The following is a 57,671-nucleotide window of genomic DNA, read 5'->3' as shown; positions in this document are numbered from 1 at the left end:
AGGCACACCGCACCGCCCATGGAATGCCCCACCAGGTGTGCCTGGGCGATGTCCAGGTGATCCAGCAGCGCCAGCAGCACCTCGCTCAGCTCGTCCAGGTCGCCCCGCTGCAAGGCCTTGGCCGACTCGCCGTGGCCCGGCAGGTCCAGGGCGATCACCCGGCGCCCGGTGGCCAGGGCTTCATGGTTGAACAGCCAGTTGTTGAGGTCGCCGCCAAAACCGTGCACCAGCACCAGCGGCGTACCGCCTTCACCCCGTTCGAAATAACGGATCAGCCGGCCGCCCAGCTCGACCTTCTGCGGCGCCGGGCCGCTGTCTTCGTCGGCGTTGTCGCCGGGCACGAAGCTGGCCTGGAACCGCTCGATCACCGCGTCGATCTCGGCGTCGCTGGCCTCGCCCTCCACCACGATGCCCAGCAGCGCGCCCACCGCCAGGGTCTGGTCCTGGCGCGCCACCTGGCGACGCAGGATGCCGGAGAACGGCGCCTCGACACTGCTGGAGATCTTGTCGGTCTCCACGTCCAGCACTTCATCGCCCTTGCTGATGCTCTGGCCTTCTTCCTTGAGCCAGGCATCGACCCGGCCCTCGGTCATCGACAGGCCCCACTTGGGCATGGTCAGGGTATGGATCTGGCTCATCGGCGGCTCCACTCGATCAGGTTCAGCACGGCGTTCTCGATCTTCGCCGCGTCGGGGATGTACAGGTCTTCCAGGGCGTCGGAGAACGGCACCGGGGTATGGGGCGCGGTGACCATCTCGATCGGCGCCTTGAGGGCGGCGAAGGCTTTTTGCGCCACCAGGGCGGAGATGTCGGTGGCCATGGAGCAACGCGGGTTGGCTTCGTCGATCACCACCAGGCGCCCGGTCTTCTCCACGCTTTCCAGGATGCTGTCCTCATCCAGCGGGCTGGTGGTGCGCAGGTCGATGACCTCGCAATCGATGCCACGCCCGGACAGCGCGCGGGCCGCGTCCAGGGCGGTGTTCACCGTACGCCCGTAGGACACCAGGGTCACGTCATTGCCGTCGCGCAGGAAGTTGGCCTCGCCGAAGGGAATCGCATAGGACTCCTCCGGCACCTCGCCTTGCAGGCTGTAGAGCAGCTTGTGCTCGCAGAAGATCACCGGGTCGTTGTCGCGGATGGCCTGGATCAGCAAGCCCTTGGCGTCGTAGGGCGACGAGGGGCAGACCACCTTCAACCCGGGGATGTGGGTCCACAGCGAGGTCAGCATCTGCGAATGCTGGGCCGCGGCACGCAGGCCGGCGCCGACCATGGTGCGGATCACCAGCGGGGTCTGGGCCTTGCCGCCGAACATGTAGCGAAACTTGGCCGCCTGGTTGAGGATCTGGTCCAGGCAGCAGCCGGCGAAGTCGACGAACATCAACTCGCACACCGGGCGCACGCCCCGGGTGGCCGCGCCCACGGCGGCGCCGACGTAACCGATTTCCGACAACGGGGTATCCAGCACCCGCCCGGGGAACTGGTGGTAGAGGCCCTTGGTCACCCCGAGCACGCCGCCCCAGGCGTCGTTGTCGCCGGGGGCACCGGCGCCGCCGGCCACGTCTTCGCCCATGATGAACACGCTGGGGTCGCGGCGCATTTCCTGGGCCAGGGCTTCGTTGATGGCCTGCTGGTAACTGATTTTTCTCGCCATGATGATGGTCTCTTGTTGTTCTTGGAGGAGGCTTTGGAGCCTGTTCACGGCCGAGCGAGCGACGCTCAGGGCGCCTGCGCCGAGCGACAGATCGCGGGGAGGTGCTCAGGGATAGGCGACGTACACGTCGCTGAGCAGGTCCGCCGGGCTCGGCTTGGGATCGCTCTTGGCCTTGCGCACCGCGTCTTCGATCAGCGCTTGCACCTGGGCATCGATGTCGTCCAGCTGGCTGGCCTGTACCAGGCCCGAGCGAGTGGTGCGCTGGCGAAACTGCATCAGGCAGTCGTTGTGCTCGCGGTAATGCTTGACCTCGTCCGGGGCGCGGTAGGTCTGGGCATCGCCCTCGAAGTGGCCGTAGTAGCGGGTCAGCTTGACCTCGATCAGCGACGGTCCCTCCCCGGCCCGGGCCCGTTCCACGGCGGCGCCGGCGGCTTCATGCACGGCGAAGAAGTCGAAGCCGTCCACCGTCACCCCGGGCATGCCGAAACCTGCGGCGCGGTCGGCGATATGGTCGCAAGCCACCGACCAGTTCGAAGCGGTGGCCTCGGCATAGCCGTTGTTCTCGGCGATGAACAGGCACGGCAGGTTCCATACCGAGGCCATGTTCATGGCCTCGAACACCGCACCCTCGTTGGAGCCACCGTCGCCGAAGAACACCACCGACACGCCGTCGCTGCCTTGCAGCCGGGCCGCCAGGGCCGCGCCCACCACCAGCGGCGCCCCGGCACCGACGATGCCGTTGGCACCGAGCATGCCCTTCTCGAAATCGGCGATGTGCATGGAGCCGCCCTTGCCCTGGCAGACCCCGGTCTTCTTGCCGTAGATCTCGGCCATCATCCCGTAGACGTCCACGCCCTTGGCGATGCAATGGCCGTGGCCGCGGTGGTTGGAGGCGATGCAATCGTCATCGCGCAGGTGGGCCATGACCCCGGCGGCCGAGGCTTCCTCGCCGGCGTAGAGGTGGACGAAACCGGGGATCTCGCCCGTGGCGAACTCCACATGCAGGCGCTCTTCGAAAGCGCGGATGGTGCGCATCACCCGGTAGGCGTGCAGCAGCTGGTCAGCGTTCAGGGGTGTCGACATTTTTATTCTCCAGGGGTGTCTTCAGGCTGAAGGTTCATGGGGTGTTGCCGGTGACTGCGGTCGATGGCCAGCAGGCGCTGGCGCGCCGCGTGTTCCAGGACCGCGTTGACGTCGATGCTCAGCGGGCCGCCGGCATCCAGGGTGACCGTGGGCCAGTCACCGGGGTTGAACTCGATCTCGCGCTCGCCATCCAGGGCCAGGGTGCCGGCGCCCAGGCACAGGGACTGGGGCTGGCCCGGTTGCAGGTAGCCGGCCTCCAGTACCCCGCAGCCTTGCAACAGCCCCGGGACCAGGGGCACCAGCAACGCCTCGGGCGAACCTGATGCCAGGCGCATCCAGGCGCCGTGGGGCTGTTGCCGGGTCACCGGCAGCCACAACCCGCAGAGCGCGGAAATACCGATGGACTGCGGCTCGGCGAAGGTCACGAAAACCTCGGCCAGGTCGCTGGCGCGGCTGATGGCCCGGGCCCCGACGAAGGCCAGGGGCGACACCGCCACGTCCACCAGGGCCACTTCGCAGAGGCCCCGGCAAGGCTCGCGCACCAGCAGCCGCTTGTTGCGCCGCAGGGCGATCTCGCCACTCACCCGGCCGCTGGCGTAGAGCCCGCCGGCCAGGCCGGCGCTGGTGGCTTCGCGCAGTTCCGGAAAGGCGTTGTTGGTGCCGGTGGACAGGGTCAGCAGCGGGATATCGCCGACCTCGGCGGCTACCGCCTTGTGGGTGCCGTCGCCGCCGAGCACGGCGATCAGCGCCACCTCGCGCTCGGCCATCCACCGTGCAGCCTGGCGGGTGTCCTCGACGCTCTGGCGCAGGGTCAGGTCGAGGAACTCCAGCTCCGGCCAGTGCTGCTCGCGGGCCTGGCGGCTGCGGCTGTTCTTCTGCACCGCGGCGGCCATGCCGGTCATGTCGGTGGGCATCAGCACCCGCTCGATACCCGTGGCGCCGAAGGCCGCCAGCAGGCGCTGGATCACCCAGACCTTGTCGGTACTGGAAAACAGCCCGGCATTGGCGGTCAGGCGGCGCACATCGCGGCCCGAGGCCGGGTTGGCGATGATGCCGACACTCAACGGGCGGCGGCTCATAAGGTCACCACAGGCAGTTCACGGCCAGGACAGTGCATGGCATACCTCGTTCTTGTTCTTGTTCTTGGATGGGCCCGCCGCCGCGGGAAACCTGCGGCGGGTTGCCAAGAGCCAGAGCAAGGCCGGTGCCAGTTGTCGAAAACCTTGCGCAAAAGCCCGCCGCAGAGCGCCTGGCACGCAGGCCTCGGCGCCTTGCCCGGCGGTGCCGGTGAGACGTTGCATGCCAGGTTGCACGGGGCAGAGGCGAGACCTTGAGACGTTGCGTCTCAACCTCGCCGCCGGGCCAGCCGGTGCTTGTCCGAAGAAGCGGATCGGCGCTTAATGCGCCCCACAACGATAAGAAGCTGCAACCGGAGGCCTGTCATGCTTTCCGCCCATTCCCGCGCCCATGTCGACTGCGTCAGCCGGGTCTTGAAGAACGCCGCGCACCTGCCCCAGGCGCCGGTGCCGAACCTGATCCTCGACTCCTGGCGCCGCTCCATGGAGCAGCACCACCTGGACCCGGCCTCGCTGCAGGGGCCACGCATCCTCTCCGAAGACCTGCTCAAGCAGTGCCGCGAGCGCTCGGAGCTGTTCCTGCGCATCGCCAGCGAAGAAGTGGCGCGCCTGCATGGCCAGGTGCGCGATGCCGACTACTGCGTGCTGCTCACCGACGCCCAGGGCCGCACCATCGACTACCGGGTCGAGTCCGCCATCCGCAACGATTGCCGCAAGGCCGGCCTGTACCTGGGCACCTGCTGGTCGGAGGGCGAGGAAGGCACCTGCGGCGTGGCCGCGGTGCTCACCAGCGGCGCTGCGGTGACGGTGCACAAGCGCGATCACTTTCGCGCCGCCTTCATCGGCCTGACCTGCTCCGCGGCCCCGGTGTTCGACCCCCAGGGTGGGCTGCTGGGGGTGCTGGACGTCTCGGCGGTGCGCTCGCCGGACGATCGCCGTTCCCAGCACCTGATCCGCCAGCTGGTGGTACAGAGCGCGCGGGCGATCGAGCAGGCGTTCTTCATGAGCAGCGCCCAGGGCTACTGGGTCCTGCGGGCCCACGCCAGCCCGGGTTATGTCGACAGCCAGCCGGACTTCCTGCTGGCCTGGGACGACGACGGTTGCCTGCAAGCGCTGAACCCCGCCGCCCGGGCCTACTTGCTGCGCCGCCACGGCCAGGTGCCCCGGCACATCGCCCAGGTGTTCGACACCCAGCTGCTGCAGCGCGCCAGGGACCAGGCGCTGTGGCCCCTGGATGGCGAGCTGCACGGTCGCCTGCAAGCGCCGCGCAGGCCGGCCAGCCGGCCACGGCTGCCACTGGCCGGGCAGGCGCTGGACCCCAGGGTGGAGCAGAGCCTGCGCCTGGCGGTGCGGGTCAAGGATCGCCACCTGCCGGTGCTGGTCCAGGGCGAGACCGGCAGCGGCAAGGAAGTCTTCGCCCGCCAGCTGCACCAGGCCAGCCAGCGCCGCGAGCGGCCGTTCGTGGCGCTGAACTGCGCGGCGATTCCGGAAAACCTGATCGAGAGCGAACTGTTCGGTTATGTCGCCGGGGCCTTCACCGGAGCCTCCAGCAAAGGCATGCAGGGCCTGCTGCAACAGGCCGACGGCGGCACCCTGTTCCTGGACGAGATCGGCGACATGCCCCTGGCCTTGCAGACCCGCCTGCTGCGGGTACTGGCCGAGGGCGAGGTGGCGCCGCTGGGCGCCGCGCGGCGCCAGGCGGTGGATATCCAGGTGATCTGCGCCACCCACCGCGACCTGGAAGCGCTGGTGGCCGATGGCAGCTTTCGCGAGGACCTGTATTTCCGCCTGGGCGGCGCGCGCTTCCAGCTACCGCCCTTGCGCGAGCGCAGCGACCGCCTGGCGTTGATCACCCAGATCGTTGAAGAAGAGTCCCAGCGTTGCGGCACGCCCCTGCAACTGGGCGACGCGGCCCTGGAGTGCCTGCTGGGCTATCGCTGGCCGGGCAACGTGCGCCAGCTGCGCCACGTGCTGCGCTATGCCTGCGCGGTGTGCGAAGGGCCGGTGATCCAACTGCAGGACCTGCCGGAGCAGTTGCACCGGGCCAGTATCCAGGCAATCGCTACCCAGGCCCCGGACCCGGCGAGCAACCCGGAACGCCAGGCGCTGCTGGATGCCCTGGTGCGCCATCGCTGGAAACCCGTGGCCGCCGCCAAGGCCCTGGGCATCTCCCGGGCGACCTTGTACCGCCGGGTCCGGCAGCATGGCATCCAGATGCCGGGACGCAGTTGCCCCTGAGTATCGGCCGGAGTATTGGGCAAATGACGACAAGCGCTCTAGCACGGCACTTTCACCCTGAAAACGGCTAGTTTCGTCCATTGGTCGCGGATGCTTTTGCCATGGAAATTACCTATGCTGGCGGCTCACAAGGAAGTCCGCTTCCCCCCGACAGGCAAGCCAAAGACCCCACTCATTCCTATGCATGATTCTCGACTCTCCCCATCCCCCACGACAGCAAGCGGCAAATCCGGCAGTCCCGCGCGACGGGGGCGCCCGCTCGGCAACCACGAGGAGAAGCGCGCAGAGCTGCTCAAAGCGGTGGTCGCCGTGGTGGCGCAAGAGGGCTACATCGGCACCTCCATGCGCCGCGTCGCCCAATATGCCAACTGCACCACTGGCGCGGTGACCTACTATTTCGCCAACAAGGAAGAGATGCTCGCCGCCGCCGCACAGGACCTGTTCGACCAGTTCGACGCCGTGCTCGAGCGCGAGGCCGCCAAGCCCCGGGTGGACATCAAGACGATCATTTCCAGCTGGCTGAGCTGGGGCAAGGGCGGCGACACCAACGCCCTGCTCGCCGCCCTCTTCCACCTGCTGACCCACGCCCGCCACGAACAGGCCCTGGCCGATATCTTCCAGCAACGCTATTGCCGCTTCCGCCAGTCCTTCGCCGCGATGTTGGCCAAGGGCCAGGCCCAGGGCGATATCCGCGACGATATCGATGCCGAGCTGCTGGCCGACCAGATCTGCGCCATGGGCGATGGCTGGAAGATGGTCCAGCCGGTGGAACCGGAACGCTTCGCCCCGGAGCGCCAGGAAGCGCTGCTCGATGCCGTGGTGGTGCTAGTGGCGCCCTATAGGCCCCGTCCCCAGTGAAGCCCGCGCCAGGCCCCGGCGCCGTTGGCTAGCCCGGCCCTGCGGGCTGGAAACGCGCGCGATAGCGGCCGGGGCTCTCGCCGATCCATTTCTTGAAGGCCCGGTGGAAAGCGCTGGGCTCCTGGAATCCGGTCAATTCGGCGATCTCGCCGATGCTGGCCGCCGAGCGGCGCAGCAGGTCCACGGCGACGTTGCGCCGGACCTCGTCCTTGATCTCCTGGTAGGAGCCCCCCTCGCGCTCCAGGCGCCGGCGCAGGGTGCTGGGGCTCATCTGCAGTTCACTGGCGAAGGCTTCCAGGGTCGGCCACTGGCTGTAGTGGCTGCCCCGCAGGCGCTGGTGCACCTGGGTGGTGAGGCCGTGCTGGTTGCGAAACCGGATCACCAGCCATTGCGGGGCGCTGCGCAGGAATACCTTGAGCGAAGCCAGGTCCTGGACCACCGGCAGGCGCAACAGGCGGCTGGCGAACTCGATCTCGGTGCGCCCGGCGTTCCAGGTCAGGTTGCTGCCCCACAGCAGCACGTCGTCGTCGAGGCTGAGGCGAGCATGGCGAAACTCCGCACGATCGATGGGAATCCGCCGTCCACCCAACCAGCACAACAGGCTGATGACCAGCACCAGCAGGGTTTCCTCGGCGTAGTGCGCGCGCAGCGGCTCGGCGCCCTGGCTCTGGAGGCTGATCACCGCACGCTTGCCGCGCATGCTGAGGCTGGCGCGCAGGTCGCGCAGGAACAGGCCGAAGTTGTTCAGGCACTGGCGCAGCGCCTTCTCCAGGTTCGGTTCCTGGATCAGTCCACGACAGATGAGGGCGAAGGCCCCGGGCGGCAAGCCGTGGGAATCGAGCTGGAAGAACTCGTCGTGCAATTCACGGATCTGCATCAGCCACAGGGCCGCGAACGCGCTGCCAGGCACCCGCGCCCGGGGCTGCTCGAGGAGCGCGGGGTCGATGCCGACCTCGGCCAGCAGCGCTGCCAGGCGCGCCGGCCGCGATTGCAGGGCGTGGGTCATGACCCGTAGGTAATAAGCGGCGACCGAATCGGTTTCGCGCATCTGGCAGCTGTCCTCCGGCATGGCCGCTGTGGCAAAAAACGCCAGCACGGTTGACCGCTTTCGGCATAGTCCGGCCCCCGTGCGGGGCCCTAGACTCGCGCTCGACAATGGGCCGTGCAAGGCATGGCCGCCATGCTCCGCGAAGGCAACGAACAAAGGAAGAGCTGAAGATGAATCTTGCGAACATCGGTGTGATCGGCGCCGGCACCATGGGTAACGGTATCGCCCAGGTCTGCGCCCAGGCGGGCTTTGCCGTGACCCTGCTGGACATCGCCCAGCCCGCCCTGGAAAAGGCCCTGGCCACCATCGGCAGGAACCTCGACCGGCAAGTGGCCAAGGGCGGCCTGAGCGAGGAGCAGAAGCTCGCGACCCTGGAGCGCATCCGCATCAGTACCGACTACGCCACGCTCAAGGATGTCCAGCTGGTGATCGAGGCTGCCACCGAGAACCTCGAGCTCAAGCTCAAGGTGCTGCAGCAGATCGCCGCCCAGGTCGGCCCCGAGTGCGTGATCGCCTCCAACACCTCGTCGCTGTCCATCACCCAGCTGGCGGCCAGCGTCAGCGCCCCGGAGCGCTTCATCGGCCTGCACTTCTTCAACCCGGTGCCGGTCATGGGCCTGATCGAGGTGATCCGTGGCCTGCAAACCAGCGATGCGACCCACGCCCTGGCCATGGACATGGCCCAGCGCCTGGGCAAGACCGCGATCACCGCCGGCAACCGCCCGGGCTTCGTGGTCAACCGCATCCTGGTGCCGATGATCAACGAGGCGATCCTGGTGTTCCAGGAAGGCCTGGCCAGCGCCGAGGACATCGACGCCGGCATGCGCCTGGGCTGCAACCAGCCGATCGGCCCATTGGCCCTGGCCGACCTGATCGGCCTGGACACCCTGCTGGCGATCCTCGAAGCCTTCTACGACGGCTTCAACGACAGCAAGTACCGCCCCGCCCCGCTGCTCAAGGAAATGGTTGCCGCCGGCTACCTGGGCCGCAAGACCGGACGTGGCTTCCATGCCTATGGCTGAACGCTGCTCGCGCTTCGCGCAAAGCCGCGACAAGGCCCTGGAGCTGTTCGCCAGCAAGGGCTTCGGCCAGGTCGGCATGCGCGAGCTGGCCAGCCACCTGGGGCTGACGCCGGGTTCGCTGTATCACCACTACCCGAGCAAGCAGCACCTGTTGCTGGACCTGATCGAGGAGTTCTTCGACGAGCTGCACGGCACCCTCAAGCGCCTGCAGCGGCGCAAGCTCCAGGACGGCTGCCTGGTGGCGCTGATCCGCGCCCACCTGAAACTGCACCGGGAACTGCCCCGGCACTTTCGCCTGGTGGAGCGCGACAGCGGCTGCCTGAACCCCGACCAGCAGTTGCGCGTCGAGCAATTGCGCGCAGGCTACGAACAGCAGTTGCTGCAACTGCTGGGCACGCCGGTCGGGCAAGGGGAAGCCGCGCGCCGGGCCACCGCCCATGCGGTGGCCAACCTGCTCAATACCGCCCCCAGCTGGTTCCAGGAACAGCCCCTGGGCGAGCGCGAGCGCGAAGCCTTGCTGGAGAACCTGCTCAGCGGTGCCATCGAACGCCTGCTGGGCACAGGCCCGAGCCACAGCGCCGTGGCCTGAGGCCAGGCCTCAGCGCAATTGCAACGGGTCCACCAGGCCGGCGGCGATGGCCATGCCCACCAGCTCCGGCAGATGCTCGGCCTGCATGCGCTTCATCACCCGCGAGCGGTACAGGTCGATGGTCTTGATGCTGACCCCCAGCTGCTCGGCGATCTCGCGATTGGTGTAGCCCCGCACCAGCGGCAGCAGCACATCCTTTTCCCGTGGCGTCAGGCTCTCCAGGCGCTCCAGCACCCGGGCCTGCCCGGCGCCCTGGCGCTGGCGGCTGCCGGCGCGGTTCAGCGCCTGCTGCACGCTATCGAGCAGCAGTTGCTCGTTGTAGGGCTTCTCGATGAAGTCCGCCGCCCCGGCCTTGAACGCGCGGACCACGATGGGCACGTCGGCATGGCCACTGACGAAGATCAGCGGCAGGTCGATTTCCCGCTGGCGCAGCTCTTGCTGGACATTCAACCCGCCCATGCCGGGCATGCGCACATCCAGCAGCACACAGGCGTTGCGGCTCGGGTCGCAATGCTCGAGGAACTCGCGGCCACTGGTGAAGGGCACGGCCGCCAGGCCCACCGACTCCAGCAGCCAGACCGTGGAGTCGAGCATGGCCGGGTCATCGTCGACCACGTACACCAACTGCTGCGTCGCACTCGTCATGGCCTTGCTCCTGTATTCGGGGAAATGGATGGGTCGGTCTCAAGCGGCGCCGTGGCCGGCAGATGGCAGTCCATGCGCAGGCCCCGGGCCTGGGGCCGGGCCTGCAAGTCGCCACCGAAACCCTCGACGATGCTGCGGCTCATGGACAGCCCCAGGCCCAGGCCATTGGCCTTGCTGGTGTAGAACGGGGTGAACAACTGCGCCAGCTGCTGGGTAGAAACCCCGGGGCCCTGGTCGCTGACACTGATGCAGACCCCACCCTCGGCGCCGGCCATGGCCTGGAGCACGATCTGCGAGGCCTGTTGCGCATGGACCTCGCGATTGGCCTCGATGGCGTTGCGCAAGAGGTTGAGCAGCACCTGTTCCAGCAGCACCCGGTCGGCGTAGACCGGCGGCAGATTATCCGCCAGGCGCAGCTCGATCACCACCTGGCACGCCTGGGCTTCCCAGGCGCACAGGCGCACGGTTTCCCGGGCCACCTCGGCGCTGTCCAGGGCCTGGAGCCGCCGCCCGCCCTTGCGCAGGAACGCCCGCAGGCGCTTGATCACCTCGGCGGCGTGGGTCGCCTGCTCGGCGATGCGCTCCAGGCCCTGGGCCACCTTCCGCGCGGCCTGGGGCTGGGTGTCCAGCGCCTGCAGATAGCGCTGGCTGGCATTGGCATAGTTGACCACCGCCGCCAGCGGCTGGTTGATCTCGTGGGCGATGCCCGAGGCCAGCTCGCCCAGGGTCACCAAACGCGCGGTATGGGCCAGCTCGTCCTGGTGATGACGCTGCTGGGCTTCGCGCAATTCGCGCTCGCTCTGGTCATGGGCCACCAGCGAATAGAAGCGCTCGCCGCTGGCCGCCCGGTGCGCCAGGAGCATCAGCGACACCGCCACCGAGTCACCGCCCGAGGGCGGCTGCAAGCGAGTCTCGATGCTCCAGCGCCCGGTGCGCTCGGCGCATTCCCAGCCCTCTCGCTGCAGGCTTTGCAGCACCGCCGGACTGAGGATCGCCGCCAGCTCGGGCATCACCTGCCCGGGCTCCAGGCCCAGGGCGCGCCGGGCGGCCGGGTTGAGGTAGGTGACGCTGCCGCCCGGCTGGACGAACAGCACCGGATCGGGGTTGGCTTCCACCACCTCGGCCAGGCGCCGCTTGTTCTCCTCGGCCTGGACCCGGGCGGTGATGTCCCGGGATACCGCCACCACCTCCACCACCGCCCCGGTGTAGGTCTCGCGGATCGCCCGGCAGGCGGTCTCGAACCACAGGTAGTGGCCGTCGCGATGGCGGATGCGATAGGTCATGGTGTGGTAGCCGTCCTGCTCCAGGGCATCCCCGGTGCGCTGCATCAGCCCGGCCAGCCCGCGGCTGTGCAACAGGCTGCGGGCGGGCATGCCGCGCAGCTCCTCGGGCCAGTAGCCGAGCAGGGTCCAGGACGCAGGCGAGGCGTCGAGGAAGCAGCCGTCGGGGGTGTGCCGGGAAATCAGGTCGGTGGTGTTCTCGGTGATCAGCCGATACAGCCGCCGGGCCCTGGCCGATTCGCGCTCGGCCTGCACCTGGGTGGTGGCCTCGCGGCAACGGGCCAGGACCCGCTGGCGATACGGGTCGGGGATGAAGGTCCAGAGCAGGATCCGCTCGCCGCACCGGGCCTCGACGTCCTCGATCGGCCGTTGCTGGTCGAGGCAGGCCCGCACCAGGGCCGGGTGGTTGACCGGCAGCCAGGCCGCCAACCCATCCCCTGTCGCGCCCTCCAGCCACTGGCGCAGCGCCGGGTTCAGGTCCAGCGGCCGGGCCTCGGCATCCAGCAGCGCACTGGGCTGCGGGTCATGGCCCAGCCAGGGCGAATCCGGCAGGTGGCCTTCGCGCTGCTGGCGCAGCCAATGGCTCAAGTGAGGGGAGCTTTGCATCATCGTTGGACCTTTGGGGATCATCGGCGATCAATATAGTATTAATACTATACAACTCAGGTATTACTTCCATATCAATCCGCAAACAGTATATAAAAGCCTCCGGATAAGTCACCGAGGCGCCAACGAGCGCCTCGGTCAATAGAGCTAACAATCAGCCACCGGGTGCCCGAACCATGTCCATCTACGAGCAAGGCCTTGCGCCGTCTGCCGTCAACCACATCGCCCTTTCGCCCCTGAGCTTCATCGAGCGTACCGCCGCGGTCTATCCGGACTACCCGGCGGTGGTCCATGGTTCGATCCGTCGCACCTGGGCCCAGACCTACAGCCGCTGCCGGCGCCTGGCCTCGGCCCTGGCCGGGCGCGGAATCGGCAAGAACGACACGGTGGCGGTGATGCTGCCCAACATCCCGGCGATGCTCGAGGCGCATTTCGGCGTGCCGATGATCGGCGCCGTGCTCAACGCCCTCAACGTGCGCCTGGACGCCGAGGCCATCGCCTTCATGCTGGCCCACGGCGAGGCCAGGGTGCTGATCGCCGACCGCGAGTTCCATGCAGTGATCCAGGCCGCCGTGGCCATGCTCGACCACCCGCCGCTGGTGATCGACCTCGACGACCCGGAGTACGGCGAGGGCCAGCCGGTCAGCGACCTGGACTACGAGGCGTTCCTCGCCGAGGGCGACCCGGAGTTCGCCTGGCAGTGGCCGGATGACGAGTGGCAGGCCATCGCCCTGAACTACACCTCCGGCACCACCGGCAATCCCAAGGGCGTGGTCTATCACCACCGCGGCGCCTACCTCAACGCCCTGGGCAACCAGATGACCTGGGCCATGGGCAACCACCCGGTGTACCTGTGGACCCTGCCGATGTTCCACTGCAACGGCTGGTGCTACCCCTGGACCGTCACCGCCCTGGCCGGGGTCCACGTATTCCTGCGCCGGGTCGACCCGCAGAAGATCCTCAACCTGATCCGCGAACACCAGGTCAGCCACCTGTGTGGCGCGCCCATCGTGCTCAATGCCCTGGTGAACATGCCGGAGTCGGCCAAGGCGGCCATCGACCACCCGGTCAAGGCCATGGTGGCCGGGGCCGCGCCACCGGCCAAGGTGATCGGCGCCGTGGAAGAAATGGGCATCCAGGTCACCCACGTCTACGGCCTGACCGAGGTCTACGGCCCGGTGACCCTGTGTGCCTGGCACGCCGCCTGGGACCCGTTGCCCCTGGAAGAGCGGGCGCAGATCAAGGCGCGCCAGGGCGTGCGCTACCCGACCCTGGAAGGGGTGATGGTGGCCGACCCGAAGACCCTGGAACCCACGCCCCGGGACGGCCAGACCATCGGCGAGATCTTCATGCGCGGCAACACGGTGATGAAGGGCTACCTGAAGAACCCCAGCGCCACCGCCGAAGCCTTCGAAGGCGGCTGGTTCCACACCGGCGACCTGGGCGTGACCCATCCGGACGGCTACGTGGAGATCCGCGACCGGCTCAAGGACATCATCATTTCCGGAGGCGAAAACATCTCGACCATCGAACTCGAAGGCGTGCTCTATCGCCATCCGGCGGTGCTGGAAGCGGCGGTGGTGGCCCGGCCCGACGAAAAATGGGGCGAGACGCCCTGCGCCTTCATCACCCTCAAGGCCGACCACCAGGACGTGCGCGAAGCCCAGATCATCGCCTTCTGCCGCGAGCACCTGGCGGGGTTCAAGGTGCCGCGCACCGTGGTCTTCAGCCAGTTGCCCAAGACTTCCACCGGCAAGATCCAGAAGTTCGTCCTGCGCGACATGGCGAAAAACCTCTAGCCTGAACCCAAGATCCCCGCGCATGCTGGCCCCGGCATGTTCGCGGGGCCCGCCCCTTTTGAATCACGCGGCCACGGCCGTGCAACCTCCACCCTTGCACGAGGTTTCCTGCAATGCCCGAATTCAACGCTCCCCTGCGCGACATGCGCTTCGTCCTGCATGAAGTGTTCAACGCCCCCAAGCTCTGGGCCCGGCTGCCGGCCCTGGCGGACATCGTGGACGGCGACACCGCCGATGCGATCCTCGAGGAAGCCGCCAAGGTCACCGCCACCCTGGTGGCCCCGCTCAACCGCAGCGGCGACGAAGAAGGCGCCACCTGGGAGGCCGGCCAGGTGCGCACCCCCGCAGGCTTCAAGGAGGCCTATGCGACCTATATCCAGGGCGGCTGGGTCGGCCTGGGCGGCAATCCGGCCTATGGCGGCATGGGCATGCCGAAGATGCTCGCGGTGCAGTTCGAGGAGATGCTCTACGGCGCCAACTCCAGCTTCGCCCTGTACTCGACCCTGAGCTCCGGCGCCTGCCTGGCCATCGACGCCCACGCCAGCGAGGAACTCAAGGCGCGCTACCTGCCGGCGATGTACGAAGGCCGCTGGGCCGGCTCCATGTGCCTGACCGAGGCCCACGCCGGCACTGACCTGGGGATCATCCGCACCCGCGCCGAACCCCAGGCCGACGGCAGCTATCGCATCAGCGGCAGCAAGATGTTCATCACCGGCGGCGAGCAGGACCTGACCGAGAACATCATTCACCTGGTATTGGCCAAGCTGCCGGATGCCCCGGCCGGGCCCAAGGGCATCTCGCTGTTCCTGGTGCCCAAGATCCACGTCGACGCCAACGGCAACCTGGGCCAGGCCAACGCCGTGAGCTGCGGTTCCATCGAGCACAAGATGGGGATCAAGGGCTCGGCCACCTGCGTGCTGAACTTCGACGGCGCCAGCGGCTACCTGGTGGGCGAGGCCAACAAGGGCCTGGCTGCGATGTTCACCATGATGAACTACGAGCGCCTGTCCATCGGCATCCAGGGCATCGGCTGCGCCGAGAACTCCTACCAGAACGCCCGGACCTACGCTCGCGAGCGCCTGCAGAGCCGGGCCCCGTCGGGGCCGGTGGCCAAGGACAAGGTCGCCGACCCGATCATCAACCACCCGGACGTGCGGCGCATGCTGCTGACGATGAAGGCCATGACCGAGGGCGGCCGGGCCTTCGCCAGCTACGTCGGCCAGCAGCTGGACCTGGCCAAGTTCGCCGACCAGCCCCATGAGCGGCACAACGCCCAAGCCCTGGTGGCGTTGCTGACCCCGGTGGCCAAGGCGTTCTTCACCGACAACGGCCTGGACAGTTGCGTGCTGGGCCAGCAGGTGTTCGGCGGCCACGGCTACATCCGTGAATGGGGCCAGGAGCAACTGGTGCGCGACGTGCGCATCGCGCAGATCTACGAAGGCACCAACGGCATCCAGGCCCTGGACCTCCTGGGGCGCAAGGTGGTGGCCAACGGCGGCGTGGCCCTGCGCCTGTTCACCGGCGAGATCCGCGACTACGCCTACCTGCCCGGCGCGGCCTATTCGGCGCAGTTGCTCGATGCCGTGCAGCGCCTGGAAGAACTCAGCGACTGGTTGTGCCAGCAGGCCGTGCAGAACCCCAACGCCGTAGGCAGCGCCTGCGTCGAGTACCTGCAGTTGTTCGGTCATGTGGCCTACGCCTACCTGTGGGCGCGCATGGCCCAGGTGGCCGGGCACAAGCGCGCCGAGGACGAACGCTTCTACAGCGCCAAGCTTGGCACCGCGGACTTCTATTTCAGCCGCCTGCTGCCGCGCATCCTTGGCCTGGAGCAGAGCATCCGTGCCGGCAGCTCGCCGCTGTTCAGCCTCGCCGACGAGCAGTTCTGAAGCATCGGGCCGGGCGTGCGGCGCCCGGCCCGGTCCCTTGCACAAGCAGGTGCAAAACCCCGGGCGCCCCGGCATACTCGGCGCCCCTGCCCACCACCCAAGGATGAATCGTGTCGGCATCTGCCCTGCTCATCGCCGGCGCAGCCATCGTGCTGCTGCTCGGTACCCTGCACCTGATCTACACCTTCGCCACCGACAAGTTCCAGCCCCGCGACCCGGCCCTGGCCGAACGCATGCGCGCGGTCGCCCCGGTGATCAGCACCCAGACGAGCCTGTGGCGCGCCTGGATCGGTTTCAACGCCAGCCATAGCCTGGGCGCCATGCTCTTCGGCCTGGTCTATGGCTACCTGGCCTGGCTGCATCCCGAGCTGCTGCAACAGGCCCCGGGGCTTTTGTACCTGGGCCTGGCCTTCCTCGCCGGGCTGTGGGCCCTGGCCGTCCGCTACTGGTTTCGCATCCCGCTGCTGGGCATCAGCCTGGCCTTGCTGCTGTTTGCCGTCGGCAGTGCACTGGCACTCGCCTGAACCTGCACCGCAACCACCCTTCACCTTCATCGAGTTGACCCATGCCCCGCCTGTTCACCCTCTGGTCCTGGCTCTACCATCCCCTGTGCTGGGTCGCCGTCGCGGCGCCGCTGGCGCTGATGGTGTTTTGTGACGTGCAATTGATTGTCCCGCGGGATGTCGGCGGCACCCTGTTCGGCGGTTCAATGGGCTTCATCCTGTACCTCAGCATCTGGCTGGCGTGTGCCCTGGGCCTGGGCCTGGCCTTGCTGACCCGGGTGCCCGGAGCTCGCCTGGCCTGGATCGGTGCCGGTGTGGCGCCTTTGCTGCTGGGCGCCTGGTGGCGGATCAACTACCCGGACGATGCCGACGGCAACCTGATGTTCAGCCCCATGGCCCGGGAGCTGGACTACGCCATGGCCATTGGCTGCGCCTTCATCTACAGCGGCGTGCAACTGCTGCGCCGGCGACGCCTGGCACCACGCCCTGCGGCCACCAGCGCCGATGAGCTGTTCCTGCGCACCATCTGGGCACTGATCCTCGCGGCGCTGTTCATCCTTCCTCCCTTGAACGCCATGCGCCAGCGGGCCCTGCCCTATTGCGCATTCAACAAGGCGGGCGAGCAGTTGAGCGTATGCCTGGGCGGTGGCCCGGAGGAGCGGGTGATCATCGACTGACGCCTGTCAGAAGTCCCCGCCGAAACCGGTGTGCGGCGCAGCGTCCCGGCGCCGTCGCCCGGTTCGATTGAATATTCAGTTTGGCCCCAGGCCGGAGATCGGGCAGTCCCGCCCTATTCGAAGCCGGCATCGGGCACCTGCTGCTACAGCTCGTCGAGCACTCCGGGGCCTGAGCGAGCCTGGCTGCGCGGTTCGCGAAAGGCGCTGGCGATGACACGAAGGGACTCACGGGTGCGGGTGTCCGACAGCTTGGAATGCATCACCAGCTTGGACGATGGCAGGCCGGGCAGGTCGAAACGCTGAGAGACCTCCACCAGTTCCGCCGGAGCCAGGCGGCAAGGCAAGACGCCCACCGCCAGCCCGGCAGAAATTGCCGCGATGACGGCGGACACCCCGCCACCGACGAACACCTCGATCCAAGGGATGGTGGCACGATCGAGCGACATTGCAGCAAGATCCCGCACGCCGCATTGCGGGCTCAGGCTGGCGACGCGCAAGGGTTCGTCCCGGTTGAATTCAAAGTCTGCGGCGGCGAACCAGCCGAAGGTTTCGACGCACAACACGTTGCCGTCACGGCGATCCTCACAGTCACGAATGATCACCGCATCCAGCACCCCAGCATCGTAGTCATCGAGCAGTGGCCCGACGCTGTCGAGCCGTACCTCGATGGACAAGCCCGGGTCCATGGATTTCAACCGAGCCAGCAACGTGGTGATCTCCGGCCCCATGACATGGCAGGCCATGCCGAGCTTCAGGTGCTTGCGCTGGGTCGCGAGGTTGGCCAGCGCCCGCTCGTGGGCCGCAAGAAAGTCCCGAGCCGACTCGATGAACAGCTCGCCCTTGATGGACAGCCGCACATGGCGCGGAGTGCGCTCGATCAGACGATGCCCGAGCTTGTCTTCCAGGCGCTTGAGCTTGACGCTGAGCGCCCCCTGGGTAGTGCCCAGGAATTGCGCGGCACGGGTGAAACTCTGCGAATCGGCGATGACCACGAAAGCCCGGACCGAGTCCACGTCCAGGGTGAAATTGGCGACCATGGAACCATTCCAAATTGTTGTCATAGATATGGCGGGTGATTCTATTTCGTTGTGTTTAGCATCGCTACCGCTTGATCAGCGCTGCCCGGGCGTCCCGGGGTTCTTTCAACCCGCGCTGATTCGATCCAGGAGTGACATGCACAATGAGCGCAATCGCATCATCCAGAAATCGGATCGCCCTGCTGGCGGTCTGCCTGTCCGCCACGATGCTCGGTTTGGAAATCACCAGCATCCCCGCCATCCTGCCCACGCTTGAACACACATTGGCCGCCGACTTCCGGCAACTGCAATGGATCATGAACGCCTACACCATCGCGATGTGCGCCATGCTCATCGCCATGGGCGCCTTGGCCGACCGCTATGGCCGCAAGCGCCTGTTCATGCTCAACGTCGCGGCTTTCGGCGTGGCGTCACTGGTCTGCGGCCTGGCCAGCAATGCCCCGCTGCTGATTGCCGCGCGCTTCGGCCAGGGTGTCAGTGCCGCAGGGATGCTGGCCTGCCAGGTGGCGATCCTCTCCCAACAGTTTCGCGAAGGCCCCGAACGGGGCATGGCGTTCTCCTGCTGGGGCGTGGTCTTCGGCTTGGGCCTGGGCACCGGCCCGGTGGTTGGCGGGGCGATCCTGGCGGTTTCGAGCTGGCCATGGGTGTTCCTGATCCATGGGGTCCTGGCGGTGCTCACCCTTGTCCTGACCCAACGCGGGGTGCAAGAGTCGGCCGACCCGCACACCACCGGTATCGACATCGGCGGCATGATCACCTTGCCACTGGCGGTGTTCGGTTGCGTCTACCTGATCACCCAGGGCCAGGAGCTCGGCCTCGGGAGTGCCGGGGCAATGGGCGTGCTGGCGGCCAGCCTCGCCTGCCTGCTGCTGTTCGTCGTGATCGAGCGCCGGGCCGAACGACCCATCTTCGATTTCAAGGCCTTTGGTATCCGCAACTTCTCCGGAGCGCTGCTGGGGGCCTGCGCCATGAACTTCAGCTTCTGGCCCTTCATCATCTACTTTCCCCTCTACCTGCAGTCGGCACTGGATTATGACGGCGTGCAGTCCGGGCTGATCGTACTTACCTACACCCTGCCGATCTGCCTCGTGCCGCCCTTGGCGGAGAAGATGCTGGCCAAGCACGGCCCTGGCTGGGTGATCCCCCTTGGGATGTTTGCCATAGCCCTGGGATTTGGACTCCTGGGCCTTGTCGCCACCACGTCCTACGCCGGTTGGGCCAGCCTGCTGCCTGGCTGCCTGCTGGCAGGCGCAGGAGTCGGCCTGACCACCACCTGCGTCACCAACACCGCCACCGGGGCCCTCCCAGCGGAGCGCGCAGGCATGGCCTCTGGCATGGAGTTCAGTGCGCGGATGATTTCGCTGTCCATCAACATCGCCGTGATGGGATTGATCCTGGGGCTGGGAGTCTCCTGGTCGCTGGAGCAAAGCCTGGCCCCTCTCGGGGTCCAGGCGGACCGTGCCCTGCTGGACGCTATCTGCGCAGGCAACCTGCGGGCCGGTGAAGCACTGGGGGTTTCCATCGACACGGCGCGTAGCGCATTGATGCAGGGAATCGGCTGGGTCCTGGGCTACGGGGCCAGCGCTACCCTGGTCCTGGCGTTACTGGCGCTGCGGGTCTTTGGCAAGTATCGGCCGCGCAGCCTCTGGCCCGTAGCCGACCTGGCCGAGGGTGACTGACGCAGCACCGGCCAACGCAGCTAGCGCGCAACGAAAAGCCCCGGACGAACCAGGGCTTCTCGTTGCCAGTCAGCTATCGTGCGGTGGGCCTGGGCCGGTCCTTGCGCACCGGCAAGGCAGCGGCGAAGGCCAGGGCCTCTTCCCGGGTGCCGAAGGTGGCAAGCCGGTCGCCCGGGGTGCAGACCTTCCAGGGTCCGTTATTGACGCTCAGTACCTGATAGCCATTGATCTGCATCTTGTTCAGCAGTGGCGTACTCATACACACCTCCCTCTCGTCAGCAAGCCTGGGGCTGGCCGGTCCACCTTACACCCGCACGTGGAACCGGCGACTGCCGCATGTCGGCGCGACGGCTCACTTCTTCAGGTTGGCCAGGGGGTCGTAGGCCCGGGAGCGCTTGCGCTCGTGCTCGGGGCGTGGCCGGTCCAGCGGCGCCCTGGCCGGGCCCACCGGATCGACCTGAGGGTCCTCGAGATCCGGCGAGTCAGGGTCGAAACCCGGCTCATGGCGGCCGCTGGCGTGCTCGGACGAACTGGGCCCGGTGGGTGGCTTGGTGCTCATGGGGCTCCTCCTGCTCGGGGCGACTGGACGACGGTTAAAGACATAGATCGTCTTGCGCCGCGAGGGTGCCGTCGACCGGACCAATGGCGCGGTTGCATTGCAATGCACCATCCGGCACCGCAGGATGACGCCCTGGCCCTCAACCGCTTCAGGAAATGTTCATGACGATTCGTGCTGTGGTTTTCGACTTCGGTGGCGTGCTGTTCGACTGGAGTCCCCATCATCTGTACCGGCAACTGATCCCCGACGACCAGCGTCGCCAGTGGTTCCTCGACACCATCTGCACCCAGGCCTGGAACACCCGGCAAGACGCCGGTCGCAGCCTGGCCGAAGCGACCCGCAGCCTGGTGGCCGAGCACCCCGAACAGGCACCGTTGATCGAAGCCTATTACGGGCGCTGGGTGGAAATGCTGCGCGGGCAATTGGACGACGGCGTGGCCCTGCTGGAGGAACTGCACCGGGCGCGGATGCCGCTGTTCGGCTTGACCAACTGGTCCCGCGAGACCTTCCCCCATGCCTGGGACAACTACCCCTTCCTGCGGCGCTTCCGTGACATCGTGGTCTCCGGCCAGGAGCGGCAGCTCAAGCCCGAGCCGCCGATCTACCACACCACGGTGCAACGCATCCGCGCCCACCTGCCGGACATCGCCCCCGGGGAACTGGCATTCATCGACGACCACGAACCGAACATCGTCGCGGCCCGGGCACTGGGCTGGAATGCCATCCACCACCTCAACGCGCAGCAGACCCGCACACAATTGCAGGCGCTGGGCGTCAGCCTCTGACCACCCGCCACCCCTCGATCCAGCCGTTGCGGCCTGACACAAGGTGGCGCCTGACACACCGCGCCGCACGCCTTTGGGGCGCTGCGCGACCGTACGCGGCCTCGCAGGCGCGACAGCGGCTACAAAGGCTGCGTGGGGGTCGCCACGGGCGGCAAGACAGCCGCGCTATCGCCCCGGGCAATCAGCCCTATCGCCCTTTGGAATCAGCAGCCGAACCCCCGCAAACAGCCGCTCATCCGGCGTGAATCCACCGGTCGGAAACCCCTGGAATCAGTGTGCCATTAGCCGGCCTTTTCCAACGGCGCTGCTTAACTGCAAAAGCTGCCGAGTACCGCAGCATTTCCCCCCAATCACCACGGAAGGCACACGCCATGAGCAATGCACCGCACCATGTGATTCCCCCCTATGGAGTAGCGATCCAATCGGCGATCTCCGAAGGCCAGCTGCCGCAGATGAAAGCCTTGCTGGCCAAGCGCGACAGCAACCAGGCCGAGCCTGCGGAACTGCGCGCCGCCTATGAACAACTGGCCAAGGAAGTCGCCCGCCTGGAACGGCACTGACCGCTGTTCCCCTGTCACTGTATGGAGGCAAAGCAAATGTCCGGCTCCAACGCACAAGAAAGCCTGTTCCCCCTGAGCTATCGCATCGGCACCTCGCAACCCGGAGCGCCGAACCTGCAACTCAACCTGCTGGTCTACACCCCCGAGCGCAGCCTGCGTGGCAACTCGTCGATCACCCAGGCGGCCAGCCCGCCGCTGGACCTGCAGACCGACGACTGGGGCCAGTACACCTACCTGACCGTGACGTCCGGCACCAAGATCCTCCTCAGCGTCGCCGGCAACCAGGGTGGCCCGGGCGCGAACTCGATCATCACCTTCAAGCTGCAACTGGTGGTCGACGACGACTGGAAGCAAGGCGTCGCCAACTACCAGTTCTACAACGGCCATACCTGGTCGACGGTGAACAACGCACCGGCCTACCTGGAGAACAACATCCAGTCCAGCAGCCTGTCCCGGCCCCAGCCCCACGGCCATGCCCATCATCCGCTGCCACCCCTGGCGGCGCTGTACGCGGCCCCGATCCACGGCGCCATCGCCAGCGGCGACCTGGCGCAGATGAAGAGCCTGCACCGGGTAGCGACCCAGCAACTGGAGCAGCTGCCGCTGATCCGCACCGCGCTGGATGCCGCCAAGTCCGAGATCGCCAGGCAGGAGCGGCGCTGAGCCCCGGGCCCGGCACACTTCGACGCATCCATCACGCCAAGGAGTAGCAGCATGACAACTGGACTGTTCCATACCCGCCTGATCATCACCAACCCCGTGGTCGGCGCACCGATCCTGACCCTCGACCTGCTGGTCAACACCGTGCAGAAAACCGTCTCCGGCCTGGCCCAGGTGACCCAGAGCACTTCGCCGCCAGTGCGCTTGAGCGCCGACGTCTGGGGCAACTACTCGCAGATCAAGCTCGACCAATCCAGCGAGGGGCACCTGGTGCTCAACCTCGCGGGCAACCCCAGCGGCCCCGGTAGCCAGAGCGCCGAAACCTTCCACTTGCAGGGCCTCCTCGGCCTGGACTGGGCCAGTGGTTTCGCCAGCTATCGCTTCAACTACCAGGGCCACTGGCACGAGGTGCAACACGCCGCCGTCAGCCCGGCCCCGGTGGAACAGGCGGCGCAGGCCGAGCCCCAGGGCCGGGCCGGCAATGCGGCCGAGCAAGCGCACCTGCACCCGCACCCGCTGTACGCCGTGGCGTTGCAGCAGGCGCAGGCCAGCGGCGACCTGGCCCGGCTCAAGGCCCTGGTGGCCCAGGCCGAGCAGCAGGTGGCCAACGGTGAGCGGCTGAACAAGGCCGTGCAGCAGCTGCAGGTGGAAATCACCCGCCTGGAACAACGCTGAACCCGGCTTCCGGGACCGGCCCACCACGGCCGGCCCCGGACCGCAGGACAACCGACCGCGCCACTGTCGCTCAAGGAAGGCGCGCCTATTTCCATGGGTTGGTGCCGCGCACCGCTGGGTGCGCAAGGATCTTTCATGTCAGACCATCTCCCCGCCCGCTACCTCAGCGAAAGCGATATCAAGCGCTACGTGCCTGTGCACGTGGTCTGGGAAATCACCCTCGCCTGTGACCTCAAGTGCCTGCACTGCGGCTCCCGGGCCGGCCACCGGCGCCCCGGCGAGCTGAGCACCGGCGAGTGCCTGGAAGTGATCGACGCCCTGGCCGCCCTGGGCACCCGGGAAGTCACCCTGATCGGTGGCGAAGCCTATTTGCGCAAGGACTGGACCCGACTGATCCAGGCCATTCACGACCATGGCATGTACGTGGCGATCCAGACCGGTGGGCGCAACCTGACCCCGGCCAAGATGCAGGCGGCGATAGACGCCGGGCTCGATGGCGTCGGCGTGTCCCTGGATGGGCTGGCACCGCTGCATGATGCGGTGCGCAACGTTCCCGGCTCCTTCGCCAAGGCCCTGGACACCCTGCACCGGGCCAAGCAGGCCGGGCTCAAGGTCAGCGTCAACACCCAGATCGGCGCCGCCACCCTGCCCGACCTGCCGGCCCTGATGGAGCTGATCATCGAGGCCGGCGCCAGCCATTGGCAGATCCAGCTGACCGTGGCCATGGGCAACGCCGTGGATCACCCCGAGCTGCTGTTGCAGCCCTACCAGTTGCTGGACGTCATGCCGCTGCTGGCCCGGCTGTACCGCGAAGGCAGCGAGCGCGGGCTGCTGATGAACGTCGGCAACAACATCGGCTACTACGGCCCCTACGAACACCTGTGGCGCGGCTTCGGCGACGAGCGCGTGCACTGGAGCGGTTGCGCCGCCGGGCAGACGGTGCTGGCCCTGGAGGCCGACGGCACGGTCAAGGGCTGCCCGTCCCTGGCCACCGTGGGCTTCTCCGGCGGCAACGTGCGCAACATGAACCTGCACGATATCTGGCACTACAGCGAAGGCATCCACTTCGGCCGGCTGCGCTCGGTGGACGATCTCTGGGGCTACTGCCGCACCTGCTACTACAACGATGTCTGCCGGGGTGGTTGCACCTGGACCTCGCATTCGCTGCTGGGCAAGCCGGGCAACAACCCCTACTGCCACTACCGGACCCTGGACCTGGCGAAAAAGGGCCTGCGCGAACGTATCGTCAAGCTCGAGGAAGCAGGCCCGGCCTCGTTCTCCGTGGGTCGCTTCGACCTGATCACCGAACGCATCGACAGTGGCGAAACGGTCTCCAGCGTCAGCGACAGCGGCCAGGTGATCAAGCTGGCCTGGGTCAACCAGGGCCACGCGTCCCCCGAGGAAGGACGTGTCCCTGCGCGCCTGGCCCTGTGCCGGGCCTGCCTGCAGTACATCCATGGCCATGAAACCACCTGCCCGCATTGCCAGGCCGATATCGCCAGTGCCGAGGCTCGGCACCAGGAAGACCGCCTGCGCCAGCAGGCGCTGATCAACACCCTGCACCAGTTGCTCGGCCTGCCCCAGGAGCAGCCCCGCCTGTAGCGCCACCGGCCGCCCCGGGCGGCCGGCTATAAGCCCTGGGCGAACCATAGGAAAAGCGTCTAAAAAAATCCCTCGCGCCTGCTCGTTCGGCGCTTTGCTATGCAATATCCACCGATGCCGCCAAGGCTGTCGGTTTCTCCAGGGTCCGCCCTGGCCGCACAAGGAAAGTACGCGATGAAGATCAATCCCTACCTGGTATTCAACGGCGATTGCCGGGCCGCCTTCACCTTCTATGCCCAGTGCCTGAACGGCACCCTGGAAATGATGCTGACCTTCGGTGAGAGCCCGGCCCGCGACCAACTGCCGGCCAACTGCCATGCCCTCATCATGCATACCCGACTCAATATCGGCGACCAAGTGCTGATGGCCTCGGACAGCACCCCGGACCTGCCCTACGCCGGCATCCGGGGTTGCTCCATCGCGTTGAACATCGACAACGCCGCCGAAGCCGAACGGGTATTCAATGCCCTGCTCGAGCAAGGCAGCGTCCGCATGCCCCTGGAGGAAACCTTCTGGGCCGAGCGTTTCGGCATGCTGGAAGACAGGTTCGGGGTGTCGTGGATGGTCAACTGCGAAAAAAAGACCCACTAGCCCACGACCCAGCCAACGGCTTCAAGACCTCGCGCCCCTGATCGGACGCGACCAACTCCAGGCGCTGGCGCAGTAGCGCCAGCGGGACTTTCCTCGAATGGTCCGGTGAGGGTGATCAAGCCGGCCAGCCTAACTCCCACGCGAGCGTGGCAAGCGCCAGGACGGGTACAATTCTTGTGCCGGCAAGGCCCGATCGAAAATTTTTTTACCCCGGCAAAAAGCCGCGATCCCCCCGCCAGCCGGCGCCTTGCGGGCAGCGCGGCGGTCTAGGACGCGGACTTTTGCGCAACTTCATCAAACGGCCACCGAATCCCTGTACTAGGATACGAAGCGCCCTTTGGTCGATCTGCATGAAACAGGAGTTAAACAGGCAGTCGACCAAACCCGTTGCTATAAGGCAGCCCTTCCCCACTTCACATTCATGGATGAAATGATGAACTCACAAGCACTGTTCCCCCATATCGGCAAGGTCATCGCCAGCACCGGCAGCCGCCGCTTTCCACGCATGCTGCACGACCTGATCCTCACCCAGCTGGCGGTGGACGCCACCCATATCACCCAGCTGCGGGCAGATCCGGAACAGGCCAGCGAAGGTCATCGGCGCAGTGCCGTGCACCACCGCCATCCCCTGCACGACAAGCCGGCCAACGACGATCCACTGCTGCGCGCGGCCTTTCCCGAGCAGAGCGCCGAGTCCGGCCCCGCCCTCCTGCGGCGCCGTGGCCCCGGCAAGGACACGGCGCAGCTGCACCTGACCGTCCGCAAGGATGCCTACCAGTACGTGCTCTCGGTGTACCGCAGCAACCAGGCCCGCAGCTTCTCGCCCCAGGAACGCCTGCTGCTCGAAGACTTCTCGCCGCTGCTGCTGCCCATGGTGGAAAAGCACATCAGCGCCCTGCAGCCCCGCGGCCAGGACGGCGAGCAGGACAACACCGCCGTGGAGGGCCTGGAGACCCTGCGCCTGCGTTTCGCCGACCGCCTGGCACAGTCCGGCCTGAGCCTGTCCAACCGCGAGATGGAAGTCTGCGTCGGCCTGCTGGCCGGGCGCACCGCGCCACAGCTGGCCGAGCAGTGCCAGCTCAAGGTCAACACCGTCGAGAGCTACCTCAAGCGCGCGGCGATCAAGCTGGGCATCAGCGGCCGGCACTCGCTGCTGCGCTGGATGTACTCGCCCCAGGAAGCCGCCGCGCCGGTCGCCGCCAACGCCGAGTAAAGCTACCGCGGCGCCGGTGTCCGGCGCCGCGCCGCCCGGCGTCAATCCCGGGCCAGGGCTTCGATCGGATCCAGGCGCGCCGCGTTGCGCGCCGGGACGAACCCGAAGACCACCCCGATCAGCGTCGAGCAGGCGAACGCAGTAATGATCGAGCCCATGGAGAACACCATCTCCCACTCCTTGATGAACAAAGTGAACAGGTAGCCGATGGCGAAGGACAGGGCGATGCCGATGGCGCCGCCGATCAGGCAGACCATCACCGCCTCCACCAGGAATTGCTGGCGGATGTCCGACTGCCGCGCCCCTACCGCCATGCGGATGCCGATCTCGCGGGTGCGCTCGGTGACCGACACCAGCATGATGTTCATCACCCCGATGCCGCCCACCAGCAGGGAGATCACCGCGATCAGCGATAGCAACAGCGCCAGCGAGCGGCTGGTGCGCTGCACCGTCTGCATGATGCTGTCCAGGTTGTTGGTGAAGAAATCCTTGGTGCCGTGGCGCTGCTCCATGAGCTTCTTGACGTGCTCCTCCACCACCTTGCTCGGCTGGCCGTCCTTGATCTTCACGCTGATGCTGTCCAGGTGGCGCTGGCCCAGCACCCGCCCGGCGGCAGTCTCGTAGGGCACCCAGACGTTGAGCAGGTTGGCCGCGGTGAACAGGTTCTTGTTCTCGGCGGTGACGCCGATCACCGTGCACGGCAGGTTGCCCACCAGGATCACCTGCCCCAAAGGATCGACATCCGGGCCGAACAGGCGATTGCGGGTGTTGTGGTCGATGACCACCACCTGGGCCTGGCGCCGGGCGTCGTTCTCGCTGAAGGCGATGCCGGCGGCCAGCTTGATGTCGCGGACCTTGAAGTACAGGTGGCTGACGCCGTTGACCGTGGCATTGAGGTCGATGTTGCCGTAGCGCAACAGCAGGCTGCGGCCGACCATCGGCGTGGCGCTGTCGACGTAGTACAGCTGGTTCAGGGCGGTGACGTCGGCGGGCATCAGGGTCTGGATCCCCGCCGCCCGGCTGTCGCCGAAGCTGGCCCCGGGAAAGATGTCGATGGTGTTGCTGCCGATCGCCTGGATGTCCTTGAGCACGTAGCGCTTGGCGCCCTCGCCGATGGCCACGATGGACACCACCGAGGTGATGCCGATGATGATCCCGAGCATGGTCAGCAAGGTGCGCATGCGGTGCGAGACCAGCGCCACCCAGGCCATCACGAAGGCCTCCTTGAACAGCCCCAGGCTGGCCACCAGGCGCCGGCCCGCAGCCGCGCGGGCGCTCACCTGCGGTGGCGCCTCCAGCTCCTGCGGCGGCCTTGGGTTGGCCCGGTCGCTGACGATCTCACCGTCGCGCACTTCGATGATGCGCTCGGCATTGGCCGCCACCTTGGGATCATGGGTGACGATGATCACCGTGTGCCCGGCGGCGTGCAGCTCCTGGAGAATGCGCATCACCTCCTTGCCGCTGCTGGTGTCCAGGGCCCCGGTAGGTTCGTCGGCGAGGATCACCTCGCCGCCGTTCATCAGCGCCCGGGCGATGCTCACCCGCTGCTGCTGGCCCCCGGACAGCTGGTTGGGCCGGTGCTCCAGGTGCCCGGCCAGGCCCAGGCGCGCCAGCAGCTCGCGGGCCCGGCCATGGCGCCGGGCCTGGGGACTGCCGGCGTAGATCGCCGGGATCTCGACGTTGTGCATGGCGTTGAGGTGGGGCAGCAGGTGGTAGCGCTGGAAGATGAAGCCGAAATAATCGCGGCGCAGTTCCGCCAGGGCCTGGTCGTCCAGGTCGCGGGTTTCCCGGCCATTGACCTGGTAGCTGCCGGCCGTGGCGTAGTCCAGGCAACCGAGGATGTTCATCAGGGTCGACTTGCCCGAGCCCGAGGCGCCGGTGATGGCCACCATCTCCCCGGCCTCGATGCACAGGTCGATGTTCTTCAGCGCCAGGAACTCACGCTCGCCGGCCTTGAAGCTGCGGCTGATGCCCTTGAGCTGCAACAGTGGCTGGGTCATGGTCAGGCCCCCGCCGTGCCGGACAACGGATCACCGATCACCACCTTGTCGCCCTCGGCCAGGCCGTCCTTGACCTGCACCTTGACGTTGTTGTTGATCCCGGTGCTGATGTTGCGCAACTGGGCCTGGCCCTTGGCATCCAGCACCCGGACCGCGAAGCTGCCGTCGGCATTGCGCGGGCCTAAGGCCGCCACCGGCACCATCAGCACATCCTTGGCGGTGTCCAGGACGATGCGCACCTGGGCGGTCATGGAGATGCGCAGGCGGTGGTCGGGGTTGGGCACATCGAACAGCGCGTTGTAGAACACCGCGGTGTTCTGCTTGGGGGTACCGGCCGGCTGGGTTTCGAGAAAGTTCTGCGGCGCCGGTTCCGTGCCCCGCAGCTTGGCGTAGTAGCGCTTCTCGGATTCGCCGAGGATGGTGAAGTACACCTGCTGGCCGGGGCTGATGTGGATCACGTCGGCCTCGGACACCTGGGCCTTGACGGTCATGGTGTCCAGGTCGGCGAGCTTGAGCAGCACCGGCGCCAGCTGGTTGGCGATCACGGTCTGGCCTTCCTGGGTCACGATCCCCACCACGTCGCCGTCGATGGGCGCGACGATGCGGGTGTAGGCCAGGTTGACCTTGGCCGTGTCGATCTGGATCTGCGCGCTCTTGATCTGCGCGTCCAGGGACATCAGGGTGGCGCGCTGCACCTCGTAGTTGGACTCGGAGGTATCGAAGTCCTGCTTGGAGATCGAGGCGTCCGCCTGCAGCTCGCCATAGCGCTCGTAGATGGCCTTGGTTTCCTTGAGCTGGGCAGCGGTGGCACGGCGCTTGGCCTGCAGGTTTTCCTCGTCCACCTCGGCCTGGCGCAGGGTGTTGCGCAGGACCAGGGGGTCGATCTCCGCCAGCCACTGGCCCTTCTTCACCTTGTCCCCGACCTTGACCTTGAGGGACTTCAATTGCCCGGAGACCTGGGCGCCGACATCCACCTGCTTGATGCCTTCCAGCAGCCCCGAGGCCAGCACTGCGTTCTCGATGTCGCCCCGTTCGACGATGGCGGTCAGGTACTGCGGCGGCTGTGCCGGCGCGCGCACCGTATAGAAAATCAATCCGGCCACGACCACCAGCAACAGCCCCATACCGATCTTGCGAAACTTCGACTTTTCCATAGATGACCACGAGTACGTTGAGGGTTGGCGGCGCCGGCCAGCGGCGCGCCCCCTGGCGGGACACCGTGTTGCCGTGATGAGCGGTGTCCCAGGTGGATGAAAGGTCCTATCCGGCCGCGGGGGGGCACCCGCCCGCCGCCAGCCTGGTCGTCCCTGGCGTCATGACACGACCTCCTCCCGGGGCAGCGCCAGGCCGTCCTGCCACCAGGCCGCCAGGTGCCGCACATTGGGTGCCTTGAGCAGGCTGAAGTGGTTGCCCGGGGCGTACCACACGCCCAACTCGCCCACCAGGCCGCGCCAGCCCTGGATCATGTCCTGCTGTTCCCGACGGTTGCCGGCGGCGTCCAGCACCGGGTCGTCGGCCAGCACCAGGCGCACCCGTCCAGGGTAGCCATCCCCGGGCCGGTAGCAGGTGCGCAGGGCCGTGGCGAAGGTCCGCGCCGGGCCATGCATGGCCCGGGGGTCGGCACGCTGGGACAGCAGGCCGATGCGCACCATGCCCGCGTGCAACTGGCGCATCTGTGCGGCGTCATCCGCGGCGGCAAACCCCTCGGCATCGATACCCATGTCGCGACCGGCGGACAACTGCATGGATTCGATCAGGCGTTGCAGCGCCGCCGTGGTGGTATAGGGCCGTCCCACCAGGCCCGTTCCGCCTGGGGCCTGGCTGTCGAGCAGGGTCAGGGACGCCACGTCGCGGCCGGCGGCCTGCAACAGCGTGGCTATCTCGAACGCCACCCAGCCGCCGAAGGAGTGGCCGATCAGGTGCAGCGGCCCGCTCGGGTGCTGCTCCTTTATCGCTTGCAGGTAATGCCTGGCCGCCACTTCCACCTGGCCATGGGGCGCATCGTTGCCATCCAGGCCCCGGGCCTGCAGGCCGAAGATCGGCCAATCCGGCCCCAGGGCCTCGGCCAGGCCGATGAAGCCGGTAATGCTGTCGCCGGCCCCGGGCACGCAGAAGATCGGCACCTGCCCGGCACGCCCACCCTGGATCCGCAGCAACGGCTGGTGGGCCTGGCCGGCACGGGCGGCCAGCCTCGGAGCCTGCTCCAGGGCCAGGCCCATGGCCTGCCCCAAGGCCTGGACATGGGGCGGCTGCATCATGCTCAGGTGGTCGCCGGGAACGCTGAGGCAATGCAACTGCTCCACCGCCAGCACTTCACCCCAGCCCAGGGTCGGGCTGCGCCGGGACAGTTCGGTGGGTCGTTCGGCGGCGCAGAACAGATGCACCGGCACACCGATCGGATGCAACCGGTAATGGGCCAGCGCATGCCCATGGGCCACCTCGCGATCCAGGTACTGCCACAACTGCTCGGGGTTGGCCGCCTCCAGCTGGTCGAACAACAGGCGCTGGTCGCGCAGGCAGTGCAGCAAGGCCGCGAAATCGAGGCCGTCGAGCTGTCCGCGCAATCGCTCCAAAGCCGCCAGCGCCACGCTGCCGGCCTCGCCCTGGGCGCTCCAGTAGGCCTGGCACTGCAACAGCAAGTGCTGCTGGTGGGCATCGGCGCCGGACCAGCGCGCCTTGCCCTGGTCGGTCAGGCGCGGCACGTAGCTGTCGATCAGGCCGAGGAACTCCACCTGCTGATCCAGCCCGAGCAGTTGCTGGGCGATTTCATAGGCCAGCACACCCCCGAACGACCAGCCGGCGATACGGTACGGGCCCTCGGGCTGGGCCTCGCGCAGGACCTGCACCAAACGCGTGGCCAGGCATTCCAGGGTGCGCAATTGCGGCTGGCCCAGGGCGATGCCGGGCAGGCCATAGATGGGGAAATCCCCCGGCAGATGTTGCCCCAGCACCGGGAAGTACAGGTCCAGCCCGGTGAACTCGTGCACCAGGAACAACGCCGGTCCACTGCCGCAGCGGATCGGTACCAGCTCCAGGGCCGGCGCCGCGCCACGCTCCTCCAGCAGCCGCGCCATGGCGGCCACGCTGGCGTGCTGGAACAGGTCCGCCAGGCCCAGCTCGAAACCCGCCTGCTGCAGGCGGTTGACCAGCTGGATCGCCAGCAGCGAGTGCCCGCCCTGCTCGAAGAAATGCTCGTGGCGCCCCACCTGGGGCATGTGCAGGACCTGGGCCCAGTGCTCGGCCAAGGCTTGCTCCAGGGGCGTGCGTGGCGCCTCGTAGGTACTGCTGGCCCGGGTTTCGGGCCCCGGAGCCGGCAGCGCCTTGCGATCCAGCTTGCCATTGGCGGTCAACGGCAACGTCTCCAGGCAGACATAGGCCGGCGGCACCATGTACTCCGGCAACCGCTCCAGCAGGTACTCGCGCAACATCTCGCTGGTTGGCGGCAGCTGCCCTGCATTGACGCTGTAGTAGGCCACCAGGCGCTTGTCTCCGGGCTCGTCCTCGCGCACCAGGACCACGGCGTCGCGCAGCCCGGCAAAACTCGCCAGGCAAGCCTGGATCTCCCCCGGCTCGATGCGAAAACCACGGATCTTCACCTGCTCGTCATTGCGGCCGATGCACTCCAGCACGCCGTTGCCCAGCCAGCGTCCCAGGTCGCCGGTACGGTACATCCGGGCCTCGGGCTCGCTGCTGAACGGGTCGTGGAGGAAGCGTTCGGCGCTCAGCTCGGGGCGATTCAGGTAGCCCAGGGCCACGCCGTCGCCACCGATATGGATCTCCCCCACCACGCCGATGGGCAGCGGCTGGCCCAGGGCATCGAGGATGTACACCTGGGTGTTGGACAGCGGTCGGCCGATGGGCACGCTGTCGGCAGCTTCCGGCAGTTCCCCGGGCTCGTGGGTGACGGCGAAGGTGGTGGTCTCGGTCGGGCCGTAGCCATTGACCAGGCGCAGCCCCGGCGCCTGGGCCTGCATCCGCCGGAACGCCGTGGCATCCGCCCGCTCGCCGCCACACAGGAGCATGCGCAAGCCCTTGAGGGCCTGGGGGATCAACTGCACGTACTGGTTGAACAGGCTCGTGGTGAGGAACAGCAGCGTCACGCCAGAAGCTTGCAGCAGCTGGGCGAACGCCGGTGGGTCGAGCAGGGTCTCTTGGTCCACCACCACGACCCGGCCACCGTTGAGCAGCGGGCCCCAGACGTCCATGGTGCTGGCGTCGAAGGCCGGGCTGGAGGCGAACGCCACCCGGTCAGCGGCGTTGAAGTCGGCGTAGCCGTTGTTGATCACCAGGCGGGTGATGGCCCGGTGCGGCACCCTTACGCCCTTGGGCTCGCCGGTGGAACCGGAGGTGTACATGATGTACGCCACCGCCGCGCTGGAGGCTTCCAGGTCCGGGTTATGCCCCGGCAGGCGATCGAAGCGCAGGCGGTCCAGGTCCACCCGTTGCGGCGCGCCGTCCAGTGGCTGGTCGCTGTGGGCCAGCAGCACCAGTGCCTGGCTGTCGGCCAGCATGAAGCCCAGGCGTTCGGCCGGGGCATGGATGTCCAGCGGCACGTAGGCCGCGCCGCACTTGCTGACCGCCAACTGGCTGGCCAGCAGGTCCAGGCTGCGGGGCAACAGCAAGGCCACGTTGGCCCCCGGCCGCACCCCCAGTTCCAGCAAGTGGTGGGCCAGCTGGTTGGCCCGGGCATTGAGCCGGGCATAGCTGAACACCTCCTGGCCATGCACCGCCGCTACCTGTTGCGGCCGCTCCCGCACCTGCTCCTCGAAACGCTGGTGCAAGGCCTGCCGGCGTGGGTAGTCGCGGGCGGTGGCGTTGAACTCCACCAGCACCCGCTGGCGCTCGGCCTGCGGCAGCACCGCGACTTGGCCGATGGCCAGCTCCGGGGTCTGCTCCAGGGCCTGTAGCAGGTTCTCCAGGGTGCACTGCAGGTACTGGCAGATACGCAGGGCATCGACCCCGGCGGCCACCGCCGTGAGCAGGAAACCATCGCCCAGGTCGTCGACGCTCAGGGTCAGGGGATAGTTGCTGCGCTCCTGCGCGTTGAGCAGTTGCATGCCTTCCCAGGCCTCTGCGGCCGAAGCCGCCGCGGGCGCACTGTGCCGGTAGTTGAGCAAGCTGCTGAACAGCGGCGTGCCCGGCTCCACCCCGCTGCAACGCTGGACCAGGGCCAGGGGTGCCTGCTCGTGGCCCAGCAGTTGCGCCAGGCGCTCATGGGTGGCCAAAAGTGCCTCGCGTACCGGCACCTGGCCCAGGTCGACCCGCAGCGGCAAGGTATTGATGAACACCCCCAGGGCGTGTTCAGCGCCCTCGCCGCCCTGCATCCGGCCCAACAGCACGGTGCCGAACACCACCTGCTGCTGCGCCGCCAGGCTACCCAGCACTCGGCCCCAGGCCAGGTGCATCAGGCTTGCGGCACTGACCCCCAGTTGCCGCGCACGCTCGCGCAGGCGCCGGGCCAGCAGTCGGTCCAGAGGCAAGCGCGCCTCGCTGAGTGCCACCTCGCCCCCTGGCGCTTCCTGCAAGCCCAGGGGCAGGGTCGGTTGCTGGATATCCCCCAGCATCTGGCGGAAGAACGCCTCATGCTCGGCCTCGCCCATGCCCAGTCGCGCCTGGGCCACGTAGTTGCGATAAGGCACCGCCGCGGCCAGGCGTTCCTGGCGCCCCAGGAGAAAAGCCTGCAGCTCGTGCTGCAGCACTTCCAGGGCGACGTGATCCATCACCAGGTGATGGAACAGCAACAGCGCCACCACCCGTCCGTGGTCCGGGTCCAGCGCATGCACCAGGCGCAGCAACGGCGCCTGGGCGATATCCAGGCGGTAGCGACGGCTGTCGAACCGTGCCTGCAACTGCTCCAGCACCGGCCCTTGGGCGGCGTCCAGCACCAGCTCTTCACAAACCAGCGGCGCCTCGCGCCAGACCACTTGCAGCGGCTGTTCCAGGCCCTCCCACAGCACCGCGCTGCGCAGGATGTCATTACGTTCGATCACCCCCTGCAAGGCCTTGGCGAAGGCTTGCAAGCGCCCGGCACTGTCGAAGGCGAACTGCGCCTGGAGCACATAGGGATCGCCCTGGCCGGCGGCCAGGTGGTGATAGAGAATGCCCGCCTGCAACGGCGCCAGCGGGTAGATGTCCTGGACGTTGGCGGTGCCCCCGGGCACCGTGGCCACGACCCGGTCGATGGCCGCCTGGTCCAGTTCGATCAACGGCAACAGTGGCGGGGTGATCCGCGGGCAATCGCGGTAGATCAGGTTCTGCGGTACCTGTACCTCGCGACCACGGCCCACGGCAGTGGCCAGGGCCGCCAGGGTCGGCTGGCCGAACAGCACCCGCACATCCGCCGACAAACCGGCCCGGCGCATGCGCCCGATCAGGTTCACCGCCAGCAGCGAGTGCCCGCCCAGTTCGAAGAAGTGATCGTGGCGCCCCACCCGCTCGACGTTGAGCAACTCGGCCCACAACTGCGCCAGCAGGATCTCGGTGTCGCCCACCGGCGCCTCGTACTCGCGCACCACCGCCGCTTCCAGCCCCGGAACCGGCAGCGCCTTGCGCTCCAACTTGCCGTTGGGGCTCAGGGGTAGCGCGTCCAGGTGCACGAACAGCGCCGGCACCATGTAGTCCGGCAGGTGCTCCAGCAGCGCCTCTCGCAACTGCTCCACGGGCAACTTCGCGTGCCCGGCGACGCTGGTGTAGTAGGCCACCAGGCGCTTGTCCCCGGGCACGTCCTCGCGGGCCAGGACCACCGCTTCCTTGATGCCTTCGAGCTGGGTCAGGCGCGCCTGGATTTCCCCCAGCTCGATGCGCAGGCCGCGGATCTTCACCTGGTCGTCGTTGCGCCCCAGGTACTCGATATTGCCGTCGGCGAGATAGCGCCCCAGGTCGCCGGTGCGGTACATGCGCGCGCCTGGTTGATCACTGAACGGGTCGTCGACAAAACGCTCGGCGGTCAGTTGTTCGCGGTTGAGATACCCACGGGCCACCTGCACCCCGGCGATGAACAGCTCGCCCACCACCCCCAAGGGCACCGGCTGCAATTGCGCATCCAGCAGGTACAGCCGGGTGTTGGCGATCGGCTTGCCGATGGGCGTGTTGTCCGGGGTGGCGTCCAGCGGGCCGGTGCAATCCCAGGCCGTCACGTCCACTGCCGCTTCGGTGGGGCCATACAGGTTGTGCAGGGCAACGTTGGGCAACTGCTGCTTGAAGCGCCGCACCAGGCTGCCCGGCAGCGCCTCGCCGCTGCACATCACCTGGCGCAGGCTGGCGCACTCGCGGGTCTCGCCATAGGCCAGGAACACGTCGAGCATCGAGGGCACGAAATGCAGGGTGGTGATGTTTTCCCGGGCGATCACCTGGCGCAGATAAGCCGGGTCCTTGTGCCCTTCGGAGCGGGCCATCACCAGGCGGGCGCCGGTGAACAGCGGCCAGAAGAACTCCCACACCGACACGTCGAAGCTGAACGGGGTTTTCTGCAATACCGCGTCGCCGCTGGTGAGCCGGTACCGCTCCTGCATCCACAGCAGGCGGTTGACCACCGCCCGGTGCTCGTTCATCGCGCCCTTGGGCTGGCCAGTGGAACCGGAGGTGTAGATCACGTAGGCCAGGTGCCGCGGCGTGAGCCCATCGAGGCGTGGGTTGACCCGCGGCTGGCGGCTCCATAGCGCCTGCCCGAGGTCCACCAGCGGCACGCCGGGGTCGCCCAGCAGGCCCAGGGTCGCGCCGTCGGCCAGTACCGCCAGCGGTGCGCTGTCCTTAAGCATGTAGGCGATGCGCTCGGCCGGATAGGCCGGATCGATGGGCACGTAGGCGCCGCCGGCCTTGAGGATCGCCAGCAGGCCCAGCACCATGTCGACGCTGCGCTCGACGCAGATCGCCACCCGCTGGTCCGGGCCGACGCCCAGTTGCAGCAAGTGCCCGGCCAACTGGTTGGCCTGCTGGTTCAGCTGGCGATAACTCAGGCGCTGCTCGCCGGCCTGTACCGCCAGCGCCTCGGGACTGCGCAGTACCTGGGCTTCGAACAACCCGTGCAGGGTCTGTTCCAGCGGGTAGTCACGGGCCGTGGCGTTGAAGCCTTCGAGCAACTGCCAACGCTGCTCCCGGTCCAGCAACGGCACCTGTTCCAGGAGCATCTGGTCGTCGCTCACCATGGCCTGCAACACCCGCTGCAGATAGCCGACATAACGCTGCATGGTGGCCTCGTCGAACAGCGCCGTGGCGTATTCCAGGGTGCCTTCGATATGGTCCTGGACCTCCCCCAGGTTCAGCGACAGGTCGAACTTGGCGAAATGGCTGGGCTCGTGGACCCCCTCCAGGCGCAAGTCACCCAGCACCAACTGCGGGGCATCGCCGTTCTGCCAGGTCATCAGCGTCTGGAACACCGGGCTGTGGGACAGGCTGCGCACAGGCCGCAGGATCTCCACCACCTGCTCGAACGGCAGGTGCTGGTGGGCCTGGGCTTCGAGGGTGCGGGCGCGGACCTGGGCCAGCAATGCCTCGATGCGCGGCGCGCCAGCCAGGTCCACGCGCACCGCCAGGGTGTTGACGAACAAGCCGATCAAGCCTTCGACCTCGGCCCGCATGCGGTTGGCCACGGGGGTGCCGATCACCACCTCGGCCTGCCCCGACAGGCGCCCGAGCAACAGCGCCCAAGCGCTCATCAAGGTCATGTACAGGGTGCTGCCATGGCGTTGGCCCAAGGCCCGCAGGCTGGCGGTGAGCTGGCGGTCCAGGCGCACCGGGACGCTGCTGCCGGCGTAGTCCTGCTGGGCCGGGCGCGGCCGGTCGGTGGGCAACAGCAGCAATGGCGGCGCCCCATCCAGGGCCTGGCGCCAGTAGTCACCCTGGCGTTGCAGCACCTCGCCGCTGAGCCAGCGGCGCTGCCAGTGGGCGAAGTCGCTGTACTGCAACGCCAGCGGCGGCAGGGGGTCGGGCAGGCCACGGCTGAAAGCGCCGTACAGGGCCACCAGTTCCCGGGTCAGCACCCCCATGGACCAACCATCGCTGACGATGTGGTGCAGGGTCAGCAAGAGCACATGGTGATCGTCCGCCAGGGTCACCAGGCGCCCACGGATCAGCGGCCCGCGCTCCAGGTCGAACGGCGCCGAAGCCTCGCCCTGGACCAGCGCCTGCAAGGCGTCGTCGGCCTGGGGATGGCCGCGCAGGTTTTCCACCTGCAGGCCGAGCCCGGAGTCTTGTGGGGCGATCAGTACCTCGGCCTGGTCGCCGTACTGGGCGAAGCGGCTGCGCAAGGTCTCATGCCGCGCGACGATACGCGCCAAGGCCCGTTGCAGGGCCGGGCTGTCCAGTTGCCCACGCAGGCGCAGGCCCAGGGGAATGTTGTAGGCGGTGTTGGCGCCTTCCATCTGCGCCAGGAACCACAGCCGCTGCTGGGCGAAGGACAAGGCCAGGGGCTGATTGCGCGGCGCCGGCAGCAAGTCCGGCAGGCTGCTGCGCTCGGCCCGGGCCACGGCCGCGGCCACCGCGTGCAGTTCGGCGTTGGCGAACAGGTCGCCCAGGGCCAGCTCCACCCCCAGGCTCTGGCGCACCTGGGAGAGCATGCGCATGGCCAGCAGCGAGTGTCCGCCCAGTTCGAAGAAGTGATCGTGGCGGCCAACCCGCTCCACCTGCAGTAGCTCGCTCCAGATCTGCGCCAGGGCGATCTCGTTGTCGCCCTCGGGGGCCTGGTATTCCCGGGCCAGCAGCGCGTCCAGCGCCGGCTCCGGCAGGGCCCGGCGATCGACTTTGCCGTTGGCGGTCAGCGGCAGGCTGTCCAGCCGCACGTAGGCCGCCGGCACCATGTACTCGGGCAACTGCTCCAGCAACTGCGCCCGCAACTCGGCGGGGCTCGGCACCCGCTGCCCGGCAACGGTGAAATAAGCCACCAGCCGGGTCTGCCCCGGCTGATCCTCACGGGCCAGCAATACCGCCTCCTGGATGGTCGCCAGGCGGTTCAGGCAGGTCTCGATCTCGCCCAGCTCGATGCGCACGCCGCGCACCTTGACCTGGTGGTCGTTGCGCCCCAGGTAGTCGATGCGCCCGTCCGCCAGCCAGCGTGCCAGGTCGCCGCTGCGGTACATGCGCGCCCCCGGCTCGGCGCTGAACGGGTCGTCGAGGAAGCGCTCGGCGGTCAGCTCGGGACGATTGAGGTAGCCCCGGGCCACCCCGGCACCGCCCACGTACAGCTCGCCGGCGACGCCGACCGGCACCGGCTGGCGCTGCTCGTCCAGCAGGTAGATCCGCGCATTGGCCATGGGCCGGCCGATGTCCAGCACCCCGCCGGCCACCAAGGGCCCCGACGTCGCCACCACCGTGGCCTCGGTGGGCCCGTAGTTGTTGATCACGGCAAAGGCCTGGGGCTGCTCGAAATGGCGCAGGCGGTCGCCGCCGATCAGCAGGGTCCGCAGGGTCGGGTGCCCGGCCTGCTGGCCGAAGGCGTACTCGGCCACCGGGGTCGGCAGGAAGCTCACATCCAGCGGCTGGGCGCGCCACCAGTCCAGCAACCGGTCGATGTCCTGGTGGTCGGTGCCGGCCGGCGGCAAGTGCAGGGTCGCGCCGCCGCACAGGGCCGGCCAGACCTCCCAGGCCATGGCATCGAAACCCAGCCCGGCAACGCTGGAAGTGTGCCGGCCCGGGCCCAGGTCGAAGGCCTGGCAATGCCAGTGCACCAGGTTCGCCAGGCTCTGGTGTTCCACCATCACGCCCTTGGGCTGGCCGGTGGAGCCCGAGGTGTAGATCACATAGGCCAGGTGCTGCGCGGTCAGCCCGGGCACCTGCGGCGCGCTGGACGGTTGCTGCAGCCAGGCCGGATCGTCGAGGTCGACCCGCGAGAGGCCCGGGCTGGCGGCCACGGTCCGGGTCGCGCCTTGCACCAGCAGCGCCAGCGGCGCGCTGTCCTCCAGCAGGTAGGCGATGCGCTCGGCCGGATGGGCCGGGTCGATGGGCACGTAGGCGCCCCCGGCCTTGAGGATCGCCAACAAGCCCACGACCAGCTCCGGACCGCGTTCGACACAGACCGCCACCCGGGTGTCCGGGCCCACGCCCAGGCCGCGCAAGTGATGGGCCAGGCGATTGGCCCGGGCCTCCAGCTCGGCGTAGCTCAGGCGCCGGTCGCCGGCTTGCAGGGCCGTGGCCGCAGGCTGCTGCGCCGCCTGGGCCGCGAACAGCTGGTGCAGGGGCGTACCCCGGGGATAATCGGGGCCCGCGGCATTGAAGCCTTGCAGCACCTGGTGCCGTTCGGCCTGGTCCAGCAGCGAGATCCGCGCCAGCGCTTGCTGGTCGTCGGCGACCATCGCCTGTAGCACCTGGACCAGGTAGCCGGCAAAACGCTGGGCGGTGCCGGCATCGAACAGCGCGCTGGCGTAGTCCAGGGAGCCGCGGATCTGGCCCTGGCTTTCCCCCAGGCTCAGGGTCAGATCGAACTTGGCCACCTGGTTGGCGGCGACCACCCCTTCGAGCTTGAGCTCGCCCAGCACCAGGTCCTGGGCGAAGTCCTCGACCCAGGTCAGTACCGTCTGGAACAGCGGGCTGTGGGCCAGGCTGCGCTGGGGTCGGACGATTTCCACCACCTGCTCGAACGGCAGGTCCTGGTGGGCCTGGGCTTGCAGGCTGCGGGCGCGGACCTGGGCCAGCAGCCCGGCCACGCTCTGCGCACCCTCCAGCTCCAGGCGCAGGGCCAGGGTGTTGACGAACAAGCCGATCAAGCCTTCGACCTCGGCGCGCATGCGGTTGGCCACCGGGGTGCCGACCACCAGGTCGTCCTGGCCGGACAGGCGTGCGAGCAACAAGGCCCACCCGGCCAGCAAGGTCATGTGCAGGGTGCAGCCATGGCGCTGGGCCAGGGCCTTGAGCTGGGCACTGAGCGACGGCTCCAGCGCCAACGGCACGCTGGCACCGCGAAAATCCTGTTGCACCGGCCGTGGCCGGTCGGTGGGCAGCATCAGCAGGGTCGGAGCCCCAGCCAGTACTCGCCGCCAGTAGTCGGCCTGTTGTTGCAGCACCTCGCCGCTGAGCCAGCGCCGCTGCCACAGGGCGAAGTCACCGTATTGCACCGCCAGGGGTGGCAGCGGGTCCGCCTGGCCTTGGCTGAAGGCGCTGTACAGGGCCACCAGCTCACGGGTCAGCACGCCCATGGACCAGCCATCGGCGACGATATGGTGCAGGGTCAGCAACAACACATGGTGCTCGTCCGCCAGGCGCAGCAAACGCCCGCGGATCACCGGCCCGTGTTCCAGGTCGAAGGCTTGCGCCGCCTCGGCCTGCACCCGCTCGGCCAGGGTCAAAGGCGCATCGCCCAGGTCCTCCAGCGACAGCTCCAGGGCGCCCTCCAGCGGCCCCACCTGGACCTGGGGCTGGTCATCCACCAGGACGAAGCGACTGCGCAAGGTGGCATGCCGGGCGACGATCGCCTGCAAGGCCTGTTGCAGCGCCTGGCGATCCAGCTGCCCGCGCAGGCCCAGGCCGATGGGAATGTTGTAGGCGCTGGCGCCACCGGCCATCTGCGCCAGGAACCACAAGCGCTGCTGGGTGAAGGACAGCGGCAGGTCCTGGTCCTGGGGCGCCGGGAAGATTTCCGGCAACTGGCTGCGCCCGCTGCGCTCCAGGACGCTGGCCAGGGCGTGCAATTCGGCATTGGCGAACAATTCGGCCAGGGCCAGCTCCAGTCCCAGGCGCTGGCGCACCAGCGAGACCATCCGCATGGCCAGCAGCGAATGCCCGCCCAGCTCGAAGAAGTGATCGTGGCGCCCCACTCGCTCCACCTGCAGCACTTGGCTCCAGATCTGCGCCAGGGTCGTTTCGACAGGCCCTTCAGGCGCCTGGTAGTGACGGCTGAACAGCGCCTGCTGGTCAGGTGCCGGCAAGGCGATGCGGTCCAGCTTGCCATTGGCGGTCAGCGGCAAGGCCTGCAACTGCACATAGGCCACCGGCACCATGTAGTCCGGCAATTGCGCCAGCAGGTATTCGCGCAGCTCGCCCGGGGTCGGCGCCGCGAGCCCTTCGCGGACGGTGAAGTAGGCCACCAGCCGCAGGTTGCCCGGCTGGTCCTCACGGGCCAGGAGCACCGCTTCCTGGATGCCGGGAATCTGGTTGAGACGGCTCTCGATCTCGCCCAGCTCGATGCGCACGCCCCGGATCTTCACTTGGTGGTCGTTGCGTCCCAGGTATTCGATGCGCCCATCCTCGAGCCAGCGGGCCAGGTCGCCGGTGCGATACATGCGCGCCCCCGGCACGGTGCTGAAGGGGTCGTCGAGGAAGCGCTCGACGGTCAACTCGGGACGATTCAGGTAGCCGCGGGCCACTCCCGCCCCGCCCACGTACAGCTCGCCGGCGACCCCGATGGGCACTGGCTGGCGGCGTTCGTCCAGCAGGTAGATCCGCGCATTGGCCATGGGCCGGCCGATATCCAGGGCGCCACCGGCCTCGACGGTGCCGGAGGTGGCCACCACCGTGGCCTCGGTGGGGCCGTAGTTGTTGACCAGGGTAAAGCTCTGCCGCTGGCCGAACTGGCGCAGGCGATCGCCGCCGATCAGCAGGGTACGCAGGCTCGGATGCCCCAGTTGCTGGCTGAAGGCGTACTCGGCCACCGGGGTCGGCAGGAAGCTCACATCCAGCGGCTGGGCCCGCCACCAGGCGAGCAAGGCGTCGACATCCTCGGTGCCCTGGCTGGCCGGCGCCAGGTGCAGGGTCGCGCCCACGCACAAGGCCGGCCAGATTTCCCAGGCCATGGCGTCGAAGCCGAAACCGGCCAGGCTCGAGGTCTGGCTGGCGCGGCCCAGCTCGAACGCCTGGCAATGCCAGTCCACCAGGTTGCCCAGGGTCTGGTGCTCGACCATCACGCCCTTGGGCAGGCCGGTGGAACCGGAGGTGTAGATCACGTAAGCCAGGTTCCGCTCACTCAGCCCGGGCACCTCCAGGTTGTCCCCGGGCTGGTCCTGCCAGTGCCGCGGGTCGAGTTCGAGCACCGGCACCGCCAGGGCCGGCAGGCGCTGGCGCAACTCGGCCTGGACCAGCACCACCCGTGGGCTGCTGTCGTCCAGCAGGTAGTTCAGGCGTTCATCGGGATGGGCCGGATCGATGGGCACGTAGGCGCCACCAGCCTTGAGGATCGCCAGCAGGCCCACCAGGGGCTCCAGGCCCCGGCGGGCGACGATCGCCACCCGGTCGTCGGGCCGCACTCCCAGGGCCCGCAGCCGGTGGGCCAGGCCATTGGCCTGGGCATTGAGCCGGGCATAGCTCAGTTCACGCCCCTGGCAGCAGGCCGCCAGCGCCTCGGGGGCATGGGCCGCCTGGGCCTCGATGCGCCGATGCAGGGGTTGGCCCCGGGGGTAGTCCCGCGTGCTGCGGTTGAAACCTTCGAGTACCTGCCGGCGTTCGCTGGCCGGCAACACCGCCAGCGCGTCCAGGACCAGCTGCGGCTCCTGCTCCAGGGCCTGGGCCAGATGCTCCAGGGTGCACAGCAGGTAACCGAGGATCCGCCGCGGATCGACCTGGTTGCTGGCCAGCAGGGTCAGGCCAAAGTCCTCGGCGAAATCATCGATGCTCAAGGTCAGGGGGTAGTTGGTGCGTTCCTCGCTGTGCAGGGTGCTGATCCCGGCCCAGGCGGCCTGGGCCTCGGCACTGGCTCCGGCGGCGCTGTGGCGGTAGTTGAGCAAGCTGCTGAACAGCGGGGTCGGCGCACTGACTCCGCTACAGCGCTGGGCCAGGGCCAGGGCCGCATGCTCATGGCGCAAGAGACTGGTCAGGCGCTTGTGGGTGTCCTTGAGGGCCTCGGCCAGGCCCTGCCCGGCCACGTCCAGGCGAAACGGCAAGGTGTTGATGAAGATGCCCAGGGCCCGGTCGGTGGCTTCGGCGCCCTGCATCCGGCCCATCAGCACGGTGCCGAACACCACTTTGTGCTTGCCGGCCAGGGTCGCCAGCACCCGGCCCCAGGCCAGGTGGAACAGGCTCGCGGCACTGACCCCGGCCTGCCGCGCCTGGCTGCGCAGGCGCAGGCTCAGGGCGGTGGGCAGGGCCAGGCTGGCCTCCTCGATCGCCCGGCCATCGCCTTGCACGTCCTGCAGGCCGAACGGCAGGGTCGGCTCGTCGACGTCCGCCAGCATCTGGCGGAAAAAGGTCTCGTGTTCTTGCTCACTGATGCCCAGCCGGGCCTGGGCCACGTAGTTGCGAAACGGCAGGGCCGGGCCCAGGCGCGCGGCCCGGCCGGTGAGCAGGGCCTGCATTTCGTGGCGCACCACGTCCAGGGCGCTGTGGTCCATGGCCATGTGGTGGAACAGCAAGATGGCGACGATGCGTTGTCCGGCTTCGTCCCAGGCATGCACCAGGCGCAGCATCGGCGCCTGGCTGATGTCCAGGCGGTAGTGGCGGGCATCGAAGCGCACTTGCAGTTGCTCCAGCACGGCGCCGCCGGCCGGGTCCGGCTCGACTTCCTGGAGGATCAGCCCGGCTTCGCGCCAGACCACCTGCATCGGTTGCGCCAGGCCGTCCCAGAGCACGGCGGTACGCAGGATGTCATGGCGGGCGATGACCCCGCGCAGGGCCTCGGCGAAAGCCTCCAGGTGCTGCGCGCTGGCGAAGGCGAACTGCGCCTGCATCACATAGGGATCGCCCAGGGTGGCGCTGACGTGGTGATAGAGGATGCCTTCCTGCAGCGGCGCCAGGGGGTAGATGTCCTGGATGTTGGCGACCCCGCCCGGCACCGTGGCGACGATGCGATCGATGGCCTGCTGGTCGAGGTTGGCCAAGGGCAGCAGGTCCGGGGTGATGCGCCGGGTCTGCGCGGTGATGCCGTTGGCCGGCACCGCGACCTGGCCGGCCTTGGCCGGCGCGTACTCACCGCTCTTGATCAGCTCGATCAACTGCGGCTTGAGCTCGCGCAGGCGCGCCAGCAAGGCCGGGTCGCTCAAGGCCTGCTTGTTGCCCTGGACCACCAGTTGGTCGTCCTTGAGCACCAGCTGGACGTCCTTTTCCTTCAGTGTCGCCAACAGTTCGATCACGCTCACAGGACGATCTCCATTCGTTCGGTAATTGCCGCGTAGCCGGCCAGGGTCGGTTGTTCGAACAACGCGCGGACATCGGCCTCCATGCCGTGTTCGCGCATCCGGCTGATCAGGCTCACCGCCAGCAGCGAGTGCCCACCCAGTTCGAAGAAGTGATCGTGGCGCCCTACCCGCTCGACGTTGAGCAACTCGGCCCACAACTGCGCCAGCAAGATCTCGGTGTCGCCCACCGGCGCCTCGTACTCGCGCACCACCGCCGCCTCCAGCCCCGGCGCCGGCAGCGCCTTGCGCTCCAGCTTGCCGTTGGGGCTCAGGGGCAAGGCCTCCAGGTGCACGAACAGCGCCGGCACCATGTAGTCCGGCAGGTGCTCCAGCAGCGCCTGGCGCAACTGCTCCACGGGCAACTTCGCGTGGCCGGCGGCGCTGGTGTAGTAGGCCACCAGGCGCTTGTCCCCAGGCACGTCCTCGCGGGCCAGGACCACCGCTTCCTTGATGCCTTCGAGCTGGGTCAGGCGCGCCTGGATTTCCCCCAGCTCGATGCGCAGGCCGCGGATCTTCACCTGGTCGTCGTTGCGCCCCAGGTACTCGATATTGCCGTCGGCGAGATAGCGCCCCAGGTCGCCGGTGCGGTACATGCGCGCGCCTGGTTGATCACTGAACGGGTCGTCGACAAAACGCTCGGCGGTCAGTTGCTCGCGGTTGAGATAACCACGGGCCACCTGCACCCCGGCGATGAACAGCTCGCCCACCACCCCCAAGGGCACCGGCTGCAATTGCGCATCCAGCAGGTACAGCCGGGTGTTGGCGATCGGCTTGCCGATGGGCGTGTTGTCCGGGGTGGCGTCCAGCGGGCCGGTGCAATCCCAGGCCGTCACGTCCACCGCCGCTTCAGTGGGGCCATACAGGTTGTGCAGGTCGACGTTGGGCAACTGCTGCTTGAAGCGCCGCACCAGGCTGCCCGGCAGCGCCTCGCCGCTGCACATCACCTGGCGCAGGCCGAGGTCGTCCGGCGTGGCGTCGTGGGCGAGGAATACATCGAGCATCGACGGCACGAAGTGCAAGGTACTGATGCCCTGCTCGCGTATCAGCTGGCGCAGGTAGGCCGGGTCCTTGTGCCCTTCGGGGCGGGCCATCACTAGGCGGGCGCCGGTGAACAGCGGCCAGAAGAACTCCCACACCGACACATCGAAGCTGAACGGGGTCTTCTGCAACACCGCATCGTTCGCGTCCAGGCGGTACTGCTCCTGCATCCACAGCAAGCGGTTGACCACCGCCCGGTGCTCGTTCATCACGCCCTTGGGCTGGCCGGTGGAGCCGGAGGTGTAGATCACGTAGGCCAGCTGCCGTGGCGCGCAGTGCGGCGCTGGCGGGTTGTCCCGGGACTGTGCGGCCCATTGCGGCTGGTCCAGGTCCAGCAACGCCAGCCCGCACGCCTGCGCCAGGTGCCGGGTCGCGCCCTGGACCAGCACCGCTAGCGGTGCGCTGTCCTGGAGCATGTAGTCGATCCGCTCCTGGGGATAGGCCGGATCGATAGGCACGTAGGCGCCCCCGGCCTTGAGGATCGCCAGCAGGCCCAGCACCATGTCGACGCTGCGCTCGACGCAGATCGCCACCCGCTGGTCCGGGCCGACGCCCAGTTGCAGCAAGTGCCCGGCCAACTGGTTGGCCTGCTGGTTCAGCTGGCGATAACTCAGGCGCTGCTCGCCGGCTTGCACCGCCAGCGCTTCGGGGCTGCGCAGTACCTGGGCTTCGAACAACCCGTGCAGGGTCTGCTCCAGCGGGTAGTCGCGGGCCGTGGCGTTGAAGCCTTCCAGCAGTTGCCAGCGCTCGGCCTCGGGCAGGATCGGCACCTGCAGCAGGGAACGCTGCGGCGCTTGCTCCAGGCTGTCCACCAGGGCCAGCAGGGCTTGCTGCAAGTAGCCGCACACCCGTCCGGCGCCAATCCGCGCCGGGGTCATGGCGGTCAGGCGGAAACCCTGGCCAAAGTCGTCGACGTTGAGGCTCAGCGGATAGTTGGTGCGCTCCTCGCTGTGCAGGGTCTGGATGCCCTGCCAGGCCTGGCGTACGGCCTCGCTTGGCGGCGCATCGCTGCCGTGGCGGTAGTTGAGCATGGCGCTGAACAGCGGCAGCGGCGCGGCCACCCCACTGCAACGCTGGGCCAGGGCCAGGGACGCATGCTCATGGCCGAGCAAGGCGCTGAGCCGGGCGTGGGTGGCCTTGACCGCCGCACGCACCCCACCGGCGTCCAGATCGACCCGCAGCGGCAAGGTGTTGATGAACATGCCCAGGGCCCGGTCGGCGCCCTGCCCGGCCTGCAGGCGGCCCAGCAGCACGGTGCCGAATACCACCCGCTCCTGGCCGGTAGTGAGGTTCAGCACCCGGGCCCAGGCCAGGTGGAACAGGCTCGCGGCACTGACCCCCAGCAGCCGCGCCTGGGCCCGCAAGCGAGTGGCCAGGGTCGCGTCCACAGCTTGCTGCACCTCTTCGATGGCATCGCCATCGCCCTGCACATCCTGCAAGCCGAACGGCAGGGTCGGGGCATCGATGTCGCCGAGCATCTGGCGGAAGAACGCCTCGTGCTCCTCGCGGCTGACACCCAGGCGCGCCTGGGCCACGTAGTTGCGATAGGGGATCGGCGCGCCCGCGGGCTGCTGCCCCAGCAGGCAGGCCTGGATCTCCTCGCGCACCACATCCAGGGCGGTGTGGTCGAGGACGATATGGTGGAACAACAGGATCGCCGCCACGCCCTGACGTACCGGGTCCTGGGCGAACACCAGGCGCAGCAACGGCGCCCGGGTCAGGTCCAGGCGCCAATGGCGAGGATCGAAGCGTTGGTGCAACTGCTGCAGGATGTCGCCATCGGCCGGATCCAGGTCGACTTCCTCGAGGGCCACCCGGGCCTCGCGCCAGACCACTTGCAGCGGTTGCTTGAGTCCCTCCCAGAGGATCGCCGTGCGCAGGATATCGTGGCGCTCGCCGACCCGTTGCAGGGCCGCGGCGAAATCCTCCAGGCGCTGGCGGCTGGCGAACGCCAGGTGCGACTGCAACAGGTAGGGATCGCCTTCGCGGGCGCTCAGGTGATGGTAGAGGATGCCCTCCTGCAAGGGCGCCAGGGGGTAGATGTCCTGCACATTGGCGGCGCCGCCGGGGACCGTGGCCAGCACCCGGTCGATGGCCTCCTGGTCCAGCTCGATCAGTGGCAACAGCTGCGGGGTGATGTGCCGGCAGCCGGCCGGGATGCGATTGGCCGGCACCGCGACCTGGCGCCCGGCACCCACCGCCCCGGCCAGGGCGGCCAGGGTCGGCTGTTCGAACAGCACCCGCACGTCGGCTTCCAGGCCGGCCTGGCGCATGCGCTCCACCAGGGTCACCGCCAGCAGCGAGTGCCCGCCCAGCTCGAAGAAGTGATCGTGGCGGCCGACTTGCTCGACCTTGAGCAACTCGCTCCAGATCCGCGCCAGGGTGGTTTCCACCTCGCCTTGGGGGGCCTCGAACTCGCGACTGAGCCAATCGCCCTGGGCCGGCGCCGGCAAGGCCTGGCGATCGAGCTTGCCGTTGGCGGTCAGTGGCAGGGCTGCGAGGCGGACGTAGGCCGCCGGCAGCATGTAGTCCGGCAGGCGCCCCTGCAGGTGGTCGCGCAGGTCTTCGGCCGCCAGTTCCGCGGCGCCTGCGCGCAAGGTGAAGTAAGCCAGCAGGCGCTCTTCGGCCACCAGCACCAGGGCTTCCTCGAGGGCCGGGTGCTGGAGCAGCGCGGCTTCGATTTCCCCCGGTTCGATGCGCATGCCGCGCACCTTGACCTGGTCGTCGTTGCGCCCCAGGTAATCGAGGGTGCCGTCTTCGCGCCAGCGCGCCAGGTCGCCGCTGCGGTACATGCGCGCGCCGGGCTCGGCACTGAACGGGTCGTCGAGGAAGCGCTCGGCGGTCAGCTCGGGACGATTCAGGTAACCCCGGGCTACCCCGGTGCCGCCCACGTACAACTCGCCGGCGACACCGACCGGTACCGGCCGCAGCAGTTCGTCCAGCAGGTAGATGCGGGCGTTGGCCATGGGCCGGCCGATATGCAGCGCGCCACCGGCCACGAGCGCCCCGGAGGTCGCCACCACCGTGGCTTCGGTGGGCCCGTAGTTGTTGACCACGGTAAAGCCCGGGTCGCGGGTGAACTGGCGCAAGCGGTCACCGCCGATCAGCAAGGTACGCAGGGTCGGGTGCCGCAGTTGCTGGCTGAAGGCGTACTCAGCCACCGGTGTCGGCAGGAAGCTCACATCCAGCGGCTGGTCGCGCCACCAGGCCAGCAGCCGCTCGATGTCCTGGTGGCCGATATCGGCCGGCGGCAGGTGCAGGGTCGCGCCACTGCACAGGGTCGGCCAGACCTCCCAGGCCATGGCGTCGAAGCCCAGGCCGGCGAGGCTGGAGGCATGCCGCCCGGGGCCCAGGTCGAAGGCCTGGCAATGCCAGTGCACCAGGTTCTCCAGGTTCTGGTGCTCGACCATCACGCCCTTGGGCTGGCCGGTGGAACCCGAGGTGTAGATCACATAAGCCAGGTGCGCCGGGGTCAGCCGTGGCACTTGCGGGGTGTCCGGATCGGAGTCGGTCCAGGCCTGCCGGTCGAGGTCGAGCACCGGCACCCCAGGCGCTGGCGACAAGCCGCCGGCCACCAGCAGCGCCCGGGGGGCGCTGTCCTGTACCAGGTAGGCGATGCGCTCGGCCGGATGGCTCGGGTCGATGGGCACATAGGCGGCCCCGGCCTTGAGCACCGCCAGCATTCCTTGCAGCAGTTGCGGGCCACGGGCCAGGCACAAGGCCACCCGGTCATCGGGTTGCACGCCGAACGCCAAGAGTTTCCGGGCCAGCTGGTTGGCCTGCTGGTCCAACTGGCGATAGCTCAGGCGCAGCGGCCCCTGGACCAGCGCCACGGCGTCGGGGGCCGCGCGGACCCGGGACTCGAACAGGCCATGCAAGGTCTGCCCGCGCGGATAGGCGGCGGTGCTGGCATTGAAGTCCCGCAGCAGGCGCTCGCGCTCCGCCAGCGGCAACACCGACAGTTGCCCCAGCTCCAGCTCGGGGCTGTGCTCCAGGGCATCGACCAGTTGCTCCAGGGCACGCGACATGTAGTCCCCCAGGCGCTGCGCGCCGATCCCGGCCAGGGCCAGCAAAGACAGGCCGAAGCCTGCGCCCAGATCGTCGACGCTCAGGCTCAGCGGATAGTTGCTGCGCTCCTCGCCACCGAGCAGTTCCACGCCCTGCCAGATGTCCTGGCCGGCGGCGGCCGGTTGCGGGGCGCTGTGCCGGTAGTTGAGCAAGGCGTTGAACAGCGGCGCCCCGCTGGCCAGGGCGCTGCAGCGCTGGGCCAGGGCCAGGGAAGCATGTTCATGGCCGAGCAGGGCACTGAGCCGGGCGTGGGAGGCCTTGACCGCCGCGCGCACCGTGCAACCCTGCACATCCACCCGCAACGGCAAGGTGTTGATGAACACCCCCAGGGCCCGGTCGGCGCCCTCGCCGCCTTGCATGCGGCCCATGAGCACGGTGCCGAACACCACTTGCCGGCGGTTGGCCACCTGCCCCAGCACCAGCGCCCAGGCCAGGTGCATCAGCGCCGCGGCACTGACCCCCAGTTGCCGCGCCTGCTCACGCAAGCGCAGGCCCAGGGCCTCGGGCAACGCCAGGTGGGCCTCCTCGATGTCCCGGCCGTCGCCTTGCACATCTTCCACGGCGAAGGCCAGGGTCGGCTCGTCGATGTCGCCGAGCATCTCGCGAAAGAACGCCTCATGCTCGGCCTGGCCGGCCCCCAGGCGGGCCTGGGCCACGTAGTTGCGATACGGCACCGGGGCGCCGAGGCCGCGACCACCGTTGAACAGCAGCTCGCGCATTTCCTGGCCGATCACCTCCATGGCGGTGTGGTCCAGGGCCAGGTGATGGAACAACAGGATCGCCACCACCCGCTGGCGTTGCCGGTCATAGGCATGCACCAGGCGGATCAGCGGTGCCTGGGCCAGGTCCAGGCGCCAGTGGCGGGCGTCGAAACGCTGTTGCAGTTGTTCGAGGATGTCGCCGTCGGCCGGGTCCAGCGCCTGCTCCAGCAGTTGCAGCCGAGCCTCGCGCCAGACCACCTGCAGCGGCTGCGCCAGGCCCTCCCAGAGCACCGCGGTGCGCAGGATGTCGTGGCGGTCGATGACTTGCTGCAAGCCCGCGGCGAAGCGCTCCAGGCGCTCGGGACTGTCGAAGGTCATGCGCGATTGCAGCAGGTAGGGGTCGCCCTGCCCGGCGCTCAGGTGGTGGTAGAGGATGCCTTCCTGCAAGGGCGCCAGGGGATAGATGTCCTGCACATTGGCCACCCCGCCCGGCACACAGGCCACCACCCGGTCGATGTCCGCCTGCTCCAGCTCCACCAGCGGCAGCAGGTCCGGGGTGATCTGCCGGCACTGGGCGCCGATGCGGTTGGCCGGCACCCGGACTTCGCGGCTGCTGCCCACGGCCGCGGCGAGGTCGGCCAGGGTCGGCTGGCTGAACAGCACCCGCACATCGGCTCCCAGGCCGATCTGGCGCATGCGTTCGATCAGGCTCACCGCCAGCAGCGAATGCCCACCCAGTTCGAAGAAGTGGTCATGGCGCCCGACCTGCTCTACCTTGAGCAGGTCGCTCCAGATCCGCGCCAGGGCGGTTTCCACCTCGCCCCGGGGCGCGACGAACTCACGGCTGAGGCTGGCCGAGGCGGCCGGGGCCGGCAGGGCCTTGCGGTCGAGCTTGCCGTTGGCGGTCAGCGGCCAGGCATCCAGCCGCACATAGGCCAGCGGCACCATGTATTCCGGCAATTGCTGGAGCAAGGCGTCGCGCAGGGTCTGGGCGGACAGCTGCGCGACATCGTCCTGGACCCGGTAGTAGGCCACCAGGCGCTGGTCCCCGGGCTCGTCCTCGCGCACCATTACCTGCGCATCCCTGATCCCCGGGCACGCCGCCAGGCGCACCTCGACTTCCCCCGGCTCGATGCGCAGGCCACGGATCTTCACCTGGTCGTCGTTGCGCCCCAGATACTCCAGCAGGCCGTTGCCCAGCCAGCGGCCGATGTCCCCGGTGCGGTAGAGCAAGGCACCGGCGCGGTTGGCGAACGGATCGTGGATGAACTTCTGGGCAGTGAGTTCGGGACGGTTGAGGTAGCCCAGGGCCACGCCGTCGCCACCGATCACGATCTCGCCCGCGACCCCGATGGGCAGCGGCTGGCCCAGGGCATCGAGGATGTACACCTGGGTGTTGGACAGCGGTCGGCCGATGGGCAGGCTGTCGGCAGCTTCCGGCAGTTCCCCGGGCTCGTGGGTGACGGCGAAGGTGGTGGTCTCGGTCGGGCCGTAGCCATTGACCAGGCGCAGCCCCGGCGCCTGGGCCTGCATCCGCCGGAACGCCGTGGCATCCGCCCGCTCGCCGCCACACAGGAGCATGCGCAAGCCCTTGAGGGCCTGGGGGATCAACTGCACGTACTGGTTGAACAGGCTCGTGGTGAGGAACAGCAGCGTCACGCCAGAAGCTTGCAGCAGTTGGGCGAACGCCGGCGGGTCGAGCAGGGTCTCTTGGTCCACCACCACGACCCGGCCACCGTTGAGCAGCGGGCCCCAGACGTCCATGGTGCTGGCGTCGAAGGCCGGGTTGGAAGCGAACGCCACCCGGTCAGCGGCGTTGAAGTCGGCGTAGCCGTTGTTGATCACCAGGCGGGTGATGGCCCGGTGCGGCACCAGCACGCCCTTGGGCTCGCCGGTGGAACCGGAGGTGTACATGATGTATGCCACCGCCGCGCTGGATTGCTGCACGTGCACGTCATCCGCTGGCAGGGCCCGCAGCTCCAGCCGGTCGAGCTCGATCCGGGGCACCGCCACCGCCAGCGGCAGGTCGCTGTGGGTGACCAGGGCCACGCTCTGGCTATCGCTCACCATGAAACCCTGGCGACTGGCCGGGGCGTTGCTGTCCAGCGGCACGTAGGCCGCGCCGCACTTGCTGATGGCCAGCTGGCTGACCAGCAGGTCCAGGGAGCGCGGCAGCAGGATCGCCAGGTGATCGCCCGGCTGCACCCCGAATTCGCGCAGGTGATGGGCCAACCGGTTGGCCCGGGCATTGAGCCCGGCGTAGCTGAGCCGCTCCTGGCCGTGCACTGCCGCGACCTGCTCAGGGTGGGCCTGGACCCGGGCCTCGAACAGCTGCGCCAGGGTCTGCTGGCGCGGGTAGTCGCGGGCGGTGGCGTTGAATTCCACCAGCACTTGCTGGCGTTCGGTCCTGGGCATCACCGGGATCGCCAGCAGGGCCTTGTCCGGCGCCTGCTCCAGGGCCTGGGCCAGGTGCTCCAGCACGCAAGCCAGGTAGCCGCAGACCCGCGCCCCGTCCACCGAGGCTTGCGCCTGCACGGTCAGGCGCAGGCCCTGGTGGTCGTCGTCGACGTTCACCGTCAGCGGATAGTTGCTGCGCTCGCGGGATTCGAGCACGCGGATGCCATCCCAGATCGCCGGCCCCTGGGGGTCTGCGTCGAGGCTGGCGCTGTGGCGGTAGTTGAGCAGGCTGTTGAATAGCGGTTGCGCCGCCGGGACTGCGCTGCAACGTTGGGCCAGGGCCAGGGAGGCATGCTCGTGGCCGAGCAGTTGCGCCAGCCGCGCATGGGTGCAACGCAGCGCCTGTTCCACGCCCTGCTCGCCCAGGCTGATGCGCAGCGCCAGGGTGTTGATGAACATGCCCAGGGCGCGGTCGGCCCCCTCGCCACCCTGCATGCGGCCCAGCAGCACGGTGCCGAATACCACGTCCTCACGCCCGGACAATTGCCCCAGCACCCGGCCCCAGGCCAGGTGCAGCAGGCTCGCGACACTCACCCCAATAGCCCGGGCCTGGGTGCGCAAACGCTGGCACAGCAGCGGGTCCAGGTGCAGTTGGCATTCGTGGATATCGCCACCGTCACGCTTCACGTCCTGCAAGCCGAAGGCCAGGGTCGGCTCGTCGATATCGCCCAGCAACTCCTGGAAGAACTCCTGGTGCTGCGCCTCGCTCAAGCCCAGGCGGGCCTGGGCCACGTAGTTGCGATACGGCACGGCGGGTGGCAGTTGCCCGCCACGGCCTTGCAGCACGGCGCTGATTTCCTCCACCAGCACCTCCAGCGAGGTGTGGTCCAGGGCCAGGTGATGGAACAGCAGGATGCCCAGCCAGCGCGACTGCCCCGGGTCCCGGGCGCAGGCCAGGCGCAGCAGCGGCGCACCGCCCAGGTCCAGGCGGTAGTGCCGTGGATCGAAACGCTCCTGCAACTGGGCCAGGGCCGAACCCCGGGCCGGGTCCGCCGCCAGCACCTGCACCACCAGCGGCGCCTGGCGCCAGACCACCTGGACCGGCTCGTCCAGGCCTTCCCAGGCCAGGCTGGTACGCAGGATGTCATGCCGCTCGATCACCTGTTGCACGGCCTGGGTAAAGGCTTGCAGGGTCGCTTCGTCGGCGAACTCGAACTGCACTTGCAGCAGGTAGGGATCGCCCTCCTCGCAGCTCAAGTGGTGATAGAGAATGCCCGCCTGCAACGGCGCCAGCGGGTAAATATCCTGGATGTTGGCGGCGCCGCCGGGCACTCGGGCCACCAGCCGGTCGATGGCGGCCTGGTCCAGGCTGGCCAGGGGCAGCAGGTCTGGAGTGATGCGCGAACAATCGCCGGGAATGCGGTTGGCCGGCACCTGCACCTCGCTCACCGCGCCCACGGCAGCGGCCAGGGCCGCCAGGGTCGGTTGCCCGAACAGCACCCGCACATCGGCGCACAGGTCCACCTGGCGCATGCGTTCCATCAGCTTGACTGCCAGCAGCGAATGTCCGCCCAGCTCGAAGAAGTTGTCCTGGCGCCCGACCTGGGGCAGTTGCAGCAGCTCTTGCCAGATCCCCGCGATGGCTTGCTCCACCTCACCCTGGGGCGCCTCGTACTCACGCCGGGCCACTGCCTGGCTATCGGGCGCCGGCAGGGCCTTGCGGTCGAGCTTGCCATTGGTGGTCAGCGGCAGGCTGTCCAGCAGCACGAAGGCGCTGGGCAGCATGTAGTCGGCCAGGCTGTGGCGCAGCTGTTCACGCAATTGCGTGGCACTGGGCGCGGCACCCGGGGCGGCGATCACATAGGCCACCAGGCGCTTGTCCCCGGGCAGGTCCTCGCGGGCCACCACCACGGCTTCACGAACGCCGTCGCAGCTGGCCAGGCGTGCTTCGACCTCCCCCAGCTCGATACGGAAGCCGCGGATCTTCACCTGGTCATCGTTGCGTCCCAGGTACTCCAGGCTGCCGTCTTCGCGCCAGCGCGCCAGGTCGCCGGTCTTGTACAGGCGTGCGCCTACCTGCTGGCTGAACGGATCGGCGATGAAGCGCTCGGCGGTCAATTCCTCACGATTGAGGTAGCCCCTGGCGACCCCGGCCCCACCTACGTACAGCTCACCCACCACGCCGGTGGGCAGCGGCTCGCGCCAGGCATCGAGGACGTATAGCTGCAGGTCAGGGATGCGCCGACCAATGGGACTGCTGCCCACCAGTTGCGCGTCCGCCGCCTGCAATGGCCGGTAGGTCACGTGCACGGTGGTCTCGGTGATGCCGTACATGTTCACCAGCTGGGTACCGACGTTGCCCACCCGCGCGTACCAGGGCTTGAGCAGCCCGGGCTCCAGGGCCTCGCCACCGAAGATCACCTGGCGCAGCGAATGCTTGAGGGCGCTGCGGCCCTGGGCCGCGATCAGCGAGCGGAAGGCGCTGGGCGTCTGGTTGAGAATGCTCACCGAGGCTTCGCACAGCAGCGCATAGCAGGCGTCGGGCGAGCGGCTGACCGCCTGCGGCACGATCAGCAACTGACCGCCATGGACCAGCGCACCCCAGATTTCCCAGACCGAGAAATCGAAGGCGAAGGAATGGAACAGCGCCCAGACATCGCGCCAGTTGAAACCGAACCAGTCGCGGGTGGCCGAGAACAGCCGGGCGACGTTGCGGTGCTCGACCATCACCCCCTTGGGCAGGCCGGTGGAGCCGGAGGTGTAGATCACATAGGCCAGGCTGGCCGGGTTCAGCCCGGACACCTGGGGATTGTCCAGGGCCTCATGGGCCAGGGTGCGGCTGTCGAGGTCGATCAGCGGCACCCGCAGGTCGCTCATCAGGGCCTGGGTGTCGGCCTGCACCAGCAATGCCACCGGGGCGCTGTCCTGCAAGGTGTAGGCAATCCGTTCGCGCGGGTAAGCCGGGTCGATGGGCACGTAGGCCCCACCGGCCTTGAGGATGCCCAGCAGGCCGACGATCATTTCCAGGCCGCGCTCGACGCAGATCGCCACCCGTTGGTCCGGACGCACACCCAGGGCCAACAGGCGGTGGGCGACCTGGTTGGCACGCTGGTTGAGCTCGCCGTAGCTCAGCCGCTGGTCCTGGAAGATCAGCGCCGTGGCCTCGGGCTGGACCCGGGCCTGGGCCTCGACCTGCTGGTGGATCAGCGGGTGATCCGGATAGTGGCCCTGGGGCGTGTTGAGCCCTTGCAACAGGTACTGGCGCTCGCTGGCCGGTAACATCTGCAGGCTGTGCAGCGGTGCCTCGGGGCTGTCCTGCAAGGCCAGGGCCAGGCTCTCCAGCACGCCCAGCAAGTAGCCGGTGATGCGCTCGGCGCCGATGGCGACGTCCGCCAGGGCGACGATCCGCAGGTCTTCGCCGAGATCGTCGACGTTGATGGTCAGCGGATAGTTGGTGCGCTCCTCGGCTCCCAGGATCTGCATGCCCGGCACGACTTCCTGGACTTCCTGGGCGTCGCCTGCGTGGCTGTGGCGATAGTTGAGCATGGCGCTGAACAGCGGGGTCGGCGCGCTGACCCCGCTGCAGCGCTGGGCCTGGGCCAGCGACGCGTGTTCATGGCCGAGCATGGCGGTCAGCCGGCGGTGGGTGGCCAGCACTCCGGCGCGCACGCCCTGGGCACCGACATCCACCCGCAGCGGCAAGGTATTGATGAACATGCCCAAGGCCCGCTCGCCGCCCTCGCCGGCTTCCATGCGGCCCAGCAGCACCGTGCCGAATACCACCGCCTCGCGTCCGGATACCTGGCCCAGGACCCGCGCCAGAGCCAGGTGCATCAGGCTCGCCACGCTCACCCCCAATTGCCGGGCCTGGGCCCGCAGGCGCTGGCTGAGCTCGCTGGGCAGGGTCGCCCGCCGCTCCTCGATGCGCCGGCCCGTGCCCTGTACATCGGCGATGCCGAACGGCAGCGTCGGCTCGTCGATGTCCCCCAGCATCTCGCGAAAGAACGCCTCATGGTGCCCCTGCTCCTGGGCCAGGCGCGCCTGGGCCAGATGATTGCGAAACGGCACCGGGGCCGGCAGCCGGTCGCTGTGTCCGAGCAAGCGGGCCTGGATTTCCTGGCGCACCACATCCAGCGCGGCATGGTCCAGGGCCATGTGGTGGAACAGCAACAGGGCCACCTGGCGCCCGTTGCCCGGGTCCTCGGCGTAGACCAGGCGCAGCAGCGGTGCCTGGCGCAGGTCCAGGCGCAGATGCCGAGCATCGTAGCGGGCCTGCAACTGGCCCAAGGCATCGCCGCCGGCAGGGTCCAGGGCGACCTGCTCGCACACCAGCGGCGCATGGCGCCAGACCACTTGCAGCGGTTCGTCGAGGCTTTCCCAGGCGATGGCGGTACGCAGGATGTCATGCCGCTCGATGACCCATTGCAAGGCGCCGGCGAAGTCCTGGCGCAACGCATCGTTGGCGAAGGCGAAGCGTGCCTGGAGCACGTAGGGATCACCCTGGGCCGCGGACAGATGGTGGTAGAGCATGCCTTCTTGCAGTGGCGCCAGGGGGTAGATGTCCTGGACGTTGGCCGCGCCACCGGGCACCGCGGCGACGATGCGCTCGATGGCCGATGCGTCCAGCCGGGCCAGCGGCAGCATGTCCGGGGTGATCTTGAAGGCCGGGCTCAGCCAGTCGCCGCCCTGCTCGTCCAGCAGTTCCAGGAGCCGTGGCTTGTGCTCGACCAGACTGTCCCAAAGCCCATCGTCCAGGGCCTCGTCATCGCCCTGGACCAGCAGGTCCTGGCCGTCGCGCTGGAGTCGGATCGCCAGGGTGGAAAGAACCGCCATCAATTCGCTGAACTGCATGTGTGACCTGCCTAGGATTCGGAAACGGTTGAAGAGAACGTCCATGTTTCAGATGCAACGTTTCAGATGTGGCCGCTGTCCACTTCACGAGCAGCCACGCCCCTTGGGTGCAGGGGGCCGCGCAACAGCCAGGATCTGGCGCAGCGAAGGAACGCTAAAACATCCCTCCACAGGTGTCTGGCATGGGAACTCGGGACACTATCCCGGGCCTGTCCCCCTTGGCGTCACGCCGGGGGGGGGGGGGGGGGGGGGGGGGGGGGGGG

Annotated in this window: 30 protein-coding genes (1 of these 30 only partly in view); 16 read left to right on the top strand and 14 right to left on the bottom strand. The window is 68.2% G+C overall.

The window, feature by feature from the left end; genetic code table 11:
• From AC3WK8_RS25785 to AC3WK8_RS25770, 4 genes are all read right to left on the bottom strand, one after another.
• A protein-coding gene (locus tag AC3WK8_RS25785; protein WP_085600019.1) for an acetoin dehydrogenase dihydrolipoyllysine-residue acetyltransferase subunit crosses the window boundary here: on the bottom strand, positions 1 to 638 show its 5' portion. The gene continues 475 nt to the left of window position 1, outside the view; only the first 638 of its 1,113 coding nucleotides appear in the window; it begins with the start codon at positions 636 to 638; its stop codon lies beyond the left edge, outside the window.
• On the bottom strand, positions 635 to 1,651 hold the full coding sequence (locus tag AC3WK8_RS25780) for an alpha-ketoacid dehydrogenase subunit beta (protein ID WP_085600015.1): 1,017 nt from the start codon (positions 1,649 to 1,651) through the stop codon (positions 635 to 637). Before AC3WK8_RS25780 ends, AC3WK8_RS25785 begins: the two co-directional genes overlap by 4 nt.
• 105 nt (positions 1,652 to 1,756) lie before the next feature.
• Positions 1,757 to 2,734 (bottom strand): thiamine pyrophosphate-dependent dehydrogenase E1 component subunit alpha, encoded by a 978-nt coding sequence (locus tag AC3WK8_RS25775; protein ID WP_085600013.1) that lies wholly within the window; start codon positions 2,732 to 2,734, stop codon positions 1,757 to 1,759.
• A 2-nt stretch (positions 2,735 to 2,736) separates the two neighbouring features.
• Positions 2,737 to 3,813 carry an ATP-NAD kinase family protein gene (locus tag AC3WK8_RS25770; RefSeq protein ID WP_103326713.1) on the bottom strand — a complete coding sequence of 359 codons (1,077 nt, stop codon included), beginning with the start codon at positions 3,811 to 3,813 and terminating at the stop codon, positions 2,737 to 2,739.
• Between the two features lie 363 nt (positions 3,814 to 4,176).
• Here AC3WK8_RS25770 and AC3WK8_RS25765 point away from each other — a divergent pair, with 363 nt between their 5' ends.
• Together AC3WK8_RS25765 and AC3WK8_RS25760 are read left to right on the top strand one after the other, a co-directional pair.
• Complete coding sequence (locus AC3WK8_RS25765) at positions 4,177 to 6,048, top strand: sigma-54-dependent Fis family transcriptional regulator (RefSeq protein ID WP_103326711.1); 1,872 nt, start codon at positions 4,177 to 4,179, stop codon at positions 6,046 to 6,048.
• 114 nt (positions 6,049 to 6,162) lie between these two features.
• On the top strand, positions 6,163 to 6,906 hold the full coding sequence (locus AC3WK8_RS25760; protein WP_404697296.1) for a TetR/AcrR family transcriptional regulator: 744 nt from the start codon (positions 6,163 to 6,165) through the stop codon (positions 6,904 to 6,906).
• A 28-nt stretch (positions 6,907 to 6,934) separates the two neighbouring features.
• Here AC3WK8_RS25760 and AC3WK8_RS25755 read toward each other — a convergent pair whose 3' ends face one another.
• Complete coding sequence (locus tag AC3WK8_RS25755; protein WP_103326730.1) at positions 6,935 to 7,954, bottom strand: AraC family transcriptional regulator; 1,020 nt, start codon at positions 7,952 to 7,954, stop codon at positions 6,935 to 6,937.
• Between the two features lie 170 nt (positions 7,955 to 8,124).
• On the opposite strand from AC3WK8_RS25755, the gene AC3WK8_RS25750 reads away from it, so the two are divergent.
• Together AC3WK8_RS25750 and AC3WK8_RS25745 are read left to right on the top strand one after the other, a co-directional pair.
• On the top strand, positions 8,125 to 8,976 hold the full coding sequence (locus tag AC3WK8_RS25750) for a 3-hydroxybutyryl-CoA dehydrogenase (RefSeq protein ID WP_103326710.1): 852 nt from the start codon (positions 8,125 to 8,127) through the stop codon (positions 8,974 to 8,976).
• Positions 8,969 to 9,565 (top strand): TetR/AcrR family transcriptional regulator, encoded by a 597-nt coding sequence (locus AC3WK8_RS25745; RefSeq protein WP_031321432.1) that lies wholly within the window; start codon positions 8,969 to 8,971, stop codon positions 9,563 to 9,565. Before AC3WK8_RS25750 ends, AC3WK8_RS25745 begins: the two co-directional genes overlap by 8 nt.
• Before the next feature lie 9 nt (positions 9,566 to 9,574).
• Here the strand turns inward: AC3WK8_RS25745 and AC3WK8_RS25740 are convergent, their stop codons facing one another.
• Positions 9,575 to 10,210 (bottom strand): response regulator transcription factor, encoded by a 636-nt coding sequence (locus AC3WK8_RS25740; RefSeq protein ID WP_103326708.1) that lies wholly within the window; start codon positions 10,208 to 10,210, stop codon positions 9,575 to 9,577.
• On the bottom strand, positions 10,207 to 12,096 hold the full coding sequence (locus AC3WK8_RS25735; RefSeq protein ID WP_103326728.1) for a PAS domain-containing sensor histidine kinase: 1,890 nt from the start codon (positions 12,094 to 12,096) through the stop codon (positions 10,207 to 10,209). The genes AC3WK8_RS25740 and AC3WK8_RS25735 overlap by 4 nt, the downstream gene beginning before the upstream one ends.
• Positions 12,097 to 12,272: 176 nt before the next feature.
• On the opposite strand from AC3WK8_RS25735, the gene AC3WK8_RS25730 reads away from it, so the two are divergent.
• The 4 genes from AC3WK8_RS25730 (at position 12,273) to AC3WK8_RS25715 (ending at position 16,961) form a co-directional block, all read left to right on the top strand.
• A complete protein-coding gene (locus AC3WK8_RS25730) occupies positions 12,273 to 13,895 on the top strand; it encodes an acyl-CoA synthetase (protein WP_103326706.1) in 1,623 nt (540 codons plus the stop codon).
• Between the two features lie 113 nt (positions 13,896 to 14,008).
• On the top strand, positions 14,009 to 15,781 hold the full coding sequence (locus tag AC3WK8_RS25725; RefSeq protein WP_103326705.1) for an acyl-CoA dehydrogenase C-terminal domain-containing protein: 1,773 nt from the start codon (positions 14,009 to 14,011) through the stop codon (positions 15,779 to 15,781).
• 110 nt (positions 15,782 to 15,891) lie between these two features.
• The gene (locus tag AC3WK8_RS25720; RefSeq protein ID WP_085599999.1) at positions 15,892 to 16,305 is read left to right on the top strand and encodes an LIC_13387 family protein; all 414 of its coding nucleotides are present in this window, start codon (positions 15,892 to 15,894) and stop codon (positions 16,303 to 16,305) included.
• A 41-nt stretch (positions 16,306 to 16,346) separates the two neighbouring features.
• The gene (locus AC3WK8_RS25715) at positions 16,347 to 16,961 is read left to right on the top strand and encodes a hypothetical protein (protein WP_085599997.1); all 615 of its coding nucleotides are present in this window, start codon (positions 16,347 to 16,349) and stop codon (positions 16,959 to 16,961) included.
• A 143-nt stretch (positions 16,962 to 17,104) separates the two neighbouring features.
• Here AC3WK8_RS25715 and AC3WK8_RS25710 read toward each other — a convergent pair whose 3' ends face one another.
• Positions 17,105 to 17,998, bottom strand: a complete 894-nt coding sequence (locus AC3WK8_RS25710; protein ID WP_103326703.1) for a LysR family transcriptional regulator — start codon at positions 17,996 to 17,998, stop codon at positions 17,105 to 17,107.
• A 143-nt stretch (positions 17,999 to 18,141) separates the two neighbouring features.
• Here AC3WK8_RS25710 and AC3WK8_RS25705 point away from each other — a divergent pair, with 143 nt between their 5' ends.
• The gene (locus AC3WK8_RS25705; RefSeq protein WP_178088068.1) at positions 18,142 to 19,677 is read left to right on the top strand and encodes an MFS transporter; all 1,536 of its coding nucleotides are present in this window, start codon (positions 18,142 to 18,144) and stop codon (positions 19,675 to 19,677) included.
• A 73-nt stretch (positions 19,678 to 19,750) separates the two neighbouring features.
• Here the strand turns inward: AC3WK8_RS25705 and AC3WK8_RS25700 are convergent, their stop codons facing one another.
• Positions 19,751 to 19,936: a DUF2188 domain-containing protein gene (locus AC3WK8_RS25700; RefSeq protein WP_068584415.1), complete on the bottom strand. Its 186-nt coding sequence runs from the start codon at positions 19,934 to 19,936 to the stop codon at positions 19,751 to 19,753.
• Positions 19,937 to 20,029: 93 nt separating this feature from the next.
• Positions 20,030 to 20,236 carry a DUF6021 family protein gene (locus AC3WK8_RS25695; protein WP_022643570.1) on the bottom strand — a complete coding sequence of 69 codons (207 nt, stop codon included), beginning with the start codon at positions 20,234 to 20,236 and terminating at the stop codon, positions 20,030 to 20,032.
• Between the two features lie 161 nt (positions 20,237 to 20,397).
• Here AC3WK8_RS25695 and AC3WK8_RS25690 point away from each other — a divergent pair, with 161 nt between their 5' ends.
• The 7 genes from AC3WK8_RS25690 (at position 20,398) to AC3WK8_RS25660 (ending at position 26,322) form a co-directional block, all read left to right on the top strand.
• A complete protein-coding gene (locus AC3WK8_RS25690) occupies positions 20,398 to 21,021 on the top strand; it encodes an HAD family hydrolase (RefSeq protein ID WP_103326701.1) in 624 nt (207 codons plus the stop codon).
• 371 nt (positions 21,022 to 21,392) lie between these two features.
• Positions 21,393 to 21,581 carry a DUF1843 domain-containing protein gene (locus AC3WK8_RS25685; protein ID WP_022643568.1) on the top strand — a complete coding sequence of 63 codons (189 nt, stop codon included), beginning with the start codon at positions 21,393 to 21,395 and terminating at the stop codon, positions 21,579 to 21,581.
• A gap of 36 nt (positions 21,582 to 21,617) precedes the next feature.
• Positions 21,618 to 22,244, top strand: a complete 627-nt coding sequence (locus AC3WK8_RS25680; RefSeq protein ID WP_022643567.1) for a DUF1842 domain-containing protein — start codon at positions 21,618 to 21,620, stop codon at positions 22,242 to 22,244.
• A 51-nt stretch (positions 22,245 to 22,295) separates the two neighbouring features.
• Positions 22,296 to 22,916 (top strand): DUF1842 domain-containing protein, encoded by a 621-nt coding sequence (locus AC3WK8_RS25675; RefSeq protein WP_085599991.1) that lies wholly within the window; start codon positions 22,296 to 22,298, stop codon positions 22,914 to 22,916.
• Between the two features lie 135 nt (positions 22,917 to 23,051).
• Positions 23,052 to 24,518, top strand: coding sequence for a GDL motif peptide-associated radical SAM/SPASM maturase (locus AC3WK8_RS25670; RefSeq protein WP_103326699.1), 1,467 nt, complete (start codon positions 23,052 to 23,054; stop codon positions 24,516 to 24,518).
• A 174-nt stretch (positions 24,519 to 24,692) separates the two neighbouring features.
• The gene (locus AC3WK8_RS25665; protein ID WP_103326697.1) at positions 24,693 to 25,109 is read left to right on the top strand and encodes a VOC family protein; all 417 of its coding nucleotides are present in this window, start codon (positions 24,693 to 24,695) and stop codon (positions 25,107 to 25,109) included.
• A gap of 433 nt (positions 25,110 to 25,542) precedes the next feature.
• On the top strand, positions 25,543 to 26,322 hold the full coding sequence (locus AC3WK8_RS25660; RefSeq protein WP_022643561.1) for a helix-turn-helix transcriptional regulator: 780 nt from the start codon (positions 25,543 to 25,545) through the stop codon (positions 26,320 to 26,322).
• A gap of 41 nt (positions 26,323 to 26,363) precedes the next feature.
• On the opposite strand, the gene AC3WK8_RS25655 is transcribed toward AC3WK8_RS25660, so the two are convergent.
• The 4 genes from AC3WK8_RS25655 to AC3WK8_RS25640 all read right to left on the bottom strand — a co-directional run bounded on the left by AC3WK8_RS25655 (position 26,364) and on the right by AC3WK8_RS25640 (position 57,408).
• Positions 26,364 to 28,322, bottom strand: a complete 1,959-nt coding sequence (locus tag AC3WK8_RS25655; RefSeq protein ID WP_085599983.1) for a MacB family efflux pump subunit — start codon at positions 28,320 to 28,322, stop codon at positions 26,364 to 26,366.
• A gap of 2 nt (positions 28,323 to 28,324) precedes the next feature.
• Positions 28,325 to 29,476 (bottom strand): macrolide transporter subunit MacA, encoded by a 1,152-nt coding sequence (gene macA / locus AC3WK8_RS25650; RefSeq protein WP_085599982.1) that lies wholly within the window; start codon positions 29,474 to 29,476, stop codon positions 28,325 to 28,327.
• Positions 29,477 to 29,635: 159 nt separating this feature from the next.
• A complete protein-coding gene (locus AC3WK8_RS25645) occupies positions 29,636 to 44,314 on the bottom strand; it encodes an amino acid adenylation domain-containing protein (RefSeq protein ID WP_492574088.1) in 14,679 nt (4,892 codons plus the stop codon).
• Positions 44,311 to 57,408 carry an amino acid adenylation domain-containing protein gene (locus tag AC3WK8_RS25640; RefSeq protein ID WP_492574087.1) on the bottom strand — a complete coding sequence of 4,366 codons (13,098 nt, stop codon included), beginning with the start codon at positions 57,406 to 57,408 and terminating at the stop codon, positions 44,311 to 44,313. Before AC3WK8_RS25640 ends, AC3WK8_RS25645 begins: the two co-directional genes overlap by 4 nt.
• Positions 57,409 to 57,671: the final 263 nt, after the last annotated feature.

The organism is Pseudomonas sp. FW507-12TSA (genome assembly GCF_058781435.1).
This window is presented reverse-complemented; position numbering and strand designations above follow the sequence as displayed.

Bases quoted from the DNA above. Each gene is read 5' to 3' on its own strand.
- AC3WK8_RS25780 (WP_085600015.1), bottom strand. From the start codon at position 1,651: ATGGCGAGAAAAATCAGTTACCAGCAGGCCATCAACGAAGCCCTGGCC.
- AC3WK8_RS25775 (WP_085600013.1), bottom strand. From the start codon at position 2,734: ATGTCGACACCCCTGAACGCTGACCAGCTGCTGCACGCCTACCGGGTG.
- AC3WK8_RS25770 (WP_103326713.1), bottom strand. From the start codon at position 3,813: ATGAGCCGCCGCCCGTTGAGTGTCGGCATCATCGCCAACCCGGCCTCG.
- AC3WK8_RS25765 (WP_103326711.1), top strand. From the start codon at position 4,177: ATGCTTTCCGCCCATTCCCGCGCCCATGTCGACTGCGTCAGCCGGGTC.
- AC3WK8_RS25760 (WP_404697296.1), top strand. From the start codon at position 6,163: ATGCTGGCGGCTCACAAGGAAGTCCGCTTCCCCCCGACAGGCAAGCCA.
- AC3WK8_RS25755 (WP_103326730.1), bottom strand. From the start codon at position 7,954: ATGCGCGAAACCGATTCGGTCGCCGCTTATTACCTACGGGTCATGACC.
- AC3WK8_RS25750 (WP_103326710.1), top strand. From the start codon at position 8,125: ATGAATCTTGCGAACATCGGTGTGATCGGCGCCGGCACCATGGGTAAC.
- AC3WK8_RS25745 (WP_031321432.1), top strand. From the start codon at position 8,969: ATGGCTGAACGCTGCTCGCGCTTCGCGCAAAGCCGCGACAAGGCCCTG.
- AC3WK8_RS25740 (WP_103326708.1), bottom strand. From the start codon at position 10,210: ATGACGAGTGCGACGCAGCAGTTGGTGTACGTGGTCGACGATGACCCG.
- AC3WK8_RS25735 (WP_103326728.1), bottom strand. From the start codon at position 12,096: ATGCAAAGCTCCCCTCACTTGAGCCATTGGCTGCGCCAGCAGCGCGAA.
- AC3WK8_RS25730 (WP_103326706.1), top strand. From the start codon at position 12,273: ATGTCCATCTACGAGCAAGGCCTTGCGCCGTCTGCCGTCAACCACATC.
- AC3WK8_RS25725 (WP_103326705.1), top strand. From the start codon at position 14,009: ATGCCCGAATTCAACGCTCCCCTGCGCGACATGCGCTTCGTCCTGCAT.
- AC3WK8_RS25715 (WP_085599997.1), top strand. From the start codon at position 16,347: ATGCCCCGCCTGTTCACCCTCTGGTCCTGGCTCTACCATCCCCTGTGC.
- AC3WK8_RS25710 (WP_103326703.1), bottom strand. From the start codon at position 17,998: ATGGTCGCCAATTTCACCCTGGACGTGGACTCGGTCCGGGCTTTCGTG.
- AC3WK8_RS25705 (WP_178088068.1), top strand. From the start codon at position 18,142: ATGAGCGCAATCGCATCATCCAGAAATCGGATCGCCCTGCTGGCGGTC.
- AC3WK8_RS25700 (WP_068584415.1), bottom strand. From the start codon at position 19,936: ATGAGTACGCCACTGCTGAACAAGATGCAGATCAATGGCTATCAGGTA.
- AC3WK8_RS25695 (WP_022643570.1), bottom strand. From the start codon at position 20,236: ATGAGCACCAAGCCACCCACCGGGCCCAGTTCGTCCGAGCACGCCAGC.
- AC3WK8_RS25690 (WP_103326701.1), top strand. From the start codon at position 20,398: ATGACGATTCGTGCTGTGGTTTTCGACTTCGGTGGCGTGCTGTTCGAC.
- AC3WK8_RS25685 (WP_022643568.1), top strand. From the start codon at position 21,393: ATGAGCAATGCACCGCACCATGTGATTCCCCCCTATGGAGTAGCGATC.
- AC3WK8_RS25680 (WP_022643567.1), top strand. From the start codon at position 21,618: ATGTCCGGCTCCAACGCACAAGAAAGCCTGTTCCCCCTGAGCTATCGC.
- AC3WK8_RS25675 (WP_085599991.1), top strand. From the start codon at position 22,296: ATGACAACTGGACTGTTCCATACCCGCCTGATCATCACCAACCCCGTG.
- AC3WK8_RS25670 (WP_103326699.1), top strand. From the start codon at position 23,052: ATGTCAGACCATCTCCCCGCCCGCTACCTCAGCGAAAGCGATATCAAG.
- AC3WK8_RS25665 (WP_103326697.1), top strand. From the start codon at position 24,693: ATGAAGATCAATCCCTACCTGGTATTCAACGGCGATTGCCGGGCCGCC.
- AC3WK8_RS25660 (WP_022643561.1), top strand. From the start codon at position 25,543: ATGAACTCACAAGCACTGTTCCCCCATATCGGCAAGGTCATCGCCAGC.
- AC3WK8_RS25655 (WP_085599983.1), bottom strand. From the start codon at position 28,322: ATGACCCAGCCACTGTTGCAGCTCAAGGGCATCAGCCGCAGCTTCAAG.
- macA (WP_085599982.1), bottom strand. From the start codon at position 29,476: ATGGAAAAGTCGAAGTTTCGCAAGATCGGTATGGGGCTGTTGCTGGTG.
- AC3WK8_RS25640 (WP_492574087.1), bottom strand. From the start codon at position 57,408: ATGCAGTTCAGCGAATTGATGGCGGTTCTTTCCACCCTGGCGATCCGA.